This window comes from Microbacterium deferens (assembly GCF_045517775.1).
Classification (GTDB): Bacteria; Actinomycetota; Actinomycetes; order Actinomycetales; family Microbacteriaceae; genus Microbacterium.
Genome location: NZ_JBEUWT010000001.1, coordinates 1,384,981 through 1,442,090, shown reverse-complemented (window position 1 = coordinate 1,442,090; position 57,110 = coordinate 1,384,981). Strand labels below are relative to the sequence as shown.

48 protein-coding genes and 2 tRNA genes (2 of these 50 only partly in view) are annotated in these 57,110 nt (G+C 70.3%); 35 read left to right on the top strand and 15 right to left on the bottom strand.

Annotation, left to right across the window (positions count from 1 at the left end):
* Positions 1–704, bottom strand: partial view of a PQQ-dependent sugar dehydrogenase gene (locus ABTU82_RS06840; RefSeq protein ID WP_407172541.1) — the 5' portion only. Its footprint begins 2,809 nt before the window's first position; only the first 704 of its 3,513 coding nucleotides appear in the window; its start codon is at positions 702–704; its stop codon lies off the left edge, out of view.
* Positions 705–1,132: 428 nt separating this feature from the next.
* Between ABTU82_RS06840 and tatA the strand changes: the two genes are divergently transcribed.
* The 3 genes from tatA to ABTU82_RS06825 all read left to right on the top strand — a co-directional run bounded on the left by tatA (position 1,133) and on the right by ABTU82_RS06825 (position 2,567).
* Positions 1,133–1,378: a twin-arginine translocase TatA/TatE family subunit gene (gene tatA / locus ABTU82_RS06835; protein WP_116648008.1), complete on the top strand. Its 246-nt coding sequence runs from the start codon at positions 1,133–1,135 to the stop codon at positions 1,376–1,378.
* A gap of 68 nt (positions 1,379–1,446) precedes the next feature.
* Positions 1,447–2,208, top strand: coding sequence for a twin-arginine translocase subunit TatC (gene tatC, locus ABTU82_RS06830; protein ID WP_407173299.1), 762 nt, complete (start codon positions 1,447–1,449; stop codon positions 2,206–2,208).
* Entirely contained in the window at positions 2,205–2,567 is a 363-nt protein-coding gene (locus ABTU82_RS06825) for a twin-arginine translocase TatA/TatE family subunit (RefSeq protein ID WP_407172539.1), read from the top strand. Before tatC ends, ABTU82_RS06825 begins: the two co-directional genes overlap by 4 nt.
* 97 nt (positions 2,568–2,664) lie before the next feature.
* Here ABTU82_RS06825 and ABTU82_RS06820 read toward each other — a convergent pair whose 3' ends face one another.
* The gene (locus tag ABTU82_RS06820; protein ID WP_407172537.1) at positions 2,665–3,285 is read right to left on the bottom strand and encodes a hypothetical protein; all 621 of its coding nucleotides are present in this window, start codon (positions 3,283–3,285) and stop codon (positions 2,665–2,667) included.
* A gap of 3 nt (positions 3,286–3,288) precedes the next feature.
* Complete coding sequence (locus ABTU82_RS06815; RefSeq protein ID WP_276308350.1) at positions 3,289–3,423, bottom strand: hypothetical protein; 135 nt, start codon at positions 3,421–3,423, stop codon at positions 3,289–3,291.
* Between the two features lie 345 nt (positions 3,424–3,768).
* Between ABTU82_RS06815 and ABTU82_RS06810 the strand changes: the two genes are divergently transcribed.
* A complete protein-coding gene (locus ABTU82_RS06810) occupies positions 3,769–7,101 on the top strand; it encodes a 3-keto-alpha-glucoside-1,2-lyase-like domain-containing protein (RefSeq protein ID WP_407172535.1) in 3,333 nt (1,110 codons plus the stop codon).
* Positions 7,102–7,186: 85 nt separating this feature from the next.
* On the top strand, positions 7,187–9,349 hold the full coding sequence (locus ABTU82_RS06805) for an MMPL family transporter (RefSeq protein WP_407172533.1): 2,163 nt from the start codon (positions 7,187–7,189) through the stop codon (positions 9,347–9,349).
* A 108-nt stretch (positions 9,350–9,457) separates the two neighbouring features.
* On the opposite strand, the gene ABTU82_RS06800 is transcribed toward ABTU82_RS06805, so the two are convergent.
* On the bottom strand, positions 9,458–10,642 hold the full coding sequence (locus tag ABTU82_RS06800; RefSeq protein WP_407172531.1) for an acetyl-CoA C-acetyltransferase: 1,185 nt from the start codon (positions 10,640–10,642) through the stop codon (positions 9,458–9,460).
* 125 nt (positions 10,643–10,767) lie between these two features.
* On the opposite strand from ABTU82_RS06800, the gene lplAB reads away from it, so the two are divergent.
* From lplAB to ABTU82_RS06785, 3 genes are read left to right on the top strand one after another with little or no spacing between them, the layout of a single operon-like run.
* Positions 10,768–11,817, top strand: a complete 1,050-nt coding sequence (gene lplAB, locus ABTU82_RS06795; protein WP_116648002.1) for a lipoate-protein ligase LplAB — start codon at positions 10,768–10,770, stop codon at positions 11,815–11,817.
* A complete protein-coding gene (locus ABTU82_RS06790) occupies positions 11,814–12,869 on the top strand; it encodes a DNA-methyltransferase (RefSeq protein WP_407172529.1) in 1,056 nt (351 codons plus the stop codon). Before lplAB ends, ABTU82_RS06790 begins: the two co-directional genes overlap by 4 nt.
* Positions 12,870–12,873: 4 nt before the next feature.
* Positions 12,874–13,860 carry an LLM class F420-dependent oxidoreductase gene (locus ABTU82_RS06785; RefSeq protein ID WP_116648001.1) on the top strand — a complete coding sequence of 329 codons (987 nt, stop codon included), beginning with the start codon at positions 12,874–12,876 and terminating at the stop codon, positions 13,858–13,860.
* A 134-nt stretch (positions 13,861–13,994) separates the two neighbouring features.
* Here ABTU82_RS06785 and ABTU82_RS06780 read toward each other — a convergent pair whose 3' ends face one another.
* The 3 genes from ABTU82_RS06780 to galT all read right to left on the bottom strand — a co-directional run bounded on the left by ABTU82_RS06780 (position 13,995) and on the right by galT (position 17,347).
* Complete coding sequence (locus ABTU82_RS06780) at positions 13,995–14,840, bottom strand: NAD-dependent epimerase/dehydratase family protein (protein ID WP_407172527.1); 846 nt, start codon at positions 14,838–14,840, stop codon at positions 13,995–13,997.
* Positions 14,841–15,008: 168 nt separating this feature from the next.
* The gene (gene galK, locus ABTU82_RS06775) at positions 15,009–16,175 is read right to left on the bottom strand and encodes a galactokinase (protein WP_407172525.1); all 1,167 of its coding nucleotides are present in this window, start codon (positions 16,173–16,175) and stop codon (positions 15,009–15,011) included.
* A complete protein-coding gene (galT, locus tag ABTU82_RS06770; RefSeq protein WP_407172523.1) occupies positions 16,172–17,347 on the bottom strand; it encodes a galactose-1-phosphate uridylyltransferase in 1,176 nt (391 codons plus the stop codon). The genes galK and galT overlap by 4 nt, the downstream gene beginning before the upstream one ends.
* Positions 17,348–17,383: 36 nt before the next feature.
* Here galT and ABTU82_RS06765 point away from each other — a divergent pair, with 36 nt between their 5' ends.
* The 6 genes from ABTU82_RS06765 to ABTU82_RS06740 all read left to right on the top strand — a co-directional run bounded on the left by ABTU82_RS06765 (position 17,384) and on the right by ABTU82_RS06740 (position 23,223).
* A complete protein-coding gene (locus tag ABTU82_RS06765; protein WP_407172522.1) occupies positions 17,384–18,373 on the top strand; it encodes a LacI family DNA-binding transcriptional regulator in 990 nt (329 codons plus the stop codon).
* A 94-nt stretch (positions 18,374–18,467) separates the two neighbouring features.
* Positions 18,468–18,608: a hypothetical protein gene (locus tag ABTU82_RS06760; RefSeq protein WP_407172520.1), complete on the top strand. Its 141-nt coding sequence runs from the start codon at positions 18,468–18,470 to the stop codon at positions 18,606–18,608.
* Between the two features lie 360 nt (positions 18,609–18,968).
* Complete coding sequence (locus ABTU82_RS06755; protein WP_407172519.1) at positions 18,969–20,624, top strand: FAD-dependent oxidoreductase; 1,656 nt, start codon at positions 18,969–18,971, stop codon at positions 20,622–20,624.
* A gap of 94 nt (positions 20,625–20,718) precedes the next feature.
* Complete coding sequence (locus tag ABTU82_RS06750; RefSeq protein ID WP_116647994.1) at positions 20,719–21,033, top strand: metal-sensitive transcriptional regulator; 315 nt, start codon at positions 20,719–20,721, stop codon at positions 21,031–21,033.
* A 25-nt stretch (positions 21,034–21,058) separates the two neighbouring features.
* Positions 21,059–22,186, top strand: a complete 1,128-nt coding sequence (locus ABTU82_RS06745; RefSeq protein ID WP_407172517.1) for a glycerate kinase — start codon at positions 21,059–21,061, stop codon at positions 22,184–22,186.
* On the top strand, positions 22,183–23,223 hold the full coding sequence (locus tag ABTU82_RS06740) for an NAD(P)-dependent alcohol dehydrogenase (protein WP_116647992.1): 1,041 nt from the start codon (positions 22,183–22,185) through the stop codon (positions 23,221–23,223). Before ABTU82_RS06745 ends, ABTU82_RS06740 begins: the two co-directional genes overlap by 4 nt.
* An 85-nt stretch (positions 23,224–23,308) precedes the next feature.
* Here ABTU82_RS06740 and pgm read toward each other — a convergent pair whose 3' ends face one another.
* On the bottom strand, positions 23,309–24,955 hold the full coding sequence (pgm, locus tag ABTU82_RS06735; RefSeq protein ID WP_407172515.1) for a phosphoglucomutase (alpha-D-glucose-1,6-bisphosphate-dependent): 1,647 nt from the start codon (positions 24,953–24,955) through the stop codon (positions 23,309–23,311).
* Positions 24,956–25,056: 101 nt separating this feature from the next.
* On the opposite strand from pgm, the gene ABTU82_RS06730 reads away from it, so the two are divergent.
* On the top strand, positions 25,057–25,713 hold the full coding sequence (locus ABTU82_RS06730; protein WP_407172514.1) for a LuxR C-terminal-related transcriptional regulator: 657 nt from the start codon (positions 25,057–25,059) through the stop codon (positions 25,711–25,713).
* Positions 25,714–25,720: 7 nt separating this feature from the next.
* On the top strand, positions 25,721–27,823 hold the full coding sequence (locus tag ABTU82_RS06725; RefSeq protein WP_407172512.1) for an ATP-binding protein: 2,103 nt from the start codon (positions 25,721–25,723) through the stop codon (positions 27,821–27,823).
* Here ABTU82_RS06725 and ABTU82_RS06720 read toward each other — a convergent pair whose 3' ends face one another.
* Positions 27,824–29,359 carry a chitinase gene (locus tag ABTU82_RS06720; RefSeq protein WP_407172510.1) on the bottom strand — a complete coding sequence of 512 codons (1,536 nt, stop codon included), beginning with the start codon at positions 29,357–29,359 and terminating at the stop codon, positions 27,824–27,826.
* A complete protein-coding gene (locus ABTU82_RS06715; protein ID WP_407172508.1) occupies positions 29,356–31,605 on the bottom strand; it encodes a glycosyltransferase family 2 protein in 2,250 nt (749 codons plus the stop codon). Before ABTU82_RS06715 ends, ABTU82_RS06720 begins: the two co-directional genes overlap by 4 nt.
* Positions 31,606–32,108: 503 nt before the next feature.
* Between ABTU82_RS06715 and pheA the strand changes: the two genes are divergently transcribed.
* Positions 32,109–33,062, top strand: coding sequence for a prephenate dehydratase (gene pheA, locus ABTU82_RS06710; protein WP_116648206.1), 954 nt, complete (start codon positions 32,109–32,111; stop codon positions 33,060–33,062).
* A 90-nt stretch (positions 33,063–33,152) separates the two neighbouring features.
* Here pheA and ABTU82_RS06705 read toward each other — a convergent pair whose 3' ends face one another.
* Complete coding sequence (locus ABTU82_RS06705) at positions 33,153–34,214, bottom strand: LLM class flavin-dependent oxidoreductase (protein WP_116647986.1); 1,062 nt, start codon at positions 34,212–34,214, stop codon at positions 33,153–33,155.
* A gap of 145 nt (positions 34,215–34,359) precedes the next feature.
* On the bottom strand, positions 34,360–35,370 hold the full coding sequence (locus ABTU82_RS06700) for a LacI family DNA-binding transcriptional regulator (protein WP_407172507.1): 1,011 nt from the start codon (positions 35,368–35,370) through the stop codon (positions 34,360–34,362).
* 146 nt (positions 35,371–35,516) lie between these two features.
* Here ABTU82_RS06700 and ABTU82_RS06695 point away from each other — a divergent pair, with 146 nt between their 5' ends.
* The 5 genes from ABTU82_RS06695 (at position 35,517) to ABTU82_RS06675 (ending at position 42,821) form a co-directional block, all read left to right on the top strand.
* Positions 35,517–37,529 (top strand): beta-galactosidase, encoded by a 2,013-nt coding sequence (locus tag ABTU82_RS06695; RefSeq protein WP_407172505.1) that lies wholly within the window; start codon positions 35,517–35,519, stop codon positions 37,527–37,529.
* Positions 37,526–38,440, top strand: a complete 915-nt coding sequence (locus tag ABTU82_RS06690; protein WP_407172503.1) for a carbohydrate ABC transporter permease — start codon at positions 37,526–37,528, stop codon at positions 38,438–38,440. The genes ABTU82_RS06695 and ABTU82_RS06690 overlap by 4 nt, the downstream gene beginning before the upstream one ends.
* Positions 38,437–39,342 carry a carbohydrate ABC transporter permease gene (locus tag ABTU82_RS06685; RefSeq protein ID WP_407172501.1) on the top strand — a complete coding sequence of 302 codons (906 nt, stop codon included), beginning with the start codon at positions 38,437–38,439 and terminating at the stop codon, positions 39,340–39,342. Before ABTU82_RS06690 ends, ABTU82_RS06685 begins: the two co-directional genes overlap by 4 nt.
* 78 nt (positions 39,343–39,420) lie before the next feature.
* On the top strand, positions 39,421–40,746 hold the full coding sequence (locus tag ABTU82_RS06680; RefSeq protein WP_407172499.1) for an ABC transporter substrate-binding protein: 1,326 nt from the start codon (positions 39,421–39,423) through the stop codon (positions 40,744–40,746).
* 11 nt (positions 40,747–40,757) lie between these two features.
* A complete protein-coding gene (locus ABTU82_RS06675; protein ID WP_407172497.1) occupies positions 40,758–42,821 on the top strand; it encodes an alpha-galactosidase in 2,064 nt (687 codons plus the stop codon).
* Positions 42,822–42,824: 3 nt separating this feature from the next.
* Here the strand turns inward: ABTU82_RS06675 and ABTU82_RS06670 are convergent, their stop codons facing one another.
* Positions 42,825–44,195 (bottom strand): cryptochrome/photolyase family protein, encoded by a 1,371-nt coding sequence (locus tag ABTU82_RS06670; RefSeq protein WP_407172496.1) that lies wholly within the window; start codon positions 44,193–44,195, stop codon positions 42,825–42,827.
* Positions 44,196–44,267: 72 nt separating this feature from the next.
* Positions 44,268–45,500: a diacylglycerol/lipid kinase family protein gene (locus ABTU82_RS06665; protein WP_407172494.1), complete on the bottom strand. Its 1,233-nt coding sequence runs from the start codon at positions 45,498–45,500 to the stop codon at positions 44,268–44,270.
* A gap of 86 nt (positions 45,501–45,586) precedes the next feature.
* On the opposite strand from ABTU82_RS06665, the gene serS reads away from it, so the two are divergent.
* The 5 genes from serS (at position 45,587) to ABTU82_RS06640 (ending at position 49,795) form a co-directional block, all read left to right on the top strand.
* Positions 45,587–46,852 (top strand): serine--tRNA ligase, encoded by a 1,266-nt coding sequence (gene serS, locus ABTU82_RS06660; protein WP_407172492.1) that lies wholly within the window; start codon positions 45,587–45,589, stop codon positions 46,850–46,852.
* On the top strand, positions 46,849–47,736 hold the full coding sequence (locus tag ABTU82_RS06655) for an HAD family hydrolase (RefSeq protein WP_407172490.1): 888 nt from the start codon (positions 46,849–46,851) through the stop codon (positions 47,734–47,736). Before serS ends, ABTU82_RS06655 begins: the two co-directional genes overlap by 4 nt.
* Before the next feature lie 234 nt (positions 47,737–47,970).
* Positions 47,971–48,055 (top strand) — tRNA-Ser (locus ABTU82_RS06650).
* A 233-nt stretch (positions 48,056–48,288) separates the two neighbouring features.
* Positions 48,289–49,596, top strand: a complete 1,308-nt coding sequence (locus ABTU82_RS06645; RefSeq protein WP_407172488.1) for an LCP family protein — start codon at positions 48,289–48,291, stop codon at positions 49,594–49,596.
* 107 nt (positions 49,597–49,703) lie between these two features.
* Positions 49,704–49,795 (top strand) — tRNA-Ser (locus ABTU82_RS06640).
* Positions 49,796–49,808: 13 nt separating this feature from the next.
* Here ABTU82_RS06640 and ABTU82_RS06635 read toward each other — a convergent pair.
* Positions 49,809–50,039 carry a hypothetical protein gene (locus tag ABTU82_RS06635; RefSeq protein ID WP_407172486.1) on the bottom strand — a complete coding sequence of 77 codons (231 nt, stop codon included), beginning with the start codon at positions 50,037–50,039 and terminating at the stop codon, positions 49,809–49,811.
* A 283-nt stretch (positions 50,040–50,322) separates the two neighbouring features.
* Between ABTU82_RS06635 and ABTU82_RS06630 the strand changes: the two genes are divergently transcribed.
* The 8 genes from ABTU82_RS06630 to ABTU82_RS06595 form a co-directional block, all read left to right on the top strand.
* The gene (locus tag ABTU82_RS06630; protein WP_407172485.1) at positions 50,323–51,417 is read left to right on the top strand and encodes an MSMEG_0568 family radical SAM protein; all 1,095 of its coding nucleotides are present in this window, start codon (positions 50,323–50,325) and stop codon (positions 51,415–51,417) included.
* Position 51,418: 1 nt separating this feature from the next.
* Complete coding sequence (locus ABTU82_RS06625; RefSeq protein ID WP_116647978.1) at positions 51,419–52,834, top strand: MSMEG_0567/sll0787 family protein; 1,416 nt, start codon at positions 51,419–51,421, stop codon at positions 52,832–52,834.
* A 106-nt stretch (positions 52,835–52,940) separates the two neighbouring features.
* A complete protein-coding gene (locus tag ABTU82_RS06620; RefSeq protein WP_116647977.1) occupies positions 52,941–53,468 on the top strand; it encodes an MSMEG_0572/Sll0783 family nitrogen starvation response protein in 528 nt (175 codons plus the stop codon).
* A gap of 7 nt (positions 53,469–53,475) precedes the next feature.
* On the top strand, positions 53,476–54,378 hold the full coding sequence (locus ABTU82_RS06615) for a carbon-nitrogen hydrolase family protein (protein WP_116647976.1): 903 nt from the start codon (positions 53,476–53,478) through the stop codon (positions 54,376–54,378).
* Entirely contained in the window at positions 54,371–54,670 is a 300-nt protein-coding gene (locus tag ABTU82_RS06610; RefSeq protein WP_116647975.1) for an MSMEG_0570 family nitrogen starvation response protein, read from the top strand. The genes ABTU82_RS06615 and ABTU82_RS06610 overlap by 8 nt, the downstream gene beginning before the upstream one ends.
* Positions 54,667–55,926, top strand: coding sequence for an MSMEG_0569 family flavin-dependent oxidoreductase (locus tag ABTU82_RS06605; RefSeq protein ID WP_407172482.1), 1,260 nt, complete (start codon positions 54,667–54,669; stop codon positions 55,924–55,926). Before ABTU82_RS06610 ends, ABTU82_RS06605 begins: the two co-directional genes overlap by 4 nt.
* Before the next feature lie 32 nt (positions 55,927–55,958).
* Positions 55,959–56,813 (top strand): carbon-nitrogen hydrolase family protein, encoded by an 855-nt coding sequence (locus tag ABTU82_RS06600; protein WP_116647973.1) that lies wholly within the window; start codon positions 55,959–55,961, stop codon positions 56,811–56,813.
* On the top strand, positions 56,810–57,110 hold the 5' portion of the coding sequence (locus ABTU82_RS06595) for an MSMEG_0565 family glycosyltransferase (protein WP_407172480.1). The gene runs 839 nt beyond the window's last position; 301 of the gene's 1,140 nt are visible here — the first part of the coding sequence; its start codon is at positions 56,810–56,812; its stop codon lies beyond the right edge, outside the window. The genes ABTU82_RS06600 and ABTU82_RS06595 overlap by 4 nt, the downstream gene beginning before the upstream one ends.

Here is a 57,110-nt window from a genome sequence, read left to right as displayed (position 1 = left end):
GTGGAGAGGTAGAGGTTGCCGTCGGCGTCGAAGTCGATATCGGCCCCGACGTGGCAGCACTGGCCGCGCTGCACCTCGACGTCGAGGATCTTCTGCTCGCTGGCGATGTCGAGACTGGAGCCGTTCCAGGTGAAGCGGGAGAGGCGGTTCACGCCCACCCACCGATCCCAGTACGACTCGTCGGCTCCTGCGGGCAGGCTGTTGGGCGCGTTGCCCACCGGGGTGTCGGCGACTCCGTCGCCGTCGGCGTCGATGGGCGAGTAGACCAGGTAGACCCAGTTGTTGTTCTCGAAATCGGGGTCGAGTGCGACGGTCTGAAGGCCGTCCTCGGAGTTGATGTAGACGGGGATCGTGTTGACCGTCTTCGTGACACCGGTGGCGGGGTCTGTCAGACGCAGATCGCCGTTACGAGCGGTGTGGAGCACCTTCTTGTCGGGCATCACCGCGAGGTCGATGGGCTCGCCGACGTTCTTCGTCAGCAGCACCTTCTCGTAGTTCGACCAGTCGAGCGCTGCTGCGGTGTCATCGGGGGTCGTGACGGGGGGAGTGGTGCCTGGTTCTTCCGTGACGGGCGGGTGGTCATCGCCCTCATGGGCGTACGCGGGCAGAGCGCCCGCACCCAGGGCCGTCAGCGCGAGGGCGCCGATGGCGAAAGAGGCTACGGCGCGCTGGCGCCGGCTCTGCCGCCGGGAAATAAGATTCATCGTGAAACAGCTCCTGTTTTGCGAGTTCGAGTTGTTTTCACCGGGTCGTCACCAGCCGGTCCAACGGCTTCGCGTGGCGACCCGGGCCTAAGCCCGCGCGGAGTCCTCCGCGCGCCATGTCCTCCACTCCTCGTCGAGTTGGGGCAGGCCGGGCCGCGGGACGCAGCGAAACGAACCGTGGGGCCTGCGGGGGGTCGAGCGCTCGGTCCGTCTATGAGCGAGCTGCTCAGTCGTCATCATGACGGATGTTCCAACAGCGGTCAATCAAAAGGTGACGAATAACCGGTAACAAGACTCTCATCTACTCGTATCTTGTAAATGTCCGTCGTCGCGCATAGCATCGGGCCCGTTGCCGTCGGAGCCTCCCAACGCTCCGTCGCCGTCTCGATCTTTCGGGCGATGTCGCCCGCAGCCCAAAGGAGGGCCCCATGCTTCACGGACTGACCGGATGGCATCTGCTCATCGTTCTCGCCGTCATCCTTCTCCTCTTCGGCGCGGCCAAACTGCCGGCGCTCGCGAAGAGCGTCGGGCAGTCCGCCCGCGTCTTCAAGGGTGAGATGAAGGCGATGAAGTCGGAGGATGAGAGCGTCGCGGCCGCACCTGCGCCTGCGCCTGGAGTGGCGGCGGCCCCGCACGCCGCCTCCGACGCCGGCGACCGCGCGTCGACGCGCTGAGATAAGAGGTGTCCGCGCCCCTGCGGGCGTCGGCCGCCGAGAAGAAGGCGCACCGCCGCGATCGGCGCATGTCGCTGGGCGGCCATCTGGTCGAACTGCGCAAGCGGCTCATGATCGCCGCGTTCGCCCTCGTGCTCGGGATGGTCGGCGCCTTCATCTTCACCGACGCCGTGATCCACCTCATCACCGAACCGATCCGCGTCGTCGCGGCATCGCGGGGCGATGACTTCGCCGTCTTGAACTTCGACACTGTGACGAGCGGGTTCGATCTGCGCATGCGGATCGCCTTCGCCATCGGCATCCTCGCCTCGGCGCCCATCTGGCTGTGGCAGATCTGGGCGTTCATCATGCCCGGGCTGAGCCGGTCGGAGGTCCGTTACACCGTCGGCTTCCTCGCCGCCGCGATCCCGCTCTTCTTCGCGGGCTGCGCCTCGGGTCTGGCGATCGTTCCGCACATCGTCGAGCTCATGGCCACCTTCGTGCCCGAGCAGGGAGCTCAGTTCTATACGGCGTCCTTCTACTACGACTTCGTGTTCAAGCTCCTGATCGTCGTCGGAGTCGCGTACGTGCTGCCGGTGTTCCTCGTCGCTCTGAACCTCGCCGGCGTGATGAGCGGGCGTGAGATCCTTCGCGGCTGGCGCATCGCCATCCTCGTGGCCACGCTCTTCGCGGCCCTGGCCACACCCGCAGCCGATGTCATCTCGATGCTGATGCTGGCGGGAGTGCTGAGTGCTCTCTTCTTCGCGGCAGTGGGGGTCTCGCTGATCCTCGATCGCCGGAAGGCGAAGGCGCTGCCCGTCGTGCCCGATCGTTCGGAGCTCGAGGCATGACCTTCGGCCTGACGTTCGAGAAGCTCATCCTGATCGGGTTCCTCGCCGCGATGCTCATCGGTCCCGCTCGACTGCCCGTCTACGCGGCAGGCCTTCGCCGTGTCGTCGACCGCGCCACGGTGTTCGCGCGATCCGCCGAGGGCCGCCTCCGAGAGGAGCTCGGACCCGAGTTCACCGACAGCGATTGGCGTCAGCTCGATCCCCGTCGCTTCGACCCGCGTCGCATCGTGCGCGAAGCCCTCATCGCCGAGACGGAGGCGCCGTCGGCGGCGGAGGGTCGGGATCGGGGCGTCGCGGCGGTGCCGGTGGAGCCGACGGCGGGTCGGCGGGCCGTCGGCCAGGGCGAGACGCGGGCCTGAGTCGACGCATCCGTCAGATCAGGAGCGCGGAGGTCGGCCGGAACGACGAAGGGCGGGACGAGATCGTCTCGCCCCGCCCTTCACCGTGTGGTGCGTGTCAGCCCTCGAAGAGCGACAGCGTGATCGTCGCGGCGTAGCTGCCGGGGGCGACCGTGCCGGGGGTGCGCAGCGTCAGCTCGGCGTTGGCGGAGTAGGAGCCGGGCGCGGCCGCGGCGGCGTTGTCGGCCAGGGCGAGCAGCTCTTGGTCGTCGCCGAACCCGGAGCCGAACGGTGCGCCGGGGAGCACTTCGTCGCCCTCGCTGACGAGCGCGGGGTCGCCCGCGGTGATCGCCGGAGCCCAGCCGAAGGCGTCGGCCGCGAGGATGTCGGGCTGGTCGGCGTCACCGGTGAAGTCGGTGATCGAGCCGAGCACGTACCAGAACGCCTCGGGATCGACGTCGTCGGCGAGGCGGGTATCGGTGACCGTGACCGTCGGGAGCGTCCCGGTGAAGACCCGGTCGGTTCCGATCGAATCCGTCTCGGTGAGGGCGGCGGACTCGCCGGCCACGGTCAGGGCGAGGGCTCCCGGTTCAGCGTTCGGTTCGATCTCGACGCTGACGTCGACGGAGTCCTCGGTCGCGGCGATGGCTGCACCGGAGCCGAGGGCGGTGAGGATGCCGATGCCGAGCGCGGCGACGCCGATGCGTGCGCCCAGCCCGTTGCGGGTGGAGGTCATCATGGTTCAGCTCCGTTCTGCGGTCGTCGCGACGACGGCCCGCGAGGGTGCGACCGACGGGTCGGCCGCGATGTGTTCGATGGGCGGGGCAGCGGTGCGCAGCCCGGTGAACGGGATGCCGACCGTCGAGACGGTGGGCATCGATGACGAAATCGTCTCGTGGCCGCGCTGTCACGAAGGTCGGTGTACTCGGGTTCGATGTGACAGTAGTCGGCGGACTGACAACCGTCAAGCAGAAGTTGCCGGAATGGCATCAAATGTTCTTCTGGTCGCGGAATGCCGAAAACACAGGTCTCGATCCGCCTCTGAGCGAAGGATCGTCGTCTGCAGGTCCTCGGTCCGACCTCGCACCTGGGAGCGAAACACCATTCACCTGACAGGTTTTGTAGACAACTCGGCAAAAGTTGCCTACGATGACGACGCCCGTTCTCGCCGCTGTTGTCTCGGCACTCGCGCGCGGGGCGGCAATGACCCAAAGGAGCAAAGATGCCCGAATCTGCTGTCTTGTCCGGCACTCGCCGGCGCAGCACTCGCCGAGCGGCGAGATCCCTGATCGCGGTGGCGCTCGGCAGCGTGCTGGTCGCCGCCGGCGCGATCGTTCCCGCCTCCGCGGCGGACCTGCCTCGCCAGGACCAGGGTGTGACGCTGCGGACCTACTACACCCCGCCCCTCACCCAGCTCTGCACGCTGAAGTCCGGCCAGACCCCGAACGTCGACAAGCTGATGTCGAACATCAACTACTCGACCGACGAGGACTTCGGCGGCAACGACAACTTCATCTCCCACGTGACGGCGAACCTCACCGTCGAGACCCCCGGGGCCTACACGTTCCGCCTGAGCAGCGACGACGGATCGCGCATGACGCTCGACGGCAAGCTGCTGATCGACAACGACGGCCTGCACGGCACCGAAGCGGTCGAGGGCACCACCACCCTCGACGTCGGCGTCCACGACCTCTTCGTCGAGATGTTCGAGGCCACGAACGGCCAGGCGCTGAAGCTCGAATGGAAGGTCCCCGGGACGTCTTCGTTCGTTCTCGTGCCCACCAGCGCTCTGAGCACGGAGGCAGGCGTCGTGCGGGTGACCGCCCCCGGCACCAAGTACTGCGAGGGCAGCACCGACTCCGCCGGAGACGGTCTGCGCCTCGACGCGGTCAACCCCAACTACTCCCTCGTCAACCTGCGCCCGGAGGGCTTCACCCCGAAGGTCTCGGGCCTGGCGTTCCTCGGCGACAAGCTGGCCGTCCTCACCACCGGTTCGGTCAACTCGGGCGGCTGGGACACGTCGAAGCCCGGCGAGGTGTACCTCCTCGACGGCGTCCAGACGGCCGCCGGCCCCCAGGACGTGACCTACAAGAAGGTCGCCGACGGACTGCTCAACCCCATGGGCATCGATGTGATCGACGACAAGATCTACGTCTCGGAGCGCTACCAGCTCACCGAGCTCAGCGACCCCGACGGTGACGGCCTCTTCGACGCCAAGCGGAAGGTCGCCGAGTACCCCTCCGGCAACAACTTCCACGAGTTCGCGTTCGGCCTCATCCACGACGACGAGAACTTCTACGTGAACCTCTCGGTCGCCATCAACAACGGCGGGGCCACCACCAACCCGCAGCCGGCGAAGAACCGCGGCACGTCGGTCGCGATCAACCGCACCACGGGGGAGCTCACCTATATCGCCGGTGGACTGCGCACGCCCAACGGCGTCGCCTTCGGCCCCGAGAACGAGCTGTTCGCGATGGACAACCAGGGCGCATGGCTTCCGTCCAACAAGCTGGTGAACATCAAGCCGGGTCGCTTCTTCAACCACTTCACCACCGACATCGACGGCAAGCCGGGCCTGTTCGACGACCAGCCCGTCACCCAGCCCGTCGTCTGGATCCCGCAGAACGAGATCGGCAACTCCCCGAGCACGCCGATCATGCTCAAGGACGGTCCTTTCGCCGGCCAGATGATGTTCGGCGACGTGACCTACGGCGGTCTGCAGCGCGCCTTCCTCGAGAAGGTCGACGGTGAGTTCCAGGGTGCGGTGTTCCGTCACTCCGCCGGGTTCGAGGTCGGGGTCAACCGCGTCATCGAGGGCCCGGACAAGTCGCTCTACATCGGCGGCACCGGCGAGGGCGGCAACTGGGGTGAGGCGGGCAAGCTCACCTACGGCCTCCAGAAGCTGGTTCCGAACACGACCCCGAGCGCGTTCGACATGACCTCGATGAAGGTCGTCGAAGGCGGATTCCAGATCGAGTACACCGAGCCCATCTCGGACGAGACGGTCGCCAACATCTCGAAGGCCTACCAGGCCAAGCAGTGGCGCTACCTGCCCACCTCCACCTACGGCGGACCCAAGCTCGACGAGGAGGTGCTGAGCGTCTCCGGCGCCCAGGTCTCCGACGACAAGCGCACGGTCACGCTGCAGATCGAGGGACTGAAGCAGGACCGCGTGGTCTACATCCGTTCGCCGCGTCCGTTCGAGGCGGCCTCGGGCAACGACCTGTGGAGCACCGAGGCCTGGTACACGCTGAACTCGCTGCCGGGCTACGTCTCGCCGGCCGACCGCGGCTGGTACGAGGCCGAGGAGGCGACGCTCACCGGCGGCGCCAAGGTCGACTGGGAGCACAGCGGATACTCCGGTGCCGGTTTCGCCGGCGGCATGTGGAACGCGGGATCGGCCTTCACGTTCACCGTGGACTCCGAGACGGCGGGCAACTTCCCCGTGAACGTGCGGTACTCGAACGGGCCCAACCCCGCACCCGGGGCGAAGGACGTCGGTCTCTACGTCAACGGCACCAAGGTCGACAACTGGACGTTCCCGTCGACCGGTGACTGGAAGACCTGGAGCACGATCACCCGCAACCTCGACCTCGTCGCGGGGGCGAACAGCATCGCCCTCAAGTACGAGACGGGTAACAAGGGAAACATCAACGTCGACGTCCTGTCGATCGGCTCGGCCACCGACATCTGCGCCCCGGCACAGATCGAAGACGGCTACCGCGGCATGTTCGACGGTACGCTCGCGAGCCTCGACGACTGGCGCATGGCCGGACCCGGTGGGTTCGGACGCCAGGACGACTGCAGCATCCGTGGTGAAGGCGGCCTGGGTCTGCTGTGGAACCGCGCCGAGCAGCTGACCGACTACAGCCTGAAGCTGGACTGGAAGCTCGTCGCCGACCACAACGGTGGCGTGTTCGTCGGGTTCCCGAACCCGGGCAACGACCCGTGGGTCGCGGTGAACCAGGGGTACGAGATCCAGATCGACGCGACGGATGCGGCGGATCGCACCACGGGCGCGATCTACACCTTCCAGGGCGCGAACGCGGAGGCCGTCGAGGCGTCGCTGAACCCCGTCGGTTCGTGGAACGGCTACGAGATCGTCGTGAAGGGGAAGAACATCAAGATCTACCTCAACGGCACCCTCGTGAACGACTTCACGAGCACGGATCCGAACCGCCTTCTCGAGGACCGCTTCATCGGCGTCCAGAACCACGGCGGCGGTGAGGCGGTGTCGTACCGCAACATCCGCGTCAAGGATCTGACCGCTCCGGCGCCCCTGTCGGTGAGCGCGACCAGCGAGGTCCGCTGCATCGCCGGGAAGGGATCGCTGACGGTTCGTGCCACGAACTCCGATACGGTTCCTGTGGACGTCACGCTGACGTCCGCGTACGGCGAGAAGGTCGTCAAGGCGGTGAAGCCCGGCGCCACGGTGGCTCACACCTTCACCACCCGCCAGGCCTCCGTCCCGGCAGGATCGGCGACGGTCGCAGCGACAGGCGACAGCAGGACCGGCGAGGCGACGACCGCCTACGCCGCGAAGAGCTGCCGCTAGGCGCAGAGAACCTCGCCCTCCGGTGGCGGACCTCGTGTCCGCCACCGGAGGGTCTCCTTTTGCCCCGTCAGTCCGGGAGGACCCCATGCTCGCCACCCTCGGCCGCGCCACCGTTCGGCGCCGTTTCCTCTTCCTGGGCGTGTGGGGTCTCCTCATCGTCATCGGGGCGGTCTTCGCCGGTGACGTCTTCGATCGGATGACGTCGGTCGACGACGCACCCGCCGGCGCCGAGTCGCTGATCGCCCAGGAGCGCCTGGACCAGCTGGACCCCGAAGGAGAGCTCGTCACGGCCGTGATCGCGGGGGAGGACTTCTTCTCTCCCGCGCTGCGCGAGAGCGCGACGTCGGTGCTGACCGGCATCCGGGAGGTTCCGGGAGTGGTCGACGTCTCCGACGCCTACACCTCCGGTGGCGCGATCGGAGATGACGGTCGATCGTCGCTCGTGGTGGTCGAAATCGACCGCGCACTCGAGGGGGAGGCCGCCCTCGCGGTGGCTGCGGAGGTCTCCGAGCGTCTCCACACGATCGCCGCCCCCGAGGTGCTCGTCGGAGGGCAGCTGCTCGCCGAGCAGGCCTTCGTCGATCGCGCCCTCACCGACGCCGCGATCGGCGAGGGGATCGCCATCGTCGTCCTGCTCGTCGTCCTCGTCATCGTGCTGGGCGGCTTCCGCGTCGGCATCCTGCCCATCGTGGTCGCTCTGGCGTCCATCGTGGTGACGCTCCTGGTGCTCGGGGCCGTGGTCGCGGTCATGCCCGTCAACGAGTTCGCGGTCAACATCGTCACGATCCTGGGTCTGGGCCTGGCAGTGGATTACAGCCTGCTCGTGATCATGCGCTTCCGCGAGGAGCGGCAGAACGACCCCGATGCGCCGCTCGAGCTCCTGATGACCCGCACGGTGGCCTCCGCCGGCAGGGCCGTCCTCATCTCGGGTCTCGCCGTGTTCATCGCCCTCGTCGGCGTGCTCCTCCTGGGTGACCCCCTGCTGTCGGGTATGGCGCTGGGCGGCGCGATCGTGGTGGTGTTGTCCACCGCGGCGGGTCTCACGCTGCTTCCGCCGGCGCTCGCCGTGGTGCACCGGCACCTTCCGGCCCGGGGGGTCCGCACGTGGGCGCGGCCGTGGTCGCGCCCGGACGCGTCGGCGTCGCGGGGCTGGCTCGCACGCTCCGCCGGTCTCGCCCAGCGTCGGCCGGTCGCGGTCGTCATCGGCGCCGTTGTCGTCCTCCTCGCCATGGCCGCCCCCCTCTCCTCCCTCGCACTCGACAGCTCCGACATCCGCTCGTTGCCGCCGGCGGCCGAGGAGCGCCGCGCCTACGAGGCGACGACGACGGGCTTCGCCGGGTTCGGCGTCGAGCCGGTGACGGTCGTCGTCGACGGCGCGGTCGGCGACCCCGCCGTCGTCGCCGTCCTCGACCGCATCGCCGCGTCGCCCGATGTCGCCGACGCCGATCTCGTCGCCGACCTTCCGGGGGACGTCACCGCCGTCGATTTCACCCCGGTCGGCGACAGCGCGACGAGCGCGGCCGCGCAACGCCTGGTGCACGAGGCGCGGGCGGTCGACACCGACCTGACCGTGCAGGTGACCGGCCCCGCGGCGGCCCTCGTCGACACGCAGGAGCATCTGCTGCAGCGCATCCCGCTCGCCGTCGGCGTCGTCGCCGTGGCCAGCTTCGCGCTGCTGTTCGCCCTGACCCGGTCGGTCATCGTTCCGGTGAAGGCGCTGCTTCTCAGCATCCTCACCATGACGGCGACGCTGGGCGTGCTCGTCATGATCTTCCAGTGGGGCTGGGGGAGTGCGCTCCTCGGGTTCGAGCCGGTGGGCACCCTCGACGTGACCACGCCGCTGTTCATCGGGCTCCTCGCGTTCGGACTCACGATGGACTACGAGGTCTTCCTGCTCGCGCGCATCCGCGAGAGGTGGGTCGAGCGCGACCCCGCCGTCGATCCCCGCGAGGCGAACGCCGAGGCCGTGAGGTACGGGATCACGCAGACCGGCCCCGTGGTGACCACCGCCGCTCTGGCGATCTGCATCGTGTTCCTGGGCTTCGCGGTTGGCGAGCTCGTCGCGATGAAGGAGATCGGCATCGGGATGCTGGTGGCCGTGCTCTTGGACGTGACGCTCATCCGCGGGCTGCTGCTGCCGGCGGCCATGACGCTCCTCGGCCGCGGGAACTGGTGGCCGTCCGCCGGTGCCCGCAGGCATGATCCCGATGCGCGCGTCATCCGCGTACCGGAACCCGCCAAGATGTGACCCTCCCCCCTCCCACCCACGTCGAAAGCCCAGAACACCCGGAGCACGCGGGATGCGCGTCCGGGTGTTCTGGGCTCTCGGGGGCCGAGCGGATGCGGCGGGGCTCCGCTACCGCGTGAGGATGAGGGCGTCGCCCTGGCCGCCCCCGCCGCAGAGGGCGACGGCGGCGGTGCCCGAGCCGCGACGGACGAGCTCGTGCACGGCGTGCACCACGAGGCGGTTGCCCGATGCGCCGATCGGGTGACCGATCGCGATCCCGCCGCCGTGGATGTTCACGACGTCGTCGGAGAGACCGAGCTCGGCCTGAGAGCGCGCGACGACGGCGCCGAACGCCTCGTTGATCTCGACGACGTCGAGGTCGGCGGCGACGATGCCCTGCCTCGCCATCGCCGCCTCGATGGCACGCGCGGGCTGTTCGTGCAGGGAGTTGTCGGGACCGGCCACCTGCCCGTGGGCGCCGACGACGGCCAGGACCGGCCAGCCGTTCTCGGCCGCGTGCGAGCGGGTCGTCAGCACGACCGCCGACGCCCCGTCGGAGATCGGGGAGGAGTTGCCGGCGGTGAGCGACCCGCCGGCGGCGAAGGCGGGGCGCAGGCCCGCGAGCGTCTCGACGGTGGTCTCGGGGCGGATGCCCTCGTCGCGCGACACGACGACCGGGGCGCCCTTGCGCTGCGGCACCTCGACGACGGCGATCTCCGCGTCGAACACTCCGGCCTCCTGCGCCGCGGCCGCACGCTGGTGCGAGCGGGCGGCGACAGCATCCTGAGCCTCGCGGCTCACGGCGAACCGCTCGTTCGCGCGCTCGGTGGAGGCGCCCATGCTCTCGTTGTCGGTCGCGTCGGTGAGCCCGTCGTGCGCCATGTGGTCGAGAGCCTCGACCGACCCGTAGGCCCACCCCTCGCGCGAGCCCATCAGCAGGTGCGGCGCGCGGCTCATCGACTCCATGCCGGCCGCGACCACCACCTTCGCGTCTCCGGCGTCGATCATGCGTTTGGCGTCGATCACGGCGGTGAGCCCCGACAGGCACACCTTGTTGATCGTCGCGGCGTGGACGCCCCAGGGGATGCCGGCCCCCCGCGCCGCCTGGCGGGCAGGATTCTGCCCCGCTCCCGCCTGCAGTACCTGGCCGGCGAGTACGGCGTCGACCGCGTCGGCGGGCACGGAGCCGCGTTCGAGCGCCGCGCGTATCGCGATCGAGCCGAGCTCGGTGGCGGAGAGCGAAGACAGCTGCCCTTTCAGGCGCCCCTGCGGGGTGCGAGCGGCGGAAACGAGAACGACGTCGTCCGTGGTCATGCGTTCACCCTAAGCGCGTCGGCGACGATGAGGGCGGGCTCCGTCGCCGCCACGACCTCGTCGACCGAGAGAGCCCTCCGTCCCGCCCGCTGACGTCCCCGCCGCCGGGTGCGTAGGCTCTCCCTATGCACGGCGAATACAAGGTACCCGGCGGCAAGCTCGTCGTCGTCGACCTCGACAACGTCAACGGCCGCATCTCGGGGTTCCACCTCGCAGGCGACTTCTTCCTCGAGCCCGACTCCGCGCTCGACGACATCGACGCGGCGGTGAACGGCCTCGCCGTCGAGTCCGACGTACCGACGATCGCCGCCGCGATCCGCGCGGCGTTGCCCGAGGGCGCTCAGCTGCTCGGCTTCACGCCGGAGTCGGTCGCCACGGCCGTACGCCGCGCGCTCATCACCGCCCCGGGGTGGAAGGACTTCGAGTGGGAGGTGCTGCACGACAAGCCCGTCTCGCCGCGCATGAATCTCGCCCTCGATGAGGTGCTCACCACTCGCGTCGGCGACGGCCGACGCCGGCCCAGCCTGCGCCTGTGGGAGTGGGACGAGAGCGCCGTCGTCATCGGTTCGTTCCAGTCGTATCGCAACGAGGTCGACCCGGCGGCCGCCGCCCGCCATGGCTTCGACGTCGTGCGACGGATCTCGGGTGGCGGGGCGATGCTCATGGCCGCGAACTCGATCGTGACGTACTCGCTCTACGTGCCGGCCTCGCTCGTCGCCGGCATGACCTTCGCCGACTCCTACGCGTTCCTCGACGACTGGGTGCTGCAGGCGTTGCAGTCGCTCGGCATCGACGCGACCTACCAACCGCTCAACGACATCGCCGGGCCCCACGGCAAGATCGGCGGTGCCGCGCAGAAGCGACTCGCCAACGGTGGTGTCCTGCACCACGCGACCCTCAGCTACGACATGGACGGCCAGACGCTGACCGAGGTGCTGCGGATCGGCCGCGAGAAGCTCAGCGACAAGGGCACGGTCTCGGCCGCCAAGCGGGTCGATCCGCTGCGCAGCCAAACCGGCCTTCCGCGCGAGCAGATCATCGACCGCTTCATCTCGACCTTCTCCACCCTGTACGGAGCCGTTCCCGGCCGTATCAGCGACGAGGAGTACGCCGAGGCCGAGGCGCTCGTGGCATCGAAGTTCTCGAGCGACGCCTGGCTGCACCGGGTGCCGTGACCTCCGGCGCCGCCCTCCCCGGATCGGTGCAGATCTACTCGGGAGACAACCTCGCCGCCGCCGCGGCCCTGGCCGACGGTGCCTTCACGCTGGTCTACCTCGACCCGCCCTTCAACACCGGGCGCACGCGCGAGCGCGCGGTCGAGACCGCCCGCACGTGGGCGCCGGCACCCACCCCCGACGAGGCTGCGCCCGGTACGGCTGCGGCTGCGCCCGGTACGGCTGCGGCGTCGTCTGCAGTCACAACTCAGGATGAACCCGGGGCGGCAGCGGCAGAGACCGCGGAATCACGCGAGCCCGACGCCGAGGTCGCAGCATCCGTCCTGAGTACGGGCGAGGATGCCGCGCAGACCATCGTGTGGCGCGGGTTCCACGGGCGCGAGTACGAGCGGCTGCGCGGAGATCTGCGGGCCTACGACGACCGGTTCGACGACTACTGGGGGTTTCTCGAGCCGCGGCTGGTCGAGGCATGGCGGCTGCTCGCCGACGACGGCACCCTCTACCTCCACCTCGACTACCGCGAGGCGCACTACGCCAAGGTGCTGATGGATGCCCTGTTCGGGCGCGAACGGTTTCTGAACGAACTGATCTGGGCCTACGACTACGGGGCGAAGACCCGCCGCCGGTGGCCGACGAAGCACGACACGATCCTCGTCTACGTGAAGAACCCGCAGCGCTACCACTTCGACTCCGAATCGGTCGACCGCGAGCCCTACATGGCGCCGGGTCTCGTCACCGCCGAGAAGGTGGCGCGGGGCAAGCTCCCCACCGACGTGTGGTGGCACACGATCGTGCCGACGACCGGGCGCGAGAAGACCGGTTATCCGACGCAGAAGCCGGAGGGCATCCTCCGACGCATCGTGCAGGCGTCGAGCCGCGAGGGCGATCACGTGCTCGACCTCTTCGCCGGCAGCGGCACCACCGGGGCGGTCGCCGCGGCCCTCGGCCGGCACGCGGTGCTCGTCGACGACAATCCCGCCGCCGTCGCGGTCATGCGCGAGCGGATGCCGCACGCGACCGTGGTCGAGGTCGCCTCCGCCCCCGTAGCCTGAGTCCATGCGATTCGGACTCTTCATTCCCCAGGGCTGGCGCTTCGACCTCGTCGACATCGCCCCCGCCGACCACTGGCGCGTCATGGCCTCTCTCGCGCAGGACGCCGACGAGGGTCCGTGGGAGTCGCTGTGGGTGTACGACCACTTCCACACGACCCCCGTGCCGAGCGAGGAAGCCACGCACGAAGCGTGGACGCTCATGTCGGCGTTCGCCGCCTCGACCGACCGCATCCGCCTCGGTCAGATGTGCACGTGCATGGGCTACCGCAACCCGGCCTACCTGGCCAAGGTCGCCGCGACCGTCGACCTGATCTCGGGCGGGCGCGCCGAGATGGGCATCGGCGGCGGCTGGTACGAGCACGAGTGGCGGGCGTACGGTTACGGCTTCCCGCCGATCGCCGAGCGGCTCGGGCGTCTCCGCGAGGGCGTGGAGATCATGCACCAGGCGTGGACGACCGGTTCGGCGACCCTCGACGGCACCTACTACCAGGCGGACGGTGCGATCGTCCGGCCGCTCCCGCTGCAGGAGGGTGGCATCCCGCTCTGGATCGCCGGTGGCGGCGAGAAGGTCACGCTCAAGATCGCGGCCAAGTACGCCTCGTATACGAACTTCGGCAGCTCGATCGAGGAGTTCGCCCACAAGTCCGAGGTGTTGCGCGGTCACACCGACGCGCTCGGCCGCGACTTCGACGAGATCACCCGATCGACGAACTTCAACACGATCGTCGCTGCGACCGAGGCGGAAGCGTCCGATCGGCTCGACGCGGTCATCGCCCGCCTGACGCCCCACGTCGGAGCCGAGCGGGCCGCGCAGATGGAACGCGACTACCGCGAGTCGCCCGCGTTCGGCACCCCCGAGCAGATCGTCGAGCGTCTCTCCGAACGGGCCGCCGCGGGCCTCGGCTACGCCATCCACTACTTCCCCGAGGCGGCCTACGACCGCTCCGGTGTGGACCTCTTCGAGCGCGAGGTCGTGCCGGCGCTGCGCTGAGCGCGCCTCGCGTCGGGGCGCAGCATCCGCTCCACACGCAACTGCTCGAATCCACACCCCGCGGCTGCGCGGGCGTGTGGGTTCGAGCGGGAGAGTGGTGATCGGATGCGGCGGAGCCGCCCCGGCATCCGGGGTCAGCGGGGGTCGCGCCAGGAGTGCTGCGGGGCGTAGCCGAGGAGGCGACGTGCCTTGTCGATCGACAGCAGGGTGTCGTGGTCGCCGAACTCGCCGCGCAGCTCCACCCCGGGGAACACCTCGGCGATGAGCTCGGTGTTCGGGCGATCCATCACGGTGTCGGCTGCGGCGATGTTGAAGCGGTCGAATCCGGGCGGGGCGACCTCGAGCGCACGCTCGACCGCCTGGGCGCCGTCGCGGGCATCGATGTAGCCCCACAGGTTCCACTTGCGGGTCGTCGCATCGGCGTCGAACGACGGGAACTCGTCGTAGTCGTCGGGCACCATGACGTTGGAGAAGCGCAGCGCGGTGATCGACAGCTGCGGGTTCCAGCGCACGAGCTCGATCGCGAGCTGCTCCTCGAGGTGCTTCACGAGGGAGTACACCGATTCCGGGCGAGCCGGGTACTCCTCGTCGACGGGGATGTACGGCGGTGGCACGTCGAACGGCAGCCCCAGCACCGTCTCGCTCGAGGCGTACACGATCCGGTCGATGCCGAGCCGGACGGCCGCCCAGAACACGTTGAAGCTCGCGGTGATGTTGTTGTGGAACGTCGCGATGTCGGAGCGGATACCGGGTGCCGGGATCGCCCCGAGGTGCACGAGCGCATCGACCCCGTCGTGCTGGTCGCCCACGCCGGCGAGGGCATCGATCACCTGCCCGTAGTCGGTGAGGTCGACCTGGACGAACCCCGGTCCGCGGGTGCCGACCACGTCGAGGCCGATCACCTCGTGCCCGTGCTCCCGCAGTTCGCGGGCGACGACCGTGCCCAATTTTCCCGATGATCCCGTCAGTGCGATACGCATGGCTCCACAGTGGCACGCCGCCCCTCGGTGCGGGGCCCGCTTGCGCTCGACGCCGCGGACCGACCATGCGTCGACGAACGGATGCTGCGGCGCTCACGCCCGCCGGAGGCTGTCGCAGACGCGATCCCGCCGAACGCGGCGGCATCCTCGGAGCGTCGAGAGACCGGGTCAGGCGTCGCGCCGGGCGCCCTCCGAGGCGGCGACGGTGAACAGGTGCGGGGCGGTGTAGCCCGCGGCGGTGAAGGCGCGCTCGACCGCGGCCGCAGCATCCGCGATCTTCTCGCGCGGCAGAAGTGCGATCGCCGACCCACCGAACCCGCCGCCGGTCATCCGCGCGCCGAGGGCGCCGGCCTCGAGCGCCGTGTCGACGGCGAGGTCGAGCTCGGGCACCGAGATCTCGAAGTCGTCTCGCATCGACGCGTGCGACGCCGTCAGCAGCTCGCCGATCGCCGTCGGTCCGTCTGCGCGCAGGGTCGCCACCGTGTCGAGGACGCGCTGGTTCTCGGTCACGATGTGACGCACTCGGCGGAAGGTCTCGTCGTCGAGGATCTCGCGTGCGCGGTCGAGGTCGGCGACCGAGACGTCGCGCAGCCAGGTGACGCCGAGCGCGGCGGCGCCCGCTTCGCACGACGCGCGACGCTCGCGGTACCCGCCCGACGAGTGCGCGTGCTCGACGCGGGTGTCGACGACGAGGATCTCGAGCCCTGCCGCGTCGAACCCGAGGTCGACGGACTCGGCCTCGAGCGTGCGGCAGTCGAGGAAGGTCGCCGCATCCGGGCGGCCGAGCATCGACGCCATCTGGTCCATGATGCCGGTGGGAGCCCCGACCGCGTCGTTCTCGGCGATCCGCCCGACGCGGGCGAGCGCGACGAGGTCGAGGCCCGCGCCCCACACGTCGTTGAGGGCCGAGGCGACCGAGCTCTCGATGGCCGCCGACGACGACAGTCCGGCGCCGATGGGCACGTCGGACGCGATGGCGATGTCGACACCGCGCGCGATGCCCGCGGTCGACGCGGCGCGCAGCGCCCACGCGACGCCCAGCGGGTAGGCGGCCCACCCGAGTCCGCCGGCGTCGATCGCCGCGTCGAGCTCGGAGAGCGCGACCTCGACGGGTTCGTCGGCGAACGTGCTGGCGACCCGGATGACGTCGTCGTCGCGCACCGCGAGGGCCGCGGCCGTGCGGTGTCCGATCGCGAACGGCAGCACGAAGCCCTCGTTGTAGTCGGTGTGCTCACCGATGAGGTTGACGCGGCCCGGAGCCGACCACACCCCCTCGGGAGCGCGATCGGTGAGGGTGGCCAGCAGGGCGGATGCTGCGGAGAGCGACACGGTCATGCGGACACCTCGGGAACGGATGCGATGGCCGCGCGGATGCGCTCGGCCTGGGACTCGGGGGTGACGTCGGCGATCCACGCACCCATGGCCGATTCGCTGCCGGCGAGGAACTTGAGCTTGTCGGCCGCGCGCCGCGGCGACGTCAGCTGCAGGTGCAGGCGGATGCCGTCGCGACCGACACGCACGGGCGCCTGGTGCCAGGCGGCGATGTAGGGGGTCGGGGTGTCGTAGAGAGCGTCGATGCCGCGGAGCAGCCGCAGGTAGAGCGGGGCGAGTTCGTCGCGCTCGGCGTCGCTGGTCGCGGCGAGGTCGGGGATGTGGCGGTGGGGGAGCAGATGCACCTCGATCGGCCAGCGCGCGGCGAACGGCACGAACGCCGTCCAATGCTCGCCCCGCACGACCACGCGTTCGGACGCCTGCTCCGACTCGAGGATGCGGGCGAACAGGTCGCCGCCGACCTTCTCGACGGCCTCGAGCTGACGGCGCGTGCGCGGGGTGACGTAGGGGTAGGAGTAGATCTGGCCGTGCGGGTGCGCGAGGGTGACGCCGATCTGCTCGCCGCGGTTCTCGAACGGGAACACCTGCTCGATGCCCGGGAGCGCCGACAGCGCGGCGGTGCGGTCGGCCCACGCCTCGATGACGGTGCGGGCACGGACGACGCCCAGTGAGCCGAACGACCCTTCGTGGGCCGGGCTGAAGCACACGACCTCGCAGCGGCCGACCGAGGTGCGGCTGCGTCCGAGGCCGAGCTCGACGAGGTCGTCGTCGCCGGCCGGAGCATCGTCTCCGGCGGGGGCGTCGCCGGTGGCCTGCGCGAGCGCGGGGCCGAAGGAGGGCGACTTGTTCTCGAACACGGCGACGTCGTAGAGCGAGGGGATCTCCGACGGGTTGGTCGGCGTCTGCGGTGCCAGCGGGTCGAGGTTCGCCGGCGGAAGGAACGCACGGTTCTGCCGGGCGGAGGCGATCGAGATCCAGTCGCCGGTGAGCACGTCCTGCCGCATCGTCGCCGTCGCCGGCCTCGGGTCGAGGGTGCGCTCGTCGATCGCGCGATCGGGGCCCAGGGCAGTGCCCGGGTCGTCGAAGTAGATGAGCTCCCGACCGTCGGCGAGGCGGGTGGAGCGCTTCGCGACTCCCCCGCCGAGGGGGACCGCGTCGATGCGTTGCGTGTTCACGATAACACGCTAGCCTGCGCGCGTGATATCGTCAACATGACCAGGGAGGTCAGGATGCTGCGAGTGTCGATGGCGGATGTCGCCGAGCGCGCGGGGGTATCGGCGCAGACCGTCTCGCGGGTGGCGAACGACAGTCCGCGGGTCGATCCTGAGACCCGCGCCCGCGTCGAGCGCGCGATGAGCGATCTGGGCTACCGCATGCACCGCGCGGCTCGCGCGCTGCGCACGGGGCAGAGCCGCACGATCGGGCTCATCGTCTCGACGCTCGCGACCGTCGGCAATTCCCGGATGCTGCAGTCCATCGCCGAGGTCGCGGCCGCCGGCGACTACGCCCTCACGGTCGCCACCGCCCGTGGCGAGCGGGGCATGCTCGAGGCGTTCGCCCGGCTCCACGACGAGGGAGTGGGCGGTGCCATCGTGCTGAACGAAGCGACCCCCCTCACGCGCGAAGCCGCGGTGCCCGAGGGCATGCGACTCGTCGCCGTGGACTCTGCCCCCGACGACCGCTTCGCCCTCGTGCAGACCGACCACGCCGCGGGTGCGGCCGCGGCCACCCGGCACCTGCTCGATCTCGGGCACCCGACGGTGCACCATCTCGCGGGGCCCGCCGACTCCTTCGCCGCCGTCGAGCGCGAGCGCGGCTGGCGAGAGGTGCTCTCCTCGGCGGGGGTCACCCCGCCGCCGGTTGCCCGCGGCGACTGGACGTCGCGGTCGGGGCACGCCGCAGCATCCGGTCTTGTCGATTCCACGGCCGTGTTCGTGGCGAACGACCAGATGGCGCTGGGTGCCCTGCGCGCCTTCGCCGATGCCGGCCGGCGGGTGCCCGACGACGTCGCGGTGGTGGGCTTCGACGACATCGTGGATGCGGCGGAGTTCCGCCCGCCCCTCACGACCGTCCGTCAGGACTTCGACGAGCTCGGCGCGCGCGCCGTCGCGACCCTGATCGCACTGATCGAGGGCCGAGAGGCCGCGCCCCTGGTGTCGCTCCCGCCCGCCCTCGTGGTGCGGTCGAGCTCAGCGGTCTGACCGCGCGCTCGCCGGTGAGGTGCCACAACCCGGGGTCACGCCCGGCTCTGACGCCCCAGACTGCGGCAACTCGGCGGATCCCTAGGCTGGGCGGATGAGCGCGCAGGCCCCCGACCCGCGGTCGTGTCCGACCTGCGGCGATCCGCTGACGTTCGAGATCCTCGACGATGAGCGGTTCCTCGTGGCGTGGTCGTGCGTGACCTGCGGTCTGATCCGCACCACCGAGCCGGCCTAGCGCCGCTCCCGCACACACGGGAGGCGATGTGCGGTACGGAGGATGCTGTGAGCCAGAGCTCCCTCCGGTGTGCACATCTCCTCCGCAGTGCACGGGAATCGGGCGACGTCGGGGGGTTCAGTTCGAGACGCGCCCGAACAGCCGCGCGAAAACGCCACCCGAGGTCTCGGACTTCGGGTGGCCCGGGCAGCGATCGGCCCGCGGCACTCCGCGCATCACTTCGTCGACGTGCTGGCCGCAGCCGGCCCAACTCGTCTTGCCGCACGTTCGGCACGTCACTTGACGGCACATCGCAACCCCTTTCATCGCAGACGCGGTGTCTGCAGCGAGCAATATACCCCCGGGGGTATCATGGGACCTATGAGAACGATCATTGTCGGCGGGGTCGCCGGGGGAATGTCGGCCGCCACGCGCCTGCGCAGGCTCGACGAGGACCGGGAGATCGTCGTCTTCGAGCGAGGGTCCCACGTGTCGTTCGCGAACTGCGGTCTTCCGTACTACGTGGGCGGGGCGATCGCCGAGCGTTCCTCCCTCCTGCTCCAGACGCCCGAGGCGCTCACCGCGAGGTTTCGGATCACCGTCGCGGTGCGGCACGAGGTCGTGGCGATCGATCCGGTCGCGCACACCGTCGATGTCGTCGACCTCGACTCGGGCGTATCTCGCACGGAGCACTACGACGATCTCGTGCTGGCCATGGGTGCCTCCGCCGAGCCGCGCCACGGTGCGGTGCCGAACACGACGTTGCGGAGCCTTGACGACGTCGATCGGATCATGAGCGTGCTCGCCGACGTCGACGAGCCTCGAGCGGTCGTGGTGGGGGCCGGGTTCATCGGTCTGGAGGCCGTGGAGAACCTGCTGGCCCGAGGGGCTCACGTGACGCTCGTCCAGCGCGGGCCGCAGGTGCTCTCGCCCTTGGATCCTGAGATGGCTGCCCCCGTGCGCCGGGTGCTCGAACACGCCGGAGTCGACGTGCGGTGCGGTACGACGGTCGTCGGAAGCGGCCCCGGGGTCGTCCGGCTGAGCGACGGGACCGAGGTTTCCGCCGATCTGGTCGTCCAGGCGAGCGGCGTCGCCCCGGAGAGCGGGCTCGCCCGGGCTGCCGGCCTCGCCATCGGCCCGACCGGCGGAATCGCCGTCGACCGCCGCCAGCGCACGAGCGTCGCCTCGGTCTGGGCCGTCGGCGACGGAGTGGAGAAGATCGACCGCATCGACGCCGAGCCCACGCTGGTGACCATGGCGGGGCTCGCGAACCGCCACGGTCGCGCGGCGGCCGACGACATCGCCGGGCACGACGCGGGGGAGGCCGCGCCGGCATCGGGCACCTCCATCGTGGGCGTGCTCGGCGTGACCATCGGTCTCATCGGGTGGAGCGAGAGGCGGCTCGCGGCGGCCGGCCGCGCGCACCGGGTGATCCACACGCATCCGTTCTCGCACGCGACGTACTACCCGGGTGCGGAGCAGATGGCGATGAAGCTGCTCGTCGACCCGAACGATGACCGCATCCTCGGCGCGCAGATCGTCGGAGGTGACGGGGTCGACAAGCGCCTCGACGTGATCGCGGTGGCCATGGCGGCCGGTCTCACCGCCTCGTCGCTCTCGAATCTCGAGCTCGCCTACGCCCCGCAATACGGATCCGCGAAAGACCCGATCAACCTGCTGGGCAACGTCGCGGAGAACATCGCGCGGGGGATCGACCGATCGATCCAATGGCACGAGCTCAGCGACTACCGGGCGGCGGGGGCGGTCGTCGTCGACGTGAGGTCGGCCGCCGAGCACGCCGCCGGATCGATTCCCGGCGCGGTGCTCATGCCTCTCGACGAGCTGCGGGCGCGACACCGGGAGCTTCCGAACGCGCCGCTGGTCGTGCACTGCCAGGTCGGGCAGCGCGGCCACACCGCCGTGCGGCTCCTCACCCAGCTCGGCCATGACGTCCGCAACCTCGACGGCGGCTGGCTCACCTGGAGCGCCGGAACATCGGCATCGCAGAATCCTTCCGCGCAAGCCCCCCACGCATGACCGCCCGACCTCGAGAAAGAAGCAGACGTATGCCCCGCCTCACCCCTCGCACGCTCCTTCGATCATCGCCGACACCGGCCAGAGGGGGTCGCGAATGAGCTCCTCCGGTCAGCTTCGAGACCCCGCCGCGACCCGCAAGATCGCGAACCGGCTGAAGCGCGCCCAGGGTCAGCTGGCGGGTCTCATCTCCGCCGTCGAGAGCGGCGGCGACTGCCGCGATGTCGTCACGCAGCTCGCCGCCGTCTCGAGCGCCCTCGACAGGGCGGGCTTCGCAATCATCTCGACGGCCATGCGCGAATGCCTGGACGACGAGGCGACCGCGGGCGAGGCGTCGGAGGGACGGGCGAGCGAGACGGGCGGCGGGCTCACCGTGGCCGAGCTCGAAAAGCTGTTCCTCACCCTCGCCTGAGCGGGCGCGGCGCCAGGATGGTGGCATGGCCCGCATCGTGATGGCACCCGACAGCTTCAAGGGCACCGTCACGGCACCGGATGCGGCGGCCGCGCTCGCCGCGGGCTGGCGCGCGGTGCGCCCCCGCAACGAGATCGTGCTCTCGCCGATGGCCGACGGTGGGGAGGGCACGCTCGATGCCGTGGCGGCGGCCGTTCGGGGGGCCGTGCGCGTGCCCGTCACCGTGCCCGGTCCGGCAGGTGAACCCGTCGGCGCGGTATGGCTCCGCCTCCCCGCCACAGCCGATGCGCCGGCGGGGATCGGGGTGGTCGAGCTCGCGCAGACGTCGGGCATCGAGCTGCTGCACGGGGCGCTTCGCCCGTGGACGGCGTCCACCCTCGGGTTCGGCCGCGCCGTGGCCGCCGCTCTCGCCGCGGGGGTCTCGCAGCTCGTGCTCGCGATCGGCTCGAGCGCCTCGACCGACGGCGGGGTCGGCCTCCTCCGCGCGCTCGGGGCGAGGTTCACCGATGCGGCGGGCGACCCGATCCCCGCGGGGGCCGAGGGGCTGCAGCGTCTCGCGGCCGTCGACCTCGCCGCACTCGCGCCGCTCCCGCCCGGGGGAGTGCGCGTGCTCACCGACGTCGAGAACCCGCTGCTGGGCGCACGGGGTGCGGCCCGGGTGTTCGGTCCGCAGAAGGGGATGGATGCTGCGGGCGTCGCCCGCGCCGACGCGGGCCTGGCACGCCTGGCGTCGTTCGCGCCCGCGGTCGACGCGGCCGCTCCGGGCGCCGGGGCCGCGGGCGGTACGGGCTGGGCGCTTCTCGCCTGGGGTGGCGACCTGGTCGCGGGCGCGCCGGAGATCGCCGCGTTGACGGGACTGGTCGAGTCCGCCGCATCCGCCGACGTCGTCGTCACGGGCGAGGGCGCGTACGACCGGCAGTCGGCCGCGGGCAAGGTGCCGGCGTTCGTCGCGGCGCTGGCTCCCGGCCGCACGGCGCTCGTCTGCGGTCGCCTCTCCGCCGACGCCGACGTGTCGGCCTTCACGGCGACCGTGTCGCTGGCCGAGCTCGCGGGGTCGGCCGCGGCGGCAGTGCTCGATCCCGTCGTGTCAATCCGCGCCGCGGGGGCCCGGCTCGCGGATACGCTCGAACTCCATCCCCGAGGAGTCACATGACCACCGTTCGCGCGTACGCCGCCGCATCCGCCACCTCCCCCCTCGAGCCCACGACGATCGACCGCCGCGAGGTCGGCCCGCGCGACGTGCTCATCGACATCGCCTACGCGGGCATCTGCCACTCCGACATCCACACGATCCGCGGCGAGTGGGGCGAGGTCGCCTACCCGCTCACGGTCGGGCACGAGATCGTCGGCACCGTCGCCGAGGTCGGCTCCGACGTCACCCGCCACGCCGTCGGCGACCGCGTGGGCGTCGGATGCATGGTCAACTCCTGCCGCGAGTGCGAGAACTGCCTCGCCGGCGAGGAGCAGTACTGCCTGAAGGGCAATGTCGGAACCTACGCCAACGTCGACCGCGACGGCTCGATCACCCAGGGCGGCTACGCGCAGAAGGTGGTCGTCGACGAGGACTTCGTTCTGCGTGTGCCCGAGGCGATCCCGTACGAGAAGGCGGCGCCCCTGCTCTGCGCCGGCATCACGACGTATTCGCCGCTGCACCACTGGAACGCCGGACCCGGCAAGAAGGTCGCCGTCGTGGGCCTCGGCGGGCTCGGGCACATGGCGGTCAAGATCGCGCACGCGATGGGCGCCGAGGTGACCGTGCTGTCGCAGAGCCTGCGCAAGAAGGACGACGGCCTCGCCATGGGCGCCGACCACTATTACGCCACGAGCGACCCCGAGACGTTCGAGACGCTCAAGAACAGCCTCGACCTCATCGTCAACACCGTGAGCGCACCGCTCGACCTGAAGCAGTACCTCGGTCTGCTCTCGCTCGACGGCACGATGGTCAACGTCGGCGCGCCGCCCGAGCCGCTGCCGATCCAGGTGTTCACGCTGTTCTCGAACCGCCGCTCGTTCGCCGGCTCCAGCATCGGAGGCATCCGTGAGACGCAGGAGATGCTCGACTTCTGCGCCGAGCACGGCATCGCGCCCGAGGTCGAGCTCATCGACGCCGCGCAGATCAACGAGGCCTACGAGCGCGTGCTCGCCAGCGACGTGCGGTACCGCTTCGTGATCGACGCCGCCACCATCTGACCCGCCGCCGCTGCGTGCGCGGCGACGAACGACGACACCCCGGTCTCGATGAGGCCGGGGTGTCGTCGTGAGCGGATGCTGCGGGTCAGGACCCGCCGAGGGCCTCGGCGACGACCGCGCGCGCCTGCTCCTGCACCTCGCGGAGGTGGCCTTCGCCGCGGAGCGATTCCGCGTAGAGCTTGTAGACGTCTTCGGTGCCGGAGGGGCGCGCGGCGAACCACGCGTCTTCGGTCTGCACCTTCAGGCCGCCGATCGCCGCGCCGTTGCCCGGAGCGTGCGAGAGCTTGGCCGTGATGGGCTCGCCGGCGAGCTCGGTCGCGGTGACCGCGTCGGGCGAGAGCTTCGCGAGAGCCGCCTTCTGCGCGGGGGAGGCGGGCGCATCGACCCGCTGGTACGCCGACGAGCCGTAGGTGTCTTCGAGCTCCGCGTAGCGCTGCGACGGCGTCTTGCCGGTCACCGCGAGGATCTCGGCGGCGAGCAGGGCGAGCAGGATGCCGTCCTTGTCTGTGGTCCAGACCGTTCCGTCGGTGCGCAGGAACGACGCCCCGGCCGATTCTTCGCCGCCGAACGCGACCGAACCGTCGAGGAGGCCCGGCACGAACCACTTGAAGCCCACCGGCACCTCGAGGAGGGTGCGGCCGAGCGACGCGGCGACCTTGTCGATGATCATCGACGACACGAGCGTCTTTCCGACCGCGGCATCCGCAGGCCAGCCCGGCCGGTGCGCGAAGAGGTAGTCGATCGCGACGGCGAGGTAGTGGTTCGGGTTCATCAGGCCCGCGTCGGGGGTGACGATGCCGTGGCGGTCGGCGTCGGCGTCGTTGCCGGTGAGGATGTCGTACTCCTCGCGGCGGGCGACGAGTGCGGCCATCGCGGACGGAGACGAGGGATCCATGCGGATCTTCTCGTCCCAGTCGAGCGTCATGAAGCGCCACGTCGGGTCGACATCGGGGTTCACGACCGTGAGGTCGAGGCCGTAGTGCTCGCCGATGAGCTGCCAGTACTCCACCGATGCGCCGCCGAGCGGGTCGGCGCCGATACGCACGCCGGCGCGCTTGATCGCCTCGATGTCGATGATCCCCTCGAGGTCGCGCACGTACGCTTCGCGGAAGTCGTACTCGCCGAGCGCCTCGCCGTCGATGTCGGCGTAACGCGTGCGCTGCACGCCGTCGAGGTCGGCGGCGATGAGCTCGTTCGCGCGGTCGGCGATCCAGCTCGTCGCGTCGGTGTCGGCGGGGCCGCCGTGGGGCGGGTTGTACTTGAAGCCGCCGTCACGGGGAGGGTTGTGGCTGGGGGTGACGACGATGCCGTCGCCGCGGGTCGGGTCATCGAGCGCCTTGCCGCGGTTGTGGTTGAGGATCGCCAGGCTCAGCGCCGGGGTGGGCACCCACGAGTCGCGTGCGTCGATGCGCACGTCGACGCCGTTCGCGACGAGCACCTCGATCGCGCTGCGCTCGGCGGGCAGCGACAGCCCGTGCGTGTCGCGGCCGAGGAACAGGGGCCCGCGGATCCCCTGCGCCGCACGGTAGTCGACGATCGCCTGGGTGGTGGCGAGGATGTGGTTCTCGGTGAAGCTCGTCGACAACGACGAGCCGCGGTGGCCGCTCGTGCCGAAGGCGACGCGCTGCTCCGGGATCGTCACATCGGGCTTGCGGTCGTAATAGGCCGAGATCAGTTCATCGATGTCGATGAGATCGGATGCTTCGGCGGGGCGTCCTGCGCGACTGCTCATTCCCCCAGTCTGCCCGGTGAGAGCCCGTTGCGGGACGCCTTTGACACGAACTGCTGGTTTCGCACCCCTGCCGACCCTCGGGTTAGGCCATACTCAGTCAGATGGGGCAAGGGGCGGGGCCGGCGCGCATCGCGATCGTCGACGATCATGAACTGGTGGGGCTTGCCGTTCGCAGCCTGGTCGAAGGGGCCGAGGGGCTCGTCTTCGCCCGGCACGAGCGATCGGTCGCCGACATGGTCGCTCAGGCGCGCGACGCGGATCTGGTGCTGCTCGATCTCAGCCTGAGAGACGACACGACGCCCGACCGCAATGTCGACACGCTGCGGGCCTGGGGCGCGCACGTTCTTGTTCTCACGTCGGCGGAGAACCCCTTCCTCATCCGCGAGGCCTCGCGCACCGAGGCGCTCGGGATCGCGCGAAAGTCGACTCCGGGTGACGAACTGGTGGCCGTCATGACCGCGGCCGCGGCCGGCGAGCATGTGCCGAGCACGGAGTGGGCGTCGGCGCTCGACACCGACCCGACCCTCCACGCGGCGCCGCTGACTCTTCGCGAGCGCGAGGTGCTGTCGCTCTACGCCTCCGGGATGGGTGCGCGAGAGGTCGCCGCGGCGCTCTTCGTGAGCGAGAACACCGTCAACGATCATCTGCGCCGCATCCGGTCGGTCTATCGCCTGATCGGGCGCCCGGCCACGACGAAGGTCGATCTCTACCGACGCGGTATCGAGGACGGCTTCGTGCCTGTCCCGAGTCGCGGCTGACCTCTCGATGAACGTCGGCCGCGCGGAGCTGGCCACTCTGCGCCTGCTGATGGTCGCCGTCGGCATCTCGGCGGTCGTGTCGATGCTCGTGGGCACCCTGGTCGCCGACCCGTCGGGGCGGGCGGGGGTGCCGTTCTGGCATCTGATGCTGAGCGGCGCGGCGTACGCCGTGCTGACCCTCGTCGCGGCTGCGGCGCCGTGGTCGTCGGCGCGGGTGGTGCGGGTGGGAGCCGGTATCGGTGTGGCGGCTTACGCGGTCGGCATGTTCTCCTTCGCGCCGGCGACGGGTCTGGTCAGCGGCGGGGGGACCGTGCCATGGTCGATGACGAGCATCGGCGTCGTCGCTCTGGCGACTGTCGTGGCGGGAGGCGAGCGCCTCGGGTGGGTGGTCATCGCCTCGTGGTCGGTCATGATCGCGGTGTACCGGGTGGTGCTGGGCGGGTACTCGCTCAACGGCTTCGTGAACGACGCGCAGGCGATGCTCTCGGCGGGTCTGCTCTGCGTGGTCGGTGCGAGCGTCCTGCGCGCCGCGGTGGAGCTGGACGCGGCGACCGACCGCGCCGAGGCCGCCATCCGCCGCGAGGCGACGGAGCGGGGTCGCCTGGCTGCCCGTGCGCGTGGCGCCGCTTTCGTTCACGATGAGGTGCTGGCCGCTCTCCGCGGCGCGGCGGACGCACTCCCCTTGACGGCGGATGCCGTTCGCCGTCAGGCGCTGCGGGCGACGGGGATCGTCGATCACCGCGACGGGGAGACGGACTGGCTCGCGGATCTTCGTGGGGCGGCCCTCCGCGCCGACGCGCGGGTCGATGTGTCTGCGACCGCCGATGCGGTCACCGCGGAGGACGACGTGGCGCGCGCCCTGGTGACGGCCTCGCGACAAGCGCTCGACAACAGCATCCGACATGCCGACGGGAGCCGTCGCCGCGTGAGTGTCTCGCTCGACGCGGACGGCGCGCGCGTCGAGATCAGCGACGACGGGTCGGGGTTCGACCCCTCGGCGGTCGCCGCCGACCGGTTGGGCATCGCGCTGAGCATCATCGGCGTCATGCGGGCGGTTCCCGGCGGCGATGCGGTGGTGCTGTCGACGCCCGGCGACGGCACGACGGTGCAGCTCACCTGGCGACCGCCTCTCCCCGCCCCCGACCCGAGCGACCGCACCCGGGGCGCGCTCCGGCTGCGGATGACGGCGGCCGCGGGGCTGTTCCTCGTCGCCCAGTCGTTCATCGCGATAGCCGCGGCGCTCGGGAGCAGCTGGCCGCTGCCGACTCTCTTCACCCTCGCCGGGGTGCTCGCCGCCGCCGAGGTGGTCCGTCGCGCCCCGCGCTCGGTGTTGTCCGTCGTTCGGGCCTCGGTCACGGCCGCCCTCCTGTGGGTGGTGGTGGCCGTCGCCCTCGTCGCGACCCCGGCCCCCATCACCTATGGCACGGGGTGGTTCCTGCCCGCGGCGGGATTCGTGCTCGTCTTCGTCGCGCTGCGCGGCAGGCCCATGATCGCCCTGGGCGGCGCCGCGGCGATGCTGCTGGTCCTCGCCGCCGACGCCTCCGTGCGCGGGGGAGCGCCGGTGCAACTGGTCAGCGCCGGTGTGCGCACGGCCGTCGTCGTCGGTCTCGGGGCCACCGCGGCGTTCGCGCTCGCGCGCCTCCGGCGTTCCACGATCGCGGTGGCCGACAAGGTGTTGCAGGTCGCACGGCGCGGAGCGTGGGACGCCGCCGTGCAGCGCGAACTCGACATCCACGCCCACGAGGTCGACCGCTATGCGCGCCCCCTTCTCGAGCGTGTTGCGAGAGGGGAGCAGCTCGCCGACGCCGACCGGGCGCTGGCGCGGGCGGTCGAGGGCAGATTGCGCGATGGTTACCGTGCCGGGCGTCTGCTGAGCGAGGCCGTGATCGACGCAGCCATGGCCGCTCGCATCCGCGGGGTCGACGTGGTGCTCCTCGACGACGCGGGCGATGCGACCCCCGCCGACGCCGACCTCCCGTCCATCACCGACTGGATGTCCGGGGAGCTCGCGCGCGCCGAGCGCAAGTTCGTCGGACGCCTCCTGCCGGCGGACCGCCCGCATCGCGCGCAGGCGCTCGTGGATGGGCGTTCGTCGACGTTCGGAGGGTGATCAGGGCTCGGTGAGCACCTTCCACGGCGAGTAGTCGCGGTCGAGCACCGAGCGGTCCGGTCGTTTCCCCTGCGACCACCACCGGGCCTCGTATCCCGTCCCCTCCCACATGACCCGATCGCCCTGGTCGTACAGGGTCGCCGGATCCCAGCCGGGGTAGGTGCCCTCGGGGAGGGTCGGCAGGGTGAACGGGTGGTCGGTCGCGAGGACCGGTCCGAGGTACGTCCACGCGGAGGCTGCGGCATCCAGGCTCGGGTCGTCGGGCGCTGCGCCGTCCTCGTTCCACCATTTCGAGATATAGACCGACCCGTTCCAGACCACCGTCACTCCGGCGGAGTAATACGTCGTCGACGTCCAGATCGGGTAGGGGCTGGTCTCGGGATCGTCGGGGACCCCGGGAGTGCGGGGTGCGGCGGTGGCTGTCGGGGGGGAGACGTATCCCTCGGCGAGGAGATCGGCGAACCGCTCTCCGACCTGCTCCACGCCGCTGCACTCGTTCGACACGACACCCGTGTAGACGTAGTTCGAGCCGCACGTGCGATCCCGGTTGATCGACCACATCGATAGCCGAGCCATGCCACGCTCCGTGGCGAAGGCGTTCAGTGCGCGGGCGTCGTCGGTCGAGAACACCTCTCCGGGGACGTCGTTGCGCCCGATCATCGGCGTCGCTCCGAGCATGCTCCACACGCCGCCCGGCGGCAGTGCGAGGTCGCGCGCGGTCCAGGTCTCTCGCAGCTGCGCGGCGGTCGCGTCGAGAGCACCCGTGCTGAGATCGATGAGCGAGGCGGTTCCCCCGCTGCCGTAGTTCATGGTCATCGCGTTGACGCCCGCGATCTCCACACCCGCATCGAGCATGTCCTCCACCAGGGCGAGCCCTTCGGAGGTGAGCCCGTCGGGCGCCACGGGGAGCGTCAGCCAGACCGTCAGCACTCGATCATCGGCCGCGCGCTCCTGCTGCAGCGCGGCGATCGCCTCGGCCCGCCGCGTCGAGGCCGCCGTGTCGGAGAGGGTGTCTCCTTCGATGTCGAGGTCGATCGTGTCGACCCCGTACCGATCGACGACGTCGCGGTAGGCGCCGACGAGATCGTCGGTGTCGGTGCACGCGACGGCGAGCTCGGTGTTGACGGCGCCGCCGAACGAGACCGCCACCGGCCGCCCCTCGCCGACCAGGCGGGCGACACGACGGTCGAGTTCGAATCGACCGGCTGCGTCGTCGAGTCCGTAAGCCTTCCCCCACGTCGGCGTGCAGTCGTGCTCGTCGGCCGCGACGACGAACGCGAGCACGACGCCACCCGCGCTGTCGGCGAGGTTGCTGCGGGCGAGCTTCTCACCGTCCTCGAGGGTGACGTCGTAGTACCCGGCGAACCATCGGTGGTCGTTCGCTGCCGCCACGTCGGTCGGCAGGAACGGCGTGATCGCGGCGCCGACGGCCACCGCTCCGGCGGCGAGCGCGGCCGCGACCGTCGACACCGCCCGGATCGGCGAGAGGCGACGGCCGGCGAACCGCGTTCCGGAGCGAGCGCTGTGCGGGCTCATCGGAGTGCCCCGGTCGGCTCGAGCACGCCGTCTTCGAGCACGCGACGCCAGGGCTGTGCGGCGTGCTCGCCTCGAGGCTCACGGGTCGCCGCGGGAGCGTCCACCCAGATCCATTCCAACCACCCGTTCCAGATGTCGGAGATCGCGTTCCGGACGCCGATCAGCCGCACCACGGCCCCGGCGATGCACAGCGCCGTGAAGGCGGCGAACGCCGCGGCCGGCCAGGCGCCCTCGGATGCTGCGCGGAGGCCGATGAGCGCGGCGCCGACGGCGATGGCCAACGGTGCGACGACGTAGAGGGCACCCGCGGGAGTGCGGGTGTGCACCTTCGGGGTGCGGGCGAAGGCCGACGTCCCGCCGGAGAGCGCCTGCGCGATGGAGGCCATCGTGCCGGCGAGGTTGACGGCGACGAGCAGGAGGTTCAGCCCGTAGATCCCGAGCACGTCGATCCGCCGGTACCCGAGGTAGCGCAGGTCGCGGGCCATCTCGATGAAGTAGGGCAATGCGATCAGGAGCAGGACGATGCTGACCAGCTCGCCGTCGAGCGGGAAGACGGTCATGAGCACCAGCAACCCCACCGTCACCCAGGCGATGGAGCCGAGGTAGTTGGCGCGCAGCATCCGCTCCACCAGTGTGAGGGGATGGCCGGTTCCGCGACGTCGGACGGTGAGGGCGTGGAGGCGGGGCAGCACCAGAAGCCCGCCGTTCGCCCATCGGCGGCGCTGGATGACGAGCGAGCCGAAATCGGAAGGGGTGGTGCTGTAACTCAGCCGCTCGGGGTAGTTCCACAGGCTCCAGCCGTGATCGACGATGTCGATGCTCGACTCGGTGTCTTCGATGACGGTCACGCCCTGGATGAACCGGACGACCTCGACGCCGTCCTCCACCGTGGTGCGTCGGAGGTCTTCGAGGGCGGCGCGGCGGATGATCGCGTTGGCCCCGACCCAGAAGGTCGCGGAGAAGGCGGTGAGCCCCTGGTGCACGACGTGCTGCAGGTCGGTCGTCGCTCCGGCCAGGCGTTCGATCCGCGTCTGGGTGCCCCGGTAGGCCGAGTAGGGAGTCTGGATGACGGCCACCCGCTCGGAGCCGGGCTGGTGGAGCTGGTGGGCCAGCCGTAGCGCGTACTCGGGCAGCAGCTGGGAGTCGGCGTCGAGGGTGAGCACGAGATCGCACTCCGGAACCTCGACGATCTCGTACCGTTCCTCGGGGGAGCGGAGCGATTCGGTCGCGGTGGCGCCGGCGACACGCAGCCGGTGGCGCCCGCCGATCAGACCGAGGTAGGCGTTGAGGTTCATCGCCTTCGTGGCCTCGTGCGACAACGACGCGTACCGCTTGCGTTCGAAGACGTCGGTCTCCACGGAGAAGATCGACGACACCCGGCGCAGCAGCTGCAGGGCGCGTCCCTGATCGAGCGCGTAGCTCGCGTCTTCGCCGGCCTCGCGCAGCGCCGACGCCGATGCGTCGAGGTCGTCGGCCAGGGAGCGCAGCACGCGCTCGACGAAGAACAGCTCGACGTTGGTCCCGGTCGGTTCGGAGTCGGCCATCCGTCGCAACCAGGCGGTCGCCTGGTCGTAGACGTCGGCCACCCGTGCGACGTCGACGACGGCAGCGGGGTGCCGGACGATGTCGTCGATCACCGCCCGAGCTTCGCTGCGGACGGGCTGCAGGGCCTCGGTGATCTCGACGGCGACCGCTCGGGTCGCATCGAGACGCGCGGCGACGGTCGGATCGGAGGGCGCCGGAGGATCGTCGAGCAGCAGCACCACGCGCAGGTGGGGCACCTCCTGCAGGGCCGCCGACCAGAGGCTCATGCGCACAACGGCCGGATCCTCGGCGTAGGAGGGCACGAGCGCGAGCACGCGCACCGGGTTCTCGGCGAAGAACGTGTCGATGTCGGCCCGACGTGCGCGGCGGTGGCGCTCGAAACGCGGCAGCGCGCCGGCGCGGGCGAGGAGGTACATGCACGCCGAGAAGGTGAGGGCGGTCACCGAGACCAGGAACACGATCGTGCCGAGGAGATGCCACACCGAGGTCAGCGCCTCGCCGCGCGCGAGCGTGACGGCGACGGTGGTCATATACAGCGCCCACAGTCCCGCGCACAGGGCCACCGCGAATCGGGCGCGCACGATCACGGCCCGGCCCGGGCGTGCGTGCATCGCCGGCTGCGTGCGGGCGGTGTTCGTGCGTTCGCGTCGGCGGTGGCGCGTGGATGCGGTGCGCGAGCGGCCGGGTGCTGATCGGGTCATGGCGGCGGGACCTTTCGTCCGCGCGGTACGAGAACGCTTCAGCGCGGATCTGTCGGACGGCTGGCCCTCGGGGAGGAGGCCGCACACATTGTCGACCCGCACCCCCGGGCACGAGACCCCCTCGGGCCACTGTTTCGGGGGGTTGTGGCCGGATGCGGAAAACCACCATTTTCGGTGGTCGGCGTCCACGGACGCGGCCCACGGGCTTGCGTAGCGTGTATCGAGTCGCACCGATGCTCGAGCCCTGGGGGCGCGACCACCTTCCCGCAGCAACCTGCTGTGCGCCCTCGGGACTCGGACGCCGGATGCGACGCATACTCCCACGGCGCGGACGACCTCGCGCCGAGGATCGGACGAAGCAGCACCCCGGTGCCGCAGGCGCAGCCGTCGGCACCACGGATACGTCATCGCGGACCCGCGCCGAGATGCTGCTTCTCCCGGAGCTCAGGGGGGCCTCCGGTGGGCGGGTGGGGTGGTCGGTGGGGGCTAGGCTGATCGCCGTGATGCCCGAGACCGCCCCCACCCGCCGCACATACAGCTACCTCGGGCCGGCGGGAACCTTCACGGAGGCCGCGCTCGCACAGGTGCCCGAGGCCCGCGATCAGCACTGGCGCGCAGTGAGGAACGTCGGTGAGGCGCTCGCCGACGTCGTCGAGGGGCGATCGGATGCCGCGATGATCGCGATCGAGAACTCCGTCGACGGCGGGGTCTCGACCGCACAGGACGCGCTGGCCACGATGCCCGGTCTTCGGATCGTCGGCGAGTATCTGGTGCCGGTCAACTTCGTGCTCGTCGGGCGACCCGGCACCCGGCTCGAGGATGTGTCGCTCGTGGCGGGCCATCCGGTGGCCTACGCCCAGTGCCTCGGCTGGCTGACCGACGCCCTGCCCGCGCACGCGCACATCCCCGCGGCCAGCAACGTCGCCAGCGCCCTCGGGATCCTCGACGGCACGAGCGACGCCGACGCCGCGATCGCGGCCCCCGGCATCGTGGCCCATCACGATCTCGCCGTGCTCGCCGAGAGCATCGGCGACAACCCCAATGCCGTGACCCGGTTCGTGCTCGTCAGCCGCACGGTCGCGCCGGCACCGCCGACCGGTGCCGACAAGACCTCTCTGATCGTCGAGCTGCCCGAGGACCACCCGGGTGCCCTGCTCGAGCTCCTCGAGCAGTTCGCGACGCGCGGCATCAACCTGAGCCTGCTGGCGTCGCGCCCGATCGGCGATGCACTCGGGCGCTACCGCTTCGTCATCGACGCCGACGGCCACGTGTACGACGAGCGCATGGCCGACGCCCTCCTCGGGCTGCGCCGCTTCAGCCCGAAGATGATCTTCCTCGGCTCGTACGCCCGCGCCGATCGCGCGATCGTCCGCTACCCCGATCGCTACTCCGACGACGTCTTCGTCGAAGCGCGCGACTGGCTGCGCTCGCTCATCAGCGGCGAGCCCGAGGCGTAGCGACCTCTGAGACACCGCGACCGGCCGAGACACCGCGCCAGGCGGGGTGTCTCAGCCGGGAGGGGTGTGTCGACGGCCGGATGCGGCGCGTCAGGCGGCGACGGGAACGAGCGCGCCGGCGACCTGCGACAGCGTCTGCACCCGTCCGTCGGCCGCGTCGAGCGGCTCACCGTCGAAGGCGCCGGCGATCGGTGAGAGCATGACCTCGTCGACCCCGTGGCGGGCGGCGAATGCGGTGAGCTCGGCGGCGACGGAGTCGCCCGTGCCGACGAACCACGTCGCGCGCGTCTGCGACATCAGCGACTCGGCCATCGCATCGAACGGCAGCGCGCGCGCCTGCTCGACGGTCTCGAGCGGCACGAGAGGCATGTTCGAGCGCAGACGCGCCATCATGCGCAGCTGGGGCAGCGCCCGCGCCTCGGCCTCGTCGGCGGTCGGGGCGGCCACCGCGTTCACCGTGAGGAACGTGCGCGGCGCGGCGAGGGTCTCACTCGGCTGGAACCCGGTGCGGTAGAGGTCGAGCGCTCGCTCGAGCCCGTGGCCCGAGAAGTGGTTCGCGAAGACGTACGGCAGGCCCAGTGCGGCCGCGAGCGATGCGGAATAGTCGCTCGATCCGAGCAGCCAGACCTCGGGCGAGCCGGATGCTGCGGGTGTCGCGTGCACCGTGTACTCGCCGCCGGAGCTGAAGCGCACGGTGGCGCCCTCCGGGGAGGTGAGGGCGAGAATGTCGCGGATGTGCTCGGGGAAGCGGTCGACGTCGCTCGTCGTGCCCGACCGGAAGAGCAGCTGCGTGATCACGGGGTCGGAGCCGGGGGCGCGACCGATCCCGAGGTCGACCCGCCCCGGTGCGACCGCCTCGAGCGCGGCGAACTGCTCGGCCACGACCAGCGGGGAGTGGTTCGGCAGCATGACGCCGCCCGACCCGACGCGGATGCGGCTGGTGCGTCCGGCGGCTGCCGCGATCAGCACCGGCGGCGTCGTCGAGGCGACGGCGGGCATGTTGTGGTGCTCGGCGAACCAGTATCGGCGGTAGCCGAGCTCTTCGGCACGGGCGACGAGGTCGAGGGAGGCGGAAACGGCCTGCGCGCTCGACTGGCCGGCTCGGACCGGGATGAGATCGAGAACGGAGAGGGCGAGCGGCGGAGTAGTCATCGCCGGATGCAACGACGCAGCATCCGCTCGCATTCCGGGTCGCGCGCCGGGTTTGGGGCGTGTTCTTCGGCCCGGGGCGCGGTATTCCCCGCCCCGAGCAGAAAACTGCGCCCCGAACTCGGTGTCGCAGCCGGGCGAAGAGCGCTCAGGCCGACGCGCGCCAGACCACGGGGCACTCGAGCACGATCGGCTCGGGATCGGCGCCGGCGAGCTGGCGCAGCACCGATTCCGCCGCGGCGCGGCCGAGCTCGGTCGCCGGTTGGTGCACGGTCGACAGCGGGGGATCGCAGCGCAACGCCCACGAGCTGTCGTCGAATCCGACGACGCCGACGTCGCCCGGGATGCTGCGGCCCGACGACTGCAGCACCTCCATCGCGCCGGCGGCCACGGCGTCGCTCGAGGCGAAGATCCCGTCGATGTCGGGGGCGCGCTCGAGGAGCGCGCGCATGCCCGCCTGCCCGTCGGAGTAGGAGTACAGCGGGATCCGTTGCACGAGCGAGGGGTCGAAATCTCCGCCGAGCGCGTCGACGAACCCGGCGAGGCGATCCGCACCGGAGTCGCGGTCGAGGGCCGCGGCGATCATGCCAACCCGGCGCCGGCCCGTGCCGACGAGGCGAGTCGTGATCTCTCGAGCGGCGTTGCGGTTGTCGATCGCCGCGTAGGCCGCCGATCCGAGGTCGCGGGGGTGGCCGACGAACGCCGCCGGCAGGCCGAGGTCGCGCACCGCGCGGGTGATCGGGTCGCCCACGCGCGCCGAGACGACGATGACGCCGTCGATCAGTCCGCCGCTGAGGTAGTGGGTGAGACGGTCGACATCGCGGGTGGTGTCGGCGATGAGGCAGGCCATCTGGTAGTCGGCCTCGGAGAGCGTGGAGTTCGCTCCGAGCAGGATCGACGCGATGTTGGGGTCTTCGACGAACAGCGAGTGCGGTTCGTGCACGATGAGGCCGACCGCCTGGGAACGCTGGACGACCAGGCTGCGCGCGGCGCGATTGGGCACGAACCCGACTTTCGCGATCGCCGCGTCGATGGCCGTCCGGGCGTCGTCGGAGACGTAGCGCTGACCGTTGAGCACCCGGCTGACGGTGCCGCGCGAGACGCCGGCCTCGATCGCCACGTCGTTCACTGTCGCGCGTCGTCGTCTCGTCCCCTCCATGGTTGCCATCGTATGTGCACGCGCACATGTCAGTCGTTCCGTGTTGACAGGTCGTTCGCGGTCCACTTACTCTGTTCACGTTCACAGAGCCTCAGCGCAGAGGAACAGCGCCTCGGCCTGTGTACGTTCACACACCGAGGAGCCCAATGACATCCGCCCGCCGCCCGTTCGTTCACGACGGGGTCGCCTACGGCTGCGACTACAACCCCGAGCAGTGGGATCCGACGGTCTGGTCGGAGGACGTCGCCCTGATGCGCGAAGCCGGCGTCGACCTCGTCGCGATCAACGTTTTCGGCTGGTCGCACGTCGAGCCGCGCAATGGCGAATTCGACTTCGCCTCGCTCGACCGGGTGATCGAGCTGCTCGACGATGCGGGGATCAAGGTCAACCTCGGCACCGGAACGTCATCGCCTCCGCCGTGGCTGACGCGGCTCCACCCCGAGATCCTCCCCGTGACCGAGGACGGCACCACCCGCTACCCGGGCGGACGCCAGGCATGGTGCCCGAGCTCGCCCGTCTTCCGCGACGCGGCGCTCACCCTCGTCGACGCGGTCGCCCGTCGCTACGGGTCGCACCCCGCGGTGGAGCTCTGGCACGTCTCGAACGAGCTCGGGTGCCACAACGCCCTGTGCTTCTGCGACACCAGCGCGGCGGCGTTCCGCGACTGGCTCGAGGCCCGCTACGGCACGATCGACGCGCTCAACGCGGCGTGGGGAACGGCGTTCTGGAGCCAGACCTATCGCGAGTGGGCCGAGATCCTCCCGCCGATGGCGAACCTGTCCACCCGCAATCCGGGCCAGCAGCTCGACTTCCACCGGTTCAGCTCCGACGCGTTGCTGGACTACTTCCGCGCCGAGGCCGAGATCATCCGCGCGGTCAGCGACAAGCCCGTCACGACGAACTTCATGGTCACGGCGCACATCGAGAACCTCGACTACTGGTCGTGGGCCGCCGACATGGACGTGATCGCCAACGACCACTACCTCGACCACCGCCTCGCCGATCCGCGCACGGAGCTCTCCTTCGCCGCCGACCTGTCGCGAGGACTCGCCGGCGGTGCCCCCTGGCTGCTCATGGAGCACTCCACCGGCGCCGTCAACTGGCAGCCCCTCAACCGGGCCAAGGCGCCCGGCCAATTGATCCGCAACTCGCTGACGCACGTCGCCCGCGGTGCCGATGCGGTCTGCTTCTTCCAGTGGCGGGCTTCGGTGCAGGGGAGCGAGAAGTTCCACTCCGCGATGCTTCCCCACGCCGGAACCGACACCGCGCTGTGGCGCGAGGTCGTGGAGCTGGGCGGGATCGTCGACCGCCTCGGCGACGTGGCGGGTTCGCGCGTCGAGGCCGACGTCGCCATCGTCTTCTCGTGGGAGTCGTGGTGGGCCGCCGGCACCGAGTCGCGCCCGAGTCACGCCCTGGGGTACCTCGATCAGGTGCACGCCGCGTACGCCGCGCTTCATTCCCAGGGGCTGACCGTCGACGTGATCGCACCGGGCGCCGACCTGTCGTCCTACCGCCTGGTCGTCGTGCCGGGTCTGCACCTCGTGCGCGCCGCCGACGCATTGGTGATCACCGACTGGATCGCCGCCGGAGGCACCGCCGTGGTCACCTTCTTCTCGGGAACTGTCGACGAGAACGACCGGGTGTACACCGGGGGTTACACCGGCCCGTTCCGCGAGGCACTCGGCGTCGCCGTCGAGGAGTTCGCGCCCGTCGCCGCCGACGAGCCGCTGCGGCTGGCGTCGGGGGCGACCGCGTCGCTGTGGTCGGAGCGGATGCGCGTGACCACCGCGACAGAGATCGATGTCTTCGTCGATGGTCCCTCGGCGGGCGGCGCTGCCGTCACGCGCAACGCCTGGGGCGACGGGACGGCGTGGTACCTCGCGACCCTGCCTTCGCCCGCCGACTACCGAGCCCTGCTCGAGCGGGTCGCCGCCGAGGCCGGCGCGGTGCCGTCGGTGCGGGTGCGCGCGGGCGCAGACGTCGAGACGGTGCGCCGCCGCGGCGAGAATGCCGCCTACATGTTCGTGATCAACCACGGTCACGATGTCGCGGTCGTCGAGACGACCGGGTACGACCTCGTGACGGATGCTGCAGTGTCGGGCGAGATCGAGATCCCGGGCGGAAGCGTCCGCATCATCCGAGAGGAGTCGCTGGTATGAGCGTCGCTGTCAGGGCGGGAACCCGCCCCCCGAAGGAACGCCGACGACGGGTCGCCCACAAGGGTGCCATCGGCATGTTCCTCACGCCGTTCGGCGTGCTGTTCGCCCTGTTCTACCTGCTGCCCATCGCGTACGCGATATGGCAGTCGCTGCTCGTCGTCGAGCGCGACGGAACGTACGGCGCGCCGCGTCAGGTGTTCGGGTGGTTCACCCAGTACGCCCTCGTGCTGCAGAACGGCCCGTTCTGGGAGTCGGTCGGGCGCGTGCTGCTGTTCGGCGTCGTGCAGGTGCCGGTGATGCTCGGTCTCGCGCTGCTGTTCGCGCTGCTGCTGGACTCGCCCGCGCTGAAGGGCAAGCGCTTCTTCCGGCTCGCGTTCTTCGTGCCCTACGCGGTGCCGGGCGTCATCGCCGCGATCATGTGGGGCTTCCTGTTCTCCCCAAACCTCTCGCCCTTCACCGGGGTGACGCAGTCGGTCGACTTCCTCTCACCGGAGCTCGTGCTGTGGGCGATCGCGAACGTCGTCACGTGGGTCTACGTCGGCTACAACATGCTCATCATCTACTCCGCGCTCCTGGCGATCCCGCAGGAGATCTACGAGGCCGCGCGTCTCGACGGCGCCGGGCAGATCCGCATCGCCTGGTCGATCAAGATCCCGATGGTCGCCCCCGCGATCGTGCTGACGGCGATCTTCTCGATCATCGGCACGCTCCAGCTGCTCGCCGAGCCGCAGGTCTTCCGTTCGTTCAGCTCGGCCGTCTCGAGCACCTTCACCCCGAACATGACGGTGTACGCGACGAACTCCATCCCCAACATCAACCTGGCGGCGGCCTTCTCCGTCGTGCTGGCGCTCGCGACATTCGTGCTGTCGTTCGCCTTCTTGAAGCTCACCCAGCGGAAGGCGGACCGATGAGTCTCCTCACGCGCACCGCAGGTGCGACGGCCGACGATACGACAGCGAGCGGCCGGAAGGGCCCCCGCGAGAGCCTTCTGTCACGCTCGGCCGCACTCATCGTCATGGGCGTCTTCACGCTCTACTTCCTGCTGCCCATCTGGTGGCTGTTCATCGCCTCGACGAAGGATCGCGGGCAGCTGCTGACGACCCCGTCACTGTGGTTCGCTGACGTCAACCTCTTCGAGAACATCGGCGCCCTCGCCTCGTACGGCGACGGGATCTACTTCCGGTGGCTGCTCAACAGCCTCGGCTACGCCGGTCTCGGCGCGCTGCTGGCGACCGTGGTGGCCAGCATGGCCGGGTACGCGCTGGCGAAGTACCGCTTCCCGGGTCGCGAGCTCTTCTTCAACGTGGTGCTCGGCGGGGTGCTCGTGCCCGCGACGGCCCTCGCGCTGCCGCTGTTCCTGCTCTTCAGCCAGGTGAACCTGACGAACACCTACTGGGCGGTGCTGCTTCCCAGCATCGTCAGCCCGTTCGGCGTGTACCTCAGCCGCATCTACGCGGCCGCGAGCGTGCCCGATGAATTGATCGAGGCGAGCCGGCTCGACGGGGCGGGGGAGGTGCGCACCTTCTTCACGGTCTCGGTGCGCCTCATGACGCCGGCGCTGATCACGGTGTTCCTCTTCCAGTTCGTCGCGATCTGGAACAACTTCTTCCTGCCGCTGATCATGCTGCGCAGCGAGGAGTTCTTCCCGGTGACCTACGGCCTCTACGCCTGGAACACCCAGCTGAACCAGATCCCCGAGCTGCGCACCTACGTGCTCGTCGGATCGCTCCTCAGCATCATCCCGCTCATCATCACGTTCCTTCTGCTCCAGCGGTTCTGGCGCAACGGACTCGGCAGCGGGTCCGTGAAGTAGGCCGCCGAACGACCCCCCGGCCCGACGGCTCCGCCCGAGGGCCTTCCCACCCCGCACCACCCAACAGTGAGGAAGAACATGCAGCACACCAAGAGGGCAGTCGCCATGGGCGTCGCACTGCTCAGCGCGATCGCCTTGGCCGGATGCTCCACCGGTTCCACCGGCACCGGCGGCGAAGCAGCCGCCTGCGCGCCGTCCGAGGGCGATGTCACGCTCGAGTTCACGTCGTGGATCCCTGGCATCGAAGACGCCGCGGCGATCTGGAACGCCGAGAACCCCAACATCCAGGTGCAGGTGCAGACCGGCCCGAACGGCAACTCCGGCACCTACCAGAACTTCTTCAGCCAGCTCGAGGCGGGCAATGCCCCCGACCTCGGTCAGATCGAGTACGACGCGCTGTCGAGCTTCCGCGTGCAGGACGGTCTCGAAGACCTCTCCAACTGCGAGGACGTCGTGGCGGCCGAGGCCGACTTCATCCCGTGGACCTGGAACCAGGTCACCCTGGGCGGCGACGGCGTCTACGGCATCCCGCAGGACTCCGGACCCATGGCGCTGTTCTACCGCTCCGACCTGTTCGAGCAGAACGGTATCGCCGTCCCCACGACCTGGGACGAATACAAGGAAGCGGCGAAGCAGATCCGCGCGCTGGGCGGCTACATCACCAACTTCTCCACCGCCGACATCAACCAGTTCGCGGGCTTCGTCTGGCAGGCCAACGGCGACTGGTTCACCAACGACGGCGATGCCTGGTCGGTCGACCTGACCGGGGACGCCTCGAAGACCGTCGCGGACTACTGGCAGGAGCTCCTCGACGAGGACCTCGTCGCGACTTACCCCGCCTGGACCGAGGAGTGGAACAACGCCTACAACTCCAGCGAGGTCTGGAGCTGGACGTCGGCCGTCTGGGGTGCGAACTCGATCTCGAGCGGCGCTCCCGACACCGCCGGCAAGTGGTCGGTCGCTCCCGCCCCGCAGTGGGAAGCCGGCGAGAGCGCGGCCGGAAACTGGGGCGGCTCGTCGGTCGCCGTCTTCAAGGGCAGCGAGCACGTCTACGAGGCCGCGAAATTCGCCCTGTGGCTGAACACGTCGGAGGAGGCACTCACCGCTCTGAACGAGTCGGCGAACATCTACCCGGCGACGACCGCGGGCCTGGAGCTCCCCTCGCTGCAGGAGGGCGTGGAGTTCTACGGCGGCCAGGCGATCTACGACGTGTTCGCCAAGGCAGCCGCCGAGGTCAACCCCGATTTCGTGTGGGGTCCGACCATGACGCAGACGTACGCCGACGTGTCGGACGGGTTCCAGAAGGCCGTCACCGGACAGGGAACGCTCCTCGAAGCGCTCGAGTCGGCGCAGTCGTCGACCGTCTCGACGCTCAAGGCGCAGTCGATCCCCGTCGCAGAATAGGAAGCATTGCTGTGATCCACCACCTCCGTGCCGCGGGCGTCAGCCTCATCGTCGACGCCCGCGGTGCGGGGGTGCCCGCTCTCCTGCACTGGGGAGCGGATCTCGGCGACCTCTCGCACGACGACCTCTCCACCCTCGCAGACACGCTGGTGCCGGCGATCCCGCCGAGCTCGATCGACGAACCGCTGCGGCTCACCCTGCTCCCCGACCTCGCCGACGGCTGGTCGGGGCGTCCCGCGCTCGGTATCGCGCGCGGGAACGGCCGCGCGCGCCTCGACGCGGTCGAGCGCGACGGCTCGCGGCTGACCGTCTCGTCGCGCATCGGCGACCTCGCGGTGGTCTCCACCCTGGTCCTCACCCCCGAGGGGGTGCTCCTCGCGCGGCACGAGGTGCGCAACGACGGCGTCACGCCGGTGGCGCTCGTCTCGGCCGGCGTCGTCCTCCCCCTTCCCGACCGCGCGGTCGAGCTCCTCGACTTCACCGGCCGGTGGGCGCGCGAACGCTCGCCGCAGCGCATCCGGCCCGGACACGGGGCGTGGACGCGCGAGTCACGTCACGGTCGCGGCGGGCACGACGACGCCTTCCTCCTCGCCGCGGGCACCCCCGGCTTCGGATTCCGCGTCGGTGAGGTGTGGGCGACCCACGTCGCCTGGAGCGGAGACACCGCGGCGTGGTTCGAACGCACCGCGCTCGGCCGCACGGTCGTCGGCGGAGGAGAGCGGATCGGCCTCGTCGAGCTCGAGCCCGGCGAGGGCTACACGACGCCGACCCTGGTGGGCGCCTGGTCGGGTCACGGGCTCGACGGCGTGAGCGACCGCCTCCACCCCTGGGTGCGCTCGTGGTCGACGATCCGCGCGCCCCGGCCGCTGACGCTCAACACGTGGGAGGCCGTCTACTTCGATCAGTCGCTCGAGCGGCTCCAACCGCTCATCGACCGCGCCGCCGACGTCGGGGTCGAGCGGTTCGTGCTCGACGACGGCTGGTTCCTCGGCCGCCGCGACGACCGCCGCGCGCTCGGCGACTGGACGGTCGACCCGGGCACCTGGCCCCAGGGCCTCACCCCCCTGATCGAGAGCGTCCGGTCGGCCGGCATGGAGTTCGGCCTGTGGGTCGAACCCGAGATGGTCAGCCTCGACTCCGACCTCGCGCGGGCCCACCCCGACTGGCTCCTCAGCCCCGCCGACGGCATGACCTGGCGGTGGCAGCACGTGCTCGACCTGTCGCAGGAGCCGGTACGGGCCCACCTGTTCGAGCGGCTCGACGCGCTGCTGTCGCAGCATCCGATCGCCTTCCTCAAGTGGGACCACAACCGCGACCTCCTCGTCGACGACACGCACGCCCAGGTCGTCGCCCTGTACGGTCTGCTCGACGACCTGCGCGCCGCGCACCCGGGCGTCGAGATCGAGTCGTGCGCGTCGGGTGGCGCGCGCATCGACCTCGAGATGCTGCGTCGCACCGACCGGGTGTGGGCGAGCGACACCAACGACCCCCTCGAGCGCCAGGCCGTTCAGCGGTGGACCGGGGTGCTCGTGCCGCCCGAGTATGTCGGCTCGCACCTCGGCGACGCGCACGCGCACACGACCGGTCGCGCGTCGTCGCTGTCGTTCCGCCTCGCCACGGCGCTGTTCGCGAGCGCCGGCATCGAGTGGGACCTCACGCGTGCGTCGGAGGAGGAGCTCTCGGCCGTGCGCATCTGGGCCGACGCCTACCGGCTCTACCGGGGACTGCTGCACACCGGTCGCACCGTGCGCGCCGACCTTCCCGAGCCGGGCGTGCTCGTGCACGGCGTGGTCTCGCCCGACGGCCGCGAAGCATTGGCGGCCTACGTCGCCACCGACGGGGCGGAGGCCGCCCTGCCGCCGCGGTTCGCCCTGCCCGGACTCGACGCCGGTCGGCGCTACAAGATCGTGCCCGTCGACCTCGGCGCATCTCCGCTCACGCTGCAGGACGCACCGCCCCCGTGGCTGGCCGACGGCGTCACGCTCTCGGGGAGCGCGCTGGCGACGGTGGGCCTGCCCATGCCCCTGCTGCTTCCGGGCAACGCGCTGGTGCTCTCGCTCACCGCCGTCGACTGAGGCTCAGCGCGCCCGCTTCACGTCCTCGTAGGCGGCGAGGGCCTGGCGGCGTGTGTCGCCGAGGTCGACGAGCGGTTCGGGGGCGTTCCCGTCGAGATGATCCGGTGCCCACCGGCGGACGTACTCGTCGTGCGCGTCGAACTTCTTGCGCTGCAGCTCGGGGTTGAAGATGCGGAAGTACGGGGCGGCGTCCGCGCCGGAGCCGGCGACCCATTGCCAGTTGAACGGGTTGCTCGCCCCGTCTGCGTCGACCAGCGTGTCCCAGAACCACTGCTCGCCGAGGCGCCAGTCGATCATCAGGTTCTTCACGAGGTACGACGCCGTCACCATGCGCACGCGATTGTGCATCGCGCCCGAGTGCCAGAGCTCCCGCATGCCGGCATCGACGAGGGCCACCCCGGTGCGTCCCTGCTGCCACGCCTCGAGGTGCTCGGGGTTCAGCCGCGGCCACGGGAAGGCGTCGAAGCCGCTGCGCCAGTTCTTCGTGGCCAGATCGGGGAAGTGGAAGAGCGTGTGGCAGGCGAACTCGCGCCAGCCGATCTCGGAGAGGAATCGCGAGGCGGATGCCGCGTGGGCGCCCGTGCCGCGCTGCTTCACCGTCTCGTGCCACACCTGGTACGGGCTGACCTCGCCCCACCGCAGATAAGGGGACAGGTGCGAGGTCGCCTCGCCCGCCGGTTCGTCGCGCGAGCGGTCGTAGTCGCCGAGGTCGTCGTCGAGGAAGCCCTTCAGTCGTTTGAGGGCGGCGGGCTCTCCGGGTTCCCACGCCTCGCGCAATCCGCCGGCCCAATCGGGCTTCGTGGGCAGCAGCTCCCACGTGCCGAGGTCGTCGGAGTCGGGCAGGGTCCCGGGAGCGTCGATCTCGCGGGGCGCCAACAGCGGCGCCCGCGGCGCCGGGAGGTCTTGGCATGCGCGCCAGAAGGGAGTGAACACCGAGTACGGGGTGCCGGATCCGGTCTGCACGGTCCACGGCTCGAAGAGCACGGATGCGGCGAAGGATGCCACCTCGACCCCGTCATCGCGCAGGGCGGCCTTGATCCCGGCGTCGATCTCGCGCTCGGCCCCGCCATAGCGACGGTTCCAGAAGACGGCCCCGGCAGACGCATCCGCCACCACCGCGGGAACGACGTCGGCCGCTCGGCCGCGGCGCAGCAGGAGGGCGCCACCGCGCTCGCGCAGGCGCTCGCCGAGCGAGTCGAGGCTGTGGTGCAGCCACCACTTCGCCGCCCCGCCGAGCTCGCGCATCCCGTCGGCGTCGCCCTCGAGCACGTAGAGGCAGATCACCGGCTCGCCGCGGTCGACGGCGGCGCGCAGCGCCGGGTTGTCGGCGATCCGCAGATCGTCGCGGAACCAGACGACGGAGGGACTCACCATCCCGCCACGCTATCGGCGGCGCCGACCGTGATCGTCGGGCTTGACACCCCCTCACAGCGTGAAGGTGTCGTGTTACAGCCTGGAGGTGTCGTGGCCCTTCGGCACGACGAGCTGCAGACCGCCCGCCACGATGCGGCAGTGGATGCGGGTGGCCTCGCCGAATTCGTCGCCGTCGAGCTCGACTGGCTGGGCGGGGGAGGTGGCGGTCTCGATCTCATGACCGCGCAGGTAGCGCACGGACGAATCGCGCCGACGCTCGAGCACCCGGCGCCCGGCGCGGAAGCGCCGGAGCACCGAGTTGTCCCAGGCGACCTTGCGCCAGACGCCGAGCCAGCCGAACGGGCCGGTGGGCTGAATGATCGCGACGTCCATGAGGCCGTCGCCGATCGAGGCGCCCGGGATGAGCGAGATGCCGGCCGGCAGGGTGCCGCAGTTCGCGAACAGGATGCTCTGGATCTTCGCCCCGTGGAGGCGCCGGTCGTCGAGCTGGTACATGATGCGGAACGGCTGCGCCTTCACGAGAGAACGCGCCGCTCCGTCGACGTAGGCGACCCAGCCGACGGTCTTCTTCAGCTGCGAGTTCGTGTTCGCGATCATCGCCGCATCCAGCCCCATGCCGGCCATGACGACGAAGCCGTGCTCCTCGGTCGTGCCGTCGGGGCGTCGCAGGCGCGCGACGCCGGCGTCGGTGGGGTGGATGTCGCCGTGGAACGTGGCGCGGATCATCGCGTCGGGGTCGGTCAGCGGCAGGTTGAGGTTGCGCGCGAGCAGGTTGCCCGTGCCGCTCGGGATGATCGACAGCGGCATGCCCGTGTCGGTCAGGGTCTCGGCCACCGCGCGGACCGTGCCGTCGCCGCCGGCCACGAGCACCGCGTCGACGCCGTCGTCGACCGCGGCGCGCGTGGCGTCGTCGCCGAGGTCGTCGACGGTCGTTTCGAAGAAGAGGGGGGCGTCCCACCCCGCCTCCGACGACAACGCGACGACCTTCGCACGCAGGGTCGCGGGGCTCACCTTGGTCGGGTTGTACACCAGGGCCGCGCGCTTCCCCGTTCCCCGCGGCGCTGCGAGCGGTGCGGGATTGCCCTGCGCGTCGACGCGGCGGGCCTCGCCCGCCGCCTCGGCCGACGAGTCGGGCGCGACGTCGTCAGGCTGGCGGATGACGCCGTCGGGTGCGGCGGCGTCCGCGGGCGCGGGAGAGTCGTCGTCGGCGCCGCGAGGACCCGGGGCATCGGATGCCGCGGAGACCGGGTCGTGCTCGCCCGCGCCGGGATCGTCGTCGCCGGGGACTGCCGGGGCTGGGGCCATGGCTCCCACCCTAGGGGCGGGGGCTCTCGGCGCGGACGGGGTCGGCCGCGGGTGAGGTCGGCGCTCGCGGACTCTAGACTGATCGCGTGATCGACGTGACCCTGCTGCGTGAAGATCCCGAGCTCGTCAAGCGCTCCCAGGTGGCCCGGGGCGAGTCTCCGGAGACCGTCGACGATGCCCTGGCGGCCGATCGGGGTCGCCGCGCCGCGATCACGGCCTTCGAGGAGCTGAGGGCCTCGCAGAACGCCCACGGCAAGCGCGTCGCCCAGGCACCCAAAGAGGAGAAGGCCGCCCTCGTGGCCGAGGCGAAGCAGCTGAGCGAGCGCGTGAAAGCAGCTCAGCACGCGGTGACCGAGGCCGAAGCATCCGCCGATCTCGCGCTGTCGAAGATCGAGAACATCGTCATCGACGGAGTGCCCGCCGGTGGCGAGGACAACTTCGTCACCCTCCGCACGCACGGCGACGTGCCCGCCTACGACTTCGAGCCGCTCGACCACCTCGCCCTCGGCGAGAAGCTCGGCGCGATCGACATGGAACGCGGCACGAAGGTCTCGGGCAGTCGCTTCTACTTCCTCACCGGCATCGGGGCGCGCCTCGAGCTCGCCCTCATGACACTCGCCCTCGACCGGGCGCTCGCCTCCGGGTTCACCCCGATCATCCCGCCGACCCTCGTGCGCCCCGAGGTCATGCGCGGCACCGGCTTCCTCGGCCAGCACGGCGACGAGGTCTACCACCTCGAAGACGACGACCTCTACCTCGTGGGCACGAGCGAGGTGCCCCTCGCCGGGTACCACATGGACGAGATCCTCGACTTCGAGAGGGGCGCCAAACGCTACGCCGGCTGGTCGACCTGCTACCGCCGCGAGGCCGGGTCGTACGGCAAGGACACGCGCGGCATCATCCGCGTGCACCAGTTCAACAAGCTCGAGATGTTCGTCTACACGACCCCCGAAGAAGCCGAGGCCGAGCACCTGCGTCTCGTGGCGATGCAGGAGGGGATGCTGCAGGACCTCGGTCTGTCGTACCGGGTGATCGACGTGGCCGCCGGCGACCTCGGATCGAGCGCCGCGCGCAAGTACGACATCGAGGCGTGGGTGCCGACCCAGGGCGCGTACCGCGAGCTCACCTCGACCTCCAACTGCACGACCTACCAGGCGCGGCGCCTCGACATCCGCTTTCGTCCCGAGGGCGGCAAGACCTCGCCGGTCGCGACCCTCAATGGCACGCTCGCGACCACCCGCTGGATCGTCGCCCTGCTCGAGACGCACCAGCGCGCCGACGGCTCGGTGACGGTGCCCGAGGTGCTGCGACCCTACCTCGGAGGCCTCGAGGTCATGGAGCCCGTCGAATGACGATCCCCGACACGGGCAGTGTCGACATCGTCGAGCAGGAGGACGCCGCCGAGCTGGTGGAGGATCTCGCCGAAGACGGTCTCGCCGAGCGGATGCTGATCGCCCTCGACGTCGACGGAACCGTCATCCTCGAAGACGAGACGCTCTCTCCCGGGGTCGTCGAAGCCGTCGAGCTCGCGCGGTCGCGCGGTCACGAGGTGATGCTCGCGACCGGCCGCAGCTGGGACAGCACGCATACGATCATGGAGCGCCTGGGCATCTGGCCCGAGTACGCGGTGTGCTCCAACGGCGCGATCGTGATGAAGCGCGTCGGCGGCGGTGGCGCCGACGGATACGAGCGCGCCCACACCGAGACGTTCGATGCGTCGGAGGTGCTGACGCTGCTGGGCGAGCACCTCTCCGACGCGCGCTACATGGTCGAGCTGCCCGACGGCACCCGCCTGTACACCGAGTACCTCGAGGACTGGAACCTGCGCGGCGCGGGGCACGTCACGTTCGAACAGCTCAGCCACCAGCCCGTCTGCCGCGTGGTCGTCGTCTCGCCCGGCAAGAGCGACGAAGACTTCGTCGACCTCGTCGCGCGTATCGGCCTGAACCAGGTGTCGTACGCCATCGGGTGGACCGCGTGGCTCGACATCGCCCCGATGGGCGTCGACAAGTCCACGGCGCTGGAGCTCGTGCGGGGCTGGCTGGGCATCGCCCCCGAGCGCGTTCTCGTCATGGGCGACGGGCGCAACGACATCGGGATGTTCGAGTGGGCCGTCCGGCACGGCGGCCGCGCCATCGCCATGCGCCAGGGGCCCACCGAGGTGCACGCGGCGGCCAGCGAGATCGGCCTCTCGGTCGACGAGGGCGGCGTCGCCGCGATCCTCCGCGCGCTGTAGGGCACCCGCGCCGCATCCGTCTCCGTGCGTTCGGGGCGCACCCTTCTCACTGGGGCGTGGAATTCCGCGCCCCAACGGGAGAAGAGCGCCCCAAATCGGCCGGGGGCCGATGGCGCGGCGCGCCGCATCCGTTTGGCGCGTCTATCAGGGCTTGTCCAGACCGGCGCGTCAGAATGGCGGCCAGGTACTCGATAGACTCGACGCCGTTCGACGGTGCTGCGAAGCACGCTGTCGGGAGGGTTGTCCGAGCGGCCGATGGACCTGGTCTTGAAAACCAGTGGGCAGAGATGTCCCGTGGGTTCGAATCCCACACCCTCCGCTGGTTCGACGGAGACCCCTGCAGGGGGTCGCCGGCGGACCATGAGAGGACCCGGGTTCGAACCTTCAGGTGGGCCCCTGCCGTCAGAGGCTCCGCGGAGCGCGAAGCGATCCGTGAAGTGACGGTAGGGACGAATCCCACACCCTCCGCAATGTGAACGCCTCCGCAAGAGCATCTGCACACTCCGCCGGACCTGGGGGTCGGCGAGAACGATCCGCCCCGAGAGGACCCGAGTGAGTACGATCAAGCCCGCCAAGCGCGGCCGCCGCACGGTGGCGCGTCACGGACGCCTCACCTCGCCGCATCCGTTCGCGCAGCTGATGAAGGTGGTGGCCGTCGCGGTGGCGGTGGTGCTCGTCGCGGGCCTCGGGGTCGGCGGCTACGTGCTGTACGACCTGACGCAGAGCTACACCGCCGACGCGATCGAGCTCGAGGGGCAGTCGGATGTTCCGCCCGACATCGGCGCGATCGAGGGGGGCGTGAATCTCTTCATCGCCGGCACCGACAAGTGCGAGCCCGAGTACGCCGACATCTTCGGCGATCGCTGCACCGGGCCCGACTCGGCCAGCGAGCTCAACGACGTGAACATGCTCGTGCACATCTCCGATGAGCCGCGTCGGGTGACGGTCATCTCCTTCCCGCGCGACCTCATGGTGCCCATCCCGTCGTGCACCGACGCCGACGGCACGACGTCGCCGGCGATGACCAAGCAGCAGATCAACACGACCTTCTCCTACGGCGGCCTCTCGTGCACCGTGAAGACGATCTCCGAGCTGAGCGGACAGGACATCCCGTTCGCCGCCACCGTGACGTGGGGCGGTGTCATCGAGATCACCAACGCGATCGGCGGCGTCGACGTCTGCGTCTCCGGCGGCATCCGCGACCGGTACACCGGTCTCGATCTCACCCCGGGCGTGCACACGATCCAGGGCGTCGAAGCGCTGCAGTTCCTGCGCACCCGCCACGGCGTCGGCGACGGCGGAGACCTGGGTCGTATCTCGAACCAGCAGCAGTACATGTCGCGCCTGGTGAAGAAGCTCGTGAGCGAAGATGTGCTGTCGAACCCGGGCACGCTCTACAAGCTCGCGTCGACGGCGCTCAACAGCATCGACCCGTCGACGTCGCTCACGAACCCGCTGACGCTCGCGCAGATCGCCCTCGCGGTGAAGGACGTGCCGTTCGACGAGATCACGTTCATCCAGTACCCGACCGTGGCCGACCCCGTCGACGCGAACCGCGTGATCCCGAACAAGTCGGCCGCGACGGCGCTCTGGGACGCCCTCGCCACCAACCAGCCGCTCGAGCTGACCGGCGAGGCCAGCCAGGGCGACGGCGTCGTCGTGGTCGACCCGACGGGGGCTCCGACAGCAGAGCCCACGGCAGAACCGACGGATGCCGCGCCCGAGGCGCCCGCTCCGACCGAGAGCGCCACCGGGGTTCCGGCGCCGACCGAGTCGGCCGTCGCTCTTCCCGACTCGATCGCCGGTGTGACGGCGGCGCAGGAGACGTGCTCGAACGGCAACCTGACCGGGATCGGCTGACCCGCGCCGGAGAGACGCCCGGATGCGGCGGGCGGCGCGGGTTCGGTGAGACCTGCGGCACCCGTTACTATGAGTGGGTGCGTCCGCCGTTTCGGCGACGGAAGCCTGGAGACGTCGCATAGTTCGGCCTAGTGCACCACCCTGCTAAGGTGGAGTCCCCTCACGGGGACCGAGGGTTCAAATCCCTCCGTCTCCGCCAGAGAATCCCCCGATCACTCGGGGGATTTCTTCGTTCCGGGGCCGCCGTCGAGCCCCGCATCCTTCTCGTCCGTCTCGGGCGGGGTTGCGGGGCGGGTGCCCAAGATGATGAACGTGATCGCCGAGGCCGCGAACGGCAGCGCGATGGCCCAGCTGTCCATCGCGAGCCACATGGCAGCCGCGACCGCGAGGAACGAGATTCCGACGGCGAGGTACGCCCGGTTGCTGTTCGAGGAATCGCTCATGCCTTCACGCTAGCCAGCGGCACCGGGGCCCACATCCGTCGCGCGGGGGAGGAAGGCGCGGGCCTCGTTGGGAGGCGGGGGATCGGCTCGCGCGCGGGCTCTCGCGCGCGCACAGCCCGCGCGCCGACCGATTGCCCGCATCTCGGAGGGAGCGCGACGAGTCCTCCACAGGCGCGAGACCTGCGCGACGGCTCGCCTCGACGAAACGCAAACTTCTCGGGCGGAAACACGGTCGCTATCCGTTCGTAGCCACACCGAAACAGGATGTCCGTCTACTGGAGTCATGACTCCCGCACCGGCTGCTCCGACCGACACCGCCGCCCACGTCTCGACACGCGTGAACATCGCGCTGCTCGGCGTACGCAGTGACGCGCCGGTCCGGCGATCCGGGGGTGCGGGGCCCAGTGACGACGGCCACTTCATCATAAACGGCGAGGGCGCTGCGATCCCGCTCAATCCTTCGAGCCCCTATGTCGTGAGCTCCAGTGGCAGGCTCACCTTCGAGGGCGCCGACCTCGGCTTCGATGTGCAGCCCGTGGTGAGGCCGAAGTTCTACGATCTCGAGACGGCCGACGGGGTCAACTACGAGAAGATCGCCAAGCTCCACGGGCGCAACGTGCTGGCGACGACCGTCGTGCAGACCTGCGTACGTTATGACGAGAGCGAACGGTGCCGGTTCTGTGCGATCGAAGCATCGCTCGATGCCGGACTCACGATCGCGGTGAAGACCCCCGCGATGCTCGCCGAGGTCGCCGAGGCGGCTGTGCGGCTGGACGGCATCACGAGCATGGTCATGACGACGGGCACCTCCAACGGCTGGGACCGCGGCGCCAAGCACCTGGCGCGATGCGTGCGCGCGGTCAAGAAGGCGGTTCCGGGGCTCGAGATCCAGGTGCAGTGCGAGCCGCCCGCCGATCTGCGGGCGATCACCGACCTGTACGACGCGGGGGCCCGCTCGATCGGCATCCACGTCGAATCGATGGACGACGACGTGCGCCGGAGGTGGATGCCGGGCAAGTCGCGCGTGAGCATGGACGAGTACCGGGCGGCCTGGCGCGAGGCGGTGCGCGTGTTCGGCTTCAACCAGGTCTCCACCTATCTCCTCGTCGGCATGGGGGAGGACCCCGACGAACTCGTCGACGGCGCGCGCGAGCTCATCGAGATGGGGGTGTACCCCTTCGTCGTGCCCTTCCGTCCCCTCAAAGGCACCCTCGCCACCGACGTCGACAAGGTGCCCGCTCCGCACCGATCCGTGCTCGACTCGGTGACGACGCGCGTCGCGGACCTGCTCACCGCGGCGGGGATGCGCGGCGAGGACCAGCGAGCCGGCTGCGTGGCGTGCGGTGCCTGCAGCGCGCTGAAGACGGCGGGCGCCTGACATGCTCGACGTCCCGCTCATCACCGGCCTCGCCCCCGAGGCGGCTCGTGACCGGACCGCCTGGCGCATTGCGCGGGCGACGAGCGGCCAGATCGACGACTACCGTGCGATCCGGCGCGAGGTCTTCGTCGCCGAGCAGGGCATCTTCGACGCCGATGACGCGGACCGGATCGACGACGACCCGCGCACCATCGTGCTCGTCTGCATCGACCGGGAGGGAGTCGTTCTGGGGGGCGTGCGAATCGCTCCGGCGGTCGAAGGACGCGACATCGGGTGGTGGACGGGCAGCCGTCTCGTGGTGCGGCGTGACGCCCGCGGAGCGGGCGGCATCGGCTCCGCGCTCGTACGAGAGGCCTGCGCCACCGCACTCTCCCAGGGGGTGCTCCGATTCGAGGCGACCGTGCAGGAGCGCAACGAACCGCTGTTCCGTCACCTCGGATGGCAGACCTGGGGGCGCGCATCGATCGGCGGATCCGCCCACGTGCGCATGCGCTGGCCCATCGACCGCATCCAGCGACTCCTGCAGGCGACCAAGGGCCCGCTCGGCGAGCTCATCGGCGCGCTGCGCGGCGATGACCCGGGTGCTCTCGGCGGTTCCGGCTACGTCGGCGACGATGGGGTCCCCCTCCACGGAACAGACGTGGTCGCCGCGTGCGACGCGATTCTGCCGGCGATGGTCGAGCGCGACCCCGAGTGGGCGGGATGGTGCGCCGTGCTGGTCAACATGAACGATCTGTCGGCGATGGGTGCGAAGCCGGTCGGGCTGCTCGACGCGGTCGCGGCACCGACCGCGTCGTTCGCCCGTCGCATCCTCGGGGGTCTGCGCAGCGGGGCGGACGCCTGGGGCGTTCCTATCCTCGGCGGACACACCCAGCTCGGCGTCGCGTCGTCGCTCTCGGTGACCGCACTCGGACGAACCAAGCGGCCGGTGCCGGGAGGCGGCGGACGCGCGGGCGACGACCTCAGTCTCACCGTCGATCTCCGCGGGCGCTGGCGCCGAGGGTTCGAGGGCAAGCAGTGGGACACCACTTCGGCACGCACCGGGGCCGAGCTGCGCGAGCTCGGCGCGATCGTCCGTCGAGCCCGCCCCGCCGCGGCGAAGGACGTCAGCATGGGCGGCATCGTCGGCAGCGCCGCGATGCTCGCCGAGGCATCGGGTACCGGCCTCACGCTCGACGTCTCCGCGATCCCCGCGCCCGATGACGTCGCGTTCGGCGACTGGCTGACATGTTTTCCCGGGTTCGGGATGCTGACGGCCGACCGTCCGGGACGCTCTCGCACGGCGTCGCGCATCGCCGAGACCGCCGTCATCGGAACGCTCGACACCGGGACGGACGTGCGGCTGCGGTGGCCCGACGGCGTCGAGACCGTGGCGTGCGATGGTGCAGCGACCGGCCTCGGTTCCGCCGCTTCGTAACACGACCTCATTCCGGATGAAACCACATCGAAACATCGAATGGGGAGTGTGGATACACGCTCCCTTCAGCTCCATCCCGTGCTCCACCCCACGAAAGAGATGAACCATGCCTGAAGACATCGACGCCCAGATCGCCGAGAACATCGCCACGTCCCTCGGCGAGATCCCCCACCCCTCGCTCCCCAAGGGGACCAACATCTACGGGTCGACCAAGATCTTCCCCGACTTCCAGGCCGAGGACGGCGAGACCTACTTCACCTTGATCCACGGCATCCCGCACGAGTCTTCGGTCAGCTTCGTCGCGATCCTGCAGGCCACGCGGGCCCTTCGAAAGGGCTTCGAGTCGGCGATCTACTTCTACGGCCCGGGCACGCTCGCCTGCACGGCGAATCGCGGCTTCCCGACGACGGGCGACTCCGGCTTCCCGGGGGAGTTGAACATGAACGGCTCGCTCGAGACCTTCATCAAGGAGGGCGGCACGGTCTACTGCTGCCGCTTCGGCATGGCGCTGCACGGCATGCGCGAGGAAGACCTCATCGAGGGTGTCGTCCCCGCGCACCCGCTGGACGTGCAGGACGCGCTGATCTACTACGCCCGCAAGGGCGCGATCATCAACTCCACCTACAACCTGTAAGGCACGGATGTCTGTCACTGTCGCATCGGTCTCGGCGAACTTCACGCGGGACCTCGCTCAGAACTACGCGCTGATCGAGCAGCTGCTCGAAGACGCGCGAGCTCAGGGAGCCCGCCTCGTCGCGTTCCCCGAAGCCGCCATCGGTGGCTACCTCTCCTCGCTCGGCAACCACGGCGATACCATCCAGAACACCCGACGCTCTCTCCCGCCTGCGATCCGGTTGGACGGACCCGAGATCAGGCGGGTGCAGGAGCTCGCCGGCGACACGATCCTCACCATCGGGTTCTGCGAGCTGGATGATGACGGGCAGACGCGGTACAACGCCGCGGTCTGTCTCGACGGCGAGCGCATCTACGGTTCGTACCGCAAGGTGCATCAGCCCCTGGGCGAGAACATGTCGTACTCGGCCGGCTCGACGTACACCGCGTTCGACACCCCGGTGGGTCGGGTGGGGATGCAGATCTGCTACGACAAGGCGTTCCCTGAGGCTGCGCGGATGCTGGCACTCGACGGCGCCGAGATCGTCGTCAGCATGTCGGCGTGGCCTGCCGCACGCACCGCGACGGCGGAGAACCTGCAGGACGACCGCTGGACCTACCGGTTCAACCAGTTCGACATCGCCCGGGCGCTGGACAACCAGGTCTTCTGGATGGCGTCCAACCAGTCGGGCACGTTCGGGTCGCTGCGCTACGTCGGCAACGCGAAGGTCGTCGACCCCGGCGGCAACATCATCGCCACGACGCTGCTCGGCGCGGGCCTCGCCGTCGCCGAGATCGACATCGACGACACGTTCCGAGCGATGCGCGGGGGGATGTTCCATCTGCGCGACCGCCGTCCCGACGTCTATGGCCCGGTCACCGCGACCGACGGTGACAGCGCGACACGCTGGAGGGAGCTGGCTCATGCCTGAGATGACTTTCGCCGTGCGTTGGCCCGACGGCCAACAGACGTCGCACTATTCACCGAGTCTCGTCATGCACGACTATCTGCGGGTGGGGGAGCGGTACACGCTCTCGGACTTCGTCGGTCGCACGAGTGAGGCACTCGCCATCGCCAGTGAGCGGGTGCGGGCCAGGTACGGATTCGCCTGCACCTCGGCGATGCACTCGGAGGAGACCATCGCGACCGCCGCTTCCGCGTACGCGGCCGGCGAGGTCGTGGTCGTCGCTATGCAGCCCGGCCTCGAGGGAGCCGCATCGTGATCCCCGTCGCGCTGAACGACGGCGATCACTTCGAGGCCGTCATCGTCGGCGGAGGCCAGGCGGGTCTCGCCCTGAGCTGGCATCTCGTCCAGCAGGGCGTCCGTCACGTGGTGATCGAGCGTGACACGCTCGTGCACGAGTGGCGAGACGGCCGCTGGGACAACTTCACCCTGGTGACACCGAACTGGCAGTGCCGTCTGCCCGGCTATCCCTACGACGGCCCCGACCCCGACGGCTTCATGGCACGCGATGAGGTCTACGCGTGGACGAGGAACTACGCCGACACGTTCGATGCGCCGGTCGCGGAGGGGGTCTCGGTCTCTGTGGTCGAGGAGCGCCCCGGCGGGGGGTTCACGGTGCGCACGAGCGCGGGCACCCTCACCGCCGACACGGTCACCTCCGCCACGGGCGGATACCACCTCCCCGTCACGCCCGCGTGGGCGCGCGAGATCCCCGGCGACGTCTTCCAGCTGCACTCGCACGAGTACCGCAACGCCGCTCAACTGCCCGAGGGTCCCGTCCTGGTGGTCGGGTCGGGTCAGTCCGGCACGCAGATCGCGGAGGACCTCTTGCTCGAGGGTCGCGACGTTCACCTCGCGCTGGGTCGCGCGCCCCGGGTCGCCCGCTTCTACCGCGGGAAGGACTGCATGACGTGGCTCGCCGAGATGGGCGTCTACGACGTGCCGGTCTCGGCCCACGGGCTCGCCAAGCGCGAATCGACGAACCATTACGTCACCGGCCGCGACGGCGGTCGTGACATCGATCTGCGCCAGTTCGCCGTGCGCGGTGTACGTCTCTACGGCCGCGCCGTCGGTCTCACGGACAGCGCTTTCCTGTTCGACGACACTCTGCCCGACAATCTCGACTACGCCGACTCGGTAGCCGAGTCGATCAAGAACGACATCGACCGGTACATCGAGCGCGAGGAGATCCACGCCCCGGAAGAGGAACGGTACAGCGCGGTGTGGCAGCCGACCGAGGTGCCTCGCCAGCTCGCAACAGCCGACGTCGCGTCAGTGATCTGGGCGATCGGCTTCCGCGCGGACTGGTCCTGGCTCGGCAACCTCGACGTCCTCGACCACCAGGGGCATCCCCTGCACACGTACGGGGAGTCGAAGGTGCCCGGGTTCTTCTTCATCGGCCTCCCCTGGATGCATACGTGGGGATCCGGTCGCTTCCACGCGATCGCCCGTGATGCCGAGCACGTCGCGGGCAGGATCGCCGTGCGCGAACAGCAGCAGATTCCCGTCGCCTGAGGCGAGCGGGCACCGAGCTATACCCTGAGGCAATGGGCACAGTGACGATGGCGGGGGTCGCGGCGCACTTCGGCCGCGACGTCGATCGCACCCTCGCCAAGCTGCCCGGCATCATCGATCACGCTCGTGAGAGAGGTGTGGATCTGCTCGTCCTTCCCGATGCGACGATCGGCGGATATCTGCTCGAGCTCGAACACCCCTCGCACGCCGTCGACAGCGCGCCGCGGTCGGTCGACCTCGACGGGCCGGAGGTCGCGGCCGTCGCCGCCATGGCCGGGCAGATGACGGTGTGCTTCGGGGTGGCCGAGCGCGCGGTCATCGACGGTGCCGAGGTCAGGTACAACACCGCCGTCTGTGTGACGGGCGACGGCATCCTGGGTGCGCACCGCAAGGTGCATCTTCCGCTCGGCGAGTCCGACGTCTATCGCGCGGGCGACGAGTTCTCGGCGTTCGACACCCCCGTCGGGCGGCTGGGCATGCTTATCGACTTCGACAAGACCTTCCCCGAGTCCGCGCGATCGCTCGCGCTCGACGGCGCCGAGATCCTCGCCTGCTTGAGCGCGTGGCCCGCGAGTGTCACCGACCGCTCCGATCGCATCCGCAACGACCGGCAGGCCCACCTGTTCGATCTGTACGACTGCGCGCGGGCGGCCGAGAACCAGGTCTATCTCGTGTCGTCCAACCAGACGGGCGTCATGGGCGGCCTGCGATTCCTCGGCCAGGCGAAGATCGTCGACCCGGCCGGCGAGATCATCGCGAAGACGTGGGCGAAGGGGGGTCTCGCCGTCGCCGAGGCGGATGTCGCAGCATCCCGTGCACGAGCTCGTCGCAGCCTCAACCACCTCGACCAGCGCGCGGAGCACGCCTACCGGCTGACCGCGCCATGAAGATCGCCCAGGTCACGTACTCGACCAAGCCGCGCGGCGGCGTCGTTCACACTCTGGCCCTGGCGGAGGCTCTCGCCGCCCGCGGCAACGACGTCGAGGTGTGGACTCTCGGCCGCGGGTCCGACACGGCCTTCTTCCGAGAGGTCGACCCGGCGGTGCGCGTTCGCGTCGTTCCCTTCGAGTCGCGTGAGGGCGAAGGCGTCGGTGAGCGCATCGAGCGCTCGATCGGCGCCATGGCACGGCACTTCTCGAGCAGCGCCGATGTGGTGCACGCGCAGGACTGCATCTCGGCGAACG

What these genes read in the sequence shown, in the direction of transcription:
- ABTU82_RS06805 (WP_407172533.1), top strand. Translation starts at nt 7,187, where the DNA reads ATGCTCGCCACCCTCGGCCGCGCCACCGTTCGGCGCCGTTTCCTCTTC.
- ABTU82_RS06610 (WP_116647975.1), top strand. Translation starts at nt 54,371, where the DNA reads ATGCCTGAGATGACTTTCGCCGTGCGTTGGCCCGACGGCCAACAGACG.
- ABTU82_RS06635 (WP_407172486.1), bottom strand. Translation starts at nt 50,039, where the DNA reads ATGAGCGATTCCTCGAACAGCAACCGGGCGTACCTCGCCGTCGGAATC.
- ABTU82_RS06680 (WP_407172499.1), top strand. Translation starts at nt 39,421, where the DNA reads ATGCAGCACACCAAGAGGGCAGTCGCCATGGGCGTCGCACTGCTCAGC.
- ABTU82_RS06655 (WP_407172490.1), top strand. Translation starts at nt 46,849, where the DNA reads ATGACGATCCCCGACACGGGCAGTGTCGACATCGTCGAGCAGGAGGAC.
- ABTU82_RS06730 (WP_407172514.1), top strand. Translation starts at nt 25,057, where the DNA reads ATGGGGCAAGGGGCGGGGCCGGCGCGCATCGCGATCGTCGACGATCAT.
- pgm (WP_407172515.1), bottom strand. Translation starts at nt 24,955, where the DNA reads ATGAGCAGTCGCGCAGGACGCCCCGCCGAAGCATCCGATCTCATCGAC.
- ABTU82_RS06715 (WP_407172508.1), bottom strand. Translation starts at nt 31,605, where the DNA reads ATGACCCGATCAGCACCCGGCCGCTCGCGCACCGCATCCACGCGCCAC.
- ABTU82_RS06800 (WP_407172531.1), bottom strand. Translation starts at nt 10,642, where the DNA reads ATGACCACGGACGACGTCGTTCTCGTTTCCGCCGCTCGCACCCCGCAG.
- ABTU82_RS06785 (WP_116648001.1), top strand. Translation starts at nt 12,874, where the DNA reads ATGCGATTCGGACTCTTCATTCCCCAGGGCTGGCGCTTCGACCTCGTC.
- ABTU82_RS06755 (WP_407172519.1), top strand. Translation starts at nt 18,969, where the DNA reads ATGAGAACGATCATTGTCGGCGGGGTCGCCGGGGGAATGTCGGCCGCC.
- ABTU82_RS06685 (WP_407172501.1), top strand. Translation starts at nt 38,437, where the DNA reads ATGAGTCTCCTCACGCGCACCGCAGGTGCGACGGCCGACGATACGACA.
- ABTU82_RS06765 (WP_407172522.1), top strand. Translation starts at nt 17,384, where the DNA reads ATGACCAGGGAGGTCAGGATGCTGCGAGTGTCGATGGCGGATGTCGCC.
- ABTU82_RS06815 (WP_276308350.1), bottom strand. Translation starts at nt 3,423, where the DNA reads ATGCCCACCGTCTCGACGGTCGGCATCCCGTTCACCGGGCTGCGCACC.
- ABTU82_RS06725 (WP_407172512.1), top strand. Translation starts at nt 25,721, where the DNA reads ATGAACGTCGGCCGCGCGGAGCTGGCCACTCTGCGCCTGCTGATGGTC.
- tatC (WP_407173299.1), top strand. Translation starts at nt 1,447, where the DNA reads ATGTCGCTGGGCGGCCATCTGGTCGAACTGCGCAAGCGGCTCATGATC.
- ABTU82_RS06670 (WP_407172496.1), bottom strand. Translation starts at nt 44,195, where the DNA reads ATGGTGAGTCCCTCCGTCGTCTGGTTCCGCGACGATCTGCGGATCGCC.
- ABTU82_RS06825 (WP_407172539.1), top strand. Translation starts at nt 2,205, where the DNA reads ATGACCTTCGGCCTGACGTTCGAGAAGCTCATCCTGATCGGGTTCCTC.
- ABTU82_RS06600 (WP_116647973.1), top strand. Translation starts at nt 55,959, where the DNA reads ATGGGCACAGTGACGATGGCGGGGGTCGCGGCGCACTTCGGCCGCGAC.
- pheA (WP_116648206.1), top strand. Translation starts at nt 32,109, where the DNA reads ATGCCCGAGACCGCCCCCACCCGCCGCACATACAGCTACCTCGGGCCG.
- ABTU82_RS06665 (WP_407172494.1), bottom strand. Translation starts at nt 45,500, where the DNA reads ATGGCCCCAGCCCCGGCAGTCCCCGGCGACGACGATCCCGGCGCGGGC.
- ABTU82_RS06750 (WP_116647994.1), top strand. Translation starts at nt 20,719, where the DNA reads ATGAGCTCCTCCGGTCAGCTTCGAGACCCCGCCGCGACCCGCAAGATC.
- ABTU82_RS06620 (WP_116647977.1), top strand. Translation starts at nt 52,941, where the DNA reads ATGCCTGAAGACATCGACGCCCAGATCGCCGAGAACATCGCCACGTCC.
- tatA (WP_116648008.1), top strand. Translation starts at nt 1,133, where the DNA reads ATGCTTCACGGACTGACCGGATGGCATCTGCTCATCGTTCTCGCCGTC.
- ABTU82_RS06630 (WP_407172485.1), top strand. Translation starts at nt 50,323, where the DNA reads ATGACTCCCGCACCGGCTGCTCCGACCGACACCGCCGCCCACGTCTCG.
- ABTU82_RS06690 (WP_407172503.1), top strand. Translation starts at nt 37,526, where the DNA reads ATGAGCGTCGCTGTCAGGGCGGGAACCCGCCCCCCGAAGGAACGCCGA.
- ABTU82_RS06820 (WP_407172537.1), bottom strand. Translation starts at nt 3,285, where the DNA reads ATGATGACCTCCACCCGCAACGGGCTGGGCGCACGCATCGGCGTCGCC.
- ABTU82_RS06695 (WP_407172505.1), top strand. Translation starts at nt 35,517, where the DNA reads ATGACATCCGCCCGCCGCCCGTTCGTTCACGACGGGGTCGCCTACGGC.
- galK (WP_407172525.1), bottom strand. Translation starts at nt 16,175, where the DNA reads ATGACCGTGTCGCTCTCCGCAGCATCCGCCCTGCTGGCCACCCTCACC.
- ABTU82_RS06615 (WP_116647976.1), top strand. Translation starts at nt 53,476, where the DNA reads ATGTCTGTCACTGTCGCATCGGTCTCGGCGAACTTCACGCGGGACCTC.
- ABTU82_RS06810 (WP_407172535.1), top strand. Translation starts at nt 3,769, where the DNA reads ATGCCCGAATCTGCTGTCTTGTCCGGCACTCGCCGGCGCAGCACTCGC.
- ABTU82_RS06705 (WP_116647986.1), bottom strand. Translation starts at nt 34,214, where the DNA reads ATGACTACTCCGCCGCTCGCCCTCTCCGTTCTCGATCTCATCCCGGTC.
- ABTU82_RS06720 (WP_407172510.1), bottom strand. Translation starts at nt 29,359, where the DNA reads ATGAGCCCGCACAGCGCTCGCTCCGGAACGCGGTTCGCCGGCCGTCGC.
- ABTU82_RS06700 (WP_407172507.1), bottom strand. Translation starts at nt 35,370, where the DNA reads ATGGAGGGGACGAGACGACGACGCGCGACAGTGAACGACGTGGCGATC.
- ABTU82_RS06625 (WP_116647978.1), top strand. Translation starts at nt 51,419, where the DNA reads ATGCTCGACGTCCCGCTCATCACCGGCCTCGCCCCCGAGGCGGCTCGT.
- ABTU82_RS06780 (WP_407172527.1), bottom strand. Translation starts at nt 14,840, where the DNA reads ATGCGTATCGCACTGACGGGATCATCGGGAAAATTGGGCACGGTCGTC.
- ABTU82_RS06745 (WP_407172517.1), top strand. Translation starts at nt 21,059, where the DNA reads ATGGCCCGCATCGTGATGGCACCCGACAGCTTCAAGGGCACCGTCACG.
- ABTU82_RS06760 (WP_407172520.1), top strand. Translation starts at nt 18,468, where the DNA reads ATGAGCGCGCAGGCCCCCGACCCGCGGTCGTGTCCGACCTGCGGCGAT.
- ABTU82_RS06740 (WP_116647992.1), top strand. Translation starts at nt 22,183, where the DNA reads ATGACCACCGTTCGCGCGTACGCCGCCGCATCCGCCACCTCCCCCCTC.
- lplAB (WP_116648002.1), top strand. Translation starts at nt 10,768, where the DNA reads ATGCACGGCGAATACAAGGTACCCGGCGGCAAGCTCGTCGTCGTCGAC.